Source organism: Burkholderia cepacia complex sp. TUM26381, from assembly GCF_057439935.1.
On the sequence record NZ_CM172008.1, the window covers coordinates 1,197,152 to 1,253,950 of the forward strand.

Annotated in this window: 34 protein-coding genes, 2 tRNA genes, 2 rRNA genes and 1 pseudogene (1 of these 39 running past the window's edge); 13 read left to right on the plus strand and 26 right to left on the minus strand. The window is 66.6% G+C overall.

The genetic code is table 11. The features are described from left to right. From ACWMMN_RS37210 to ACWMMN_RS37225, 4 genes are all read right to left on the minus strand, one after another. Positions 1-1,088, minus strand: a 23S ribosomal RNA gene (locus ACWMMN_RS37210); it reaches 1,794 nt to the left of the window's first position. A 286-nt stretch (positions 1,089-1,374) separates the two neighbouring features. Beyond that, positions 1,375-1,450, minus strand: a tRNA-Ala gene (locus ACWMMN_RS37215). A gap of 38 nt (positions 1,451-1,488) precedes the next feature. Beyond that, a tRNA-Ile gene (locus tag ACWMMN_RS37220) sits at positions 1,489-1,565 on the minus strand. Between the two features lie 63 nt (positions 1,566-1,628). Then, positions 1,629-3,161, minus strand: a 16S ribosomal RNA gene (locus ACWMMN_RS37225). The 16S and 23S rRNA genes sit together here with 2 tRNA genes alongside, the layout of an rRNA operon. 646 nt (positions 3,162-3,807) lie before the next feature. Between ACWMMN_RS37225 and ACWMMN_RS37230 the strand changes: the two genes are divergently transcribed. Continuing rightward, a complete protein-coding gene (locus tag ACWMMN_RS37230) occupies positions 3,808-4,245 on the plus strand; it encodes an ATPase (RefSeq protein ID WP_226196100.1) in 438 nt (145 codons plus the stop codon). A gap of 174 nt (positions 4,246-4,419) precedes the next feature. Here ACWMMN_RS37230 and ACWMMN_RS37235 read toward each other — a convergent pair whose 3' ends face one another. The 10 genes from ACWMMN_RS37235 to ACWMMN_RS37280 all read right to left on the minus strand — a co-directional run bounded on the left by ACWMMN_RS37235 (position 4,420) and on the right by ACWMMN_RS37280 (position 16,523). Continuing rightward, positions 4,420-5,106, minus strand: coding sequence for a DUF429 domain-containing protein (locus ACWMMN_RS37235; RefSeq protein ID WP_059241054.1), 687 nt, complete (start codon positions 5,104-5,106; stop codon positions 4,420-4,422). Between the two features lie 9 nt (positions 5,107-5,115). Further along, the gene (locus ACWMMN_RS37240; RefSeq protein ID WP_059241055.1) at positions 5,116-5,640 is read right to left on the minus strand and encodes an HD domain-containing protein; all 525 of its coding nucleotides are present in this window, start codon (positions 5,638-5,640) and stop codon (positions 5,116-5,118) included. Between the two features lie 111 nt (positions 5,641-5,751). Further along, the gene (locus ACWMMN_RS37245) at positions 5,752-9,222 is read right to left on the minus strand and encodes an ATP-binding protein (RefSeq protein WP_486424287.1); all 3,471 of its coding nucleotides are present in this window, start codon (positions 9,220-9,222) and stop codon (positions 5,752-5,754) included. A gap of 3 nt (positions 9,223-9,225) precedes the next feature. Continuing rightward, positions 9,226-10,476, minus strand: coding sequence for a metallophosphoesterase family protein (locus ACWMMN_RS37250; RefSeq protein WP_059241057.1), 1,251 nt, complete (start codon positions 10,474-10,476; stop codon positions 9,226-9,228). Between the two features lie 55 nt (positions 10,477-10,531). Next, positions 10,532-10,711 (minus strand): CbrC family protein, encoded by a 180-nt coding sequence (locus ACWMMN_RS37255; protein WP_059241058.1) that lies wholly within the window; start codon positions 10,709-10,711, stop codon positions 10,532-10,534. Between the two features lie 336 nt (positions 10,712-11,047). Then, positions 11,048-11,818: a hypothetical protein gene (locus ACWMMN_RS37260; protein ID WP_174994608.1), complete on the minus strand. Its 771-nt coding sequence runs from the start codon at positions 11,816-11,818 to the stop codon at positions 11,048-11,050. A gap of 250 nt (positions 11,819-12,068) precedes the next feature. After that, complete coding sequence (locus tag ACWMMN_RS37265; RefSeq protein ID WP_174994609.1) at positions 12,069-12,611, minus strand: hypothetical protein; 543 nt, start codon at positions 12,609-12,611, stop codon at positions 12,069-12,071. Between the two features lie 314 nt (positions 12,612-12,925). Further along, the gene (locus tag ACWMMN_RS37270; protein ID WP_059241061.1) at positions 12,926-13,294 is read right to left on the minus strand and encodes a hypothetical protein; all 369 of its coding nucleotides are present in this window, start codon (positions 13,292-13,294) and stop codon (positions 12,926-12,928) included. Positions 13,295-13,363: 69 nt separating this feature from the next. Continuing rightward, the gene (locus tag ACWMMN_RS37275) at positions 13,364-15,349 is read right to left on the minus strand and encodes a gamma-glutamyltransferase family protein (RefSeq protein WP_059241062.1); all 1,986 of its coding nucleotides are present in this window, start codon (positions 15,347-15,349) and stop codon (positions 13,364-13,366) included. A gap of 217 nt (positions 15,350-15,566) precedes the next feature. Continuing rightward, the gene (locus ACWMMN_RS37280; RefSeq protein ID WP_486424288.1) at positions 15,567-16,523 is read right to left on the minus strand and encodes a LysR family transcriptional regulator; all 957 of its coding nucleotides are present in this window, start codon (positions 16,521-16,523) and stop codon (positions 15,567-15,569) included. Between the two features lie 102 nt (positions 16,524-16,625). Here ACWMMN_RS37280 and ACWMMN_RS37285 point away from each other — a divergent pair, with 102 nt between their 5' ends. The 4 genes from ACWMMN_RS37285 (at position 16,626) to ACWMMN_RS37300 (ending at position 20,998) form a co-directional block, all read left to right on the plus strand. Further along, positions 16,626-17,750, plus strand: coding sequence for an aryl-sulfate sulfotransferase (locus ACWMMN_RS37285; RefSeq protein ID WP_059241064.1), 1,125 nt, complete (start codon positions 16,626-16,628; stop codon positions 17,748-17,750). A gap of 58 nt (positions 17,751-17,808) precedes the next feature. Continuing rightward, entirely contained in the window at positions 17,809-19,164 is a 1,356-nt protein-coding gene (locus ACWMMN_RS37290; RefSeq protein WP_486424289.1) for a uracil-xanthine permease family protein, read from the plus strand. A gap of 298 nt (positions 19,165-19,462) precedes the next feature. Beyond that, positions 19,463-19,975 carry a DUF2165 family protein gene (locus tag ACWMMN_RS37295; protein ID WP_174994615.1) on the plus strand — a complete coding sequence of 171 codons (513 nt, stop codon included), beginning with the start codon at positions 19,463-19,465 and terminating at the stop codon, positions 19,973-19,975. An 84-nt stretch (positions 19,976-20,059) separates the two neighbouring features. Then, positions 20,060-20,998, plus strand: coding sequence for a tyrosine-type recombinase/integrase (locus tag ACWMMN_RS37300; RefSeq protein WP_486424290.1), 939 nt, complete (start codon positions 20,060-20,062; stop codon positions 20,996-20,998). A 21-nt stretch (positions 20,999-21,019) separates the two neighbouring features. Here ACWMMN_RS37300 and ACWMMN_RS37305 read toward each other — a convergent pair whose 3' ends face one another. Continuing rightward, positions 21,020-21,499: an RES family NAD+ phosphorylase gene (locus ACWMMN_RS37305; protein WP_059241067.1), complete on the minus strand. Its 480-nt coding sequence runs from the start codon at positions 21,497-21,499 to the stop codon at positions 21,020-21,022. After that, positions 21,496-21,951 (minus strand): type II RES/Xre toxin-antitoxin system antitoxin, encoded by a 456-nt coding sequence (gene parS / locus ACWMMN_RS37310; RefSeq protein ID WP_031403156.1) that lies wholly within the window; start codon positions 21,949-21,951, stop codon positions 21,496-21,498. Before parS ends, ACWMMN_RS37305 begins: the two co-directional genes overlap by 4 nt. 821 nt (positions 21,952-22,772) lie before the next feature. Here parS and ACWMMN_RS37315 point away from each other — a divergent pair. Further along, positions 22,773-36,455, plus strand: coding sequence for an LWXIA domain-containing protein (locus ACWMMN_RS37315; RefSeq protein ID WP_486424291.1), 13,683 nt, complete (start codon positions 22,773-22,775; stop codon positions 36,453-36,455). Between the two features lie 21 nt (positions 36,456-36,476). Here the strand turns inward: ACWMMN_RS37315 and ACWMMN_RS37320 are convergent, their stop codons facing one another. Then, on the minus strand, positions 36,477-37,118 hold the full coding sequence (locus ACWMMN_RS37320; protein WP_059241069.1) for an HD domain-containing protein: 642 nt from the start codon (positions 37,116-37,118) through the stop codon (positions 36,477-36,479). Between the two features lie 173 nt (positions 37,119-37,291). Here ACWMMN_RS37320 and ACWMMN_RS37325 point away from each other — a divergent pair, with 173 nt between their 5' ends. From ACWMMN_RS37325 to ACWMMN_RS37335, 3 genes are all read left to right on the plus strand, one after another. Next, complete coding sequence (locus ACWMMN_RS37325) at positions 37,292-38,257, plus strand: GlxA family transcriptional regulator (protein ID WP_174994618.1); 966 nt, start codon at positions 37,292-37,294, stop codon at positions 38,255-38,257. A gap of 283 nt (positions 38,258-38,540) precedes the next feature. Then, positions 38,541-38,852 (plus strand): DUF4148 domain-containing protein, encoded by a 312-nt coding sequence (locus tag ACWMMN_RS37330; RefSeq protein ID WP_059241071.1) that lies wholly within the window; start codon positions 38,541-38,543, stop codon positions 38,850-38,852. A gap of 265 nt (positions 38,853-39,117) precedes the next feature. Beyond that, entirely contained in the window at positions 39,118-39,831 is a 714-nt protein-coding gene (locus ACWMMN_RS37335; protein WP_059241072.1) for a dienelactone hydrolase family protein, read from the plus strand. A gap of 116 nt (positions 39,832-39,947) precedes the next feature. On the opposite strand, the gene ACWMMN_RS37340 is transcribed toward ACWMMN_RS37335, so the two are convergent. The 4 genes from ACWMMN_RS37340 to ACWMMN_RS37355 all read right to left on the minus strand — a co-directional run bounded on the left by ACWMMN_RS37340 (position 39,948) and on the right by ACWMMN_RS37355 (position 47,043). Beyond that, complete coding sequence (locus ACWMMN_RS37340; RefSeq protein WP_486424292.1) at positions 39,948-41,468, minus strand: efflux transporter outer membrane subunit; 1,521 nt, start codon at positions 41,466-41,468, stop codon at positions 39,948-39,950. 2 nt (positions 41,469-41,470) lie between these two features. Next, positions 41,471-44,662, minus strand: a complete 3,192-nt coding sequence (locus ACWMMN_RS37345) for an efflux RND transporter permease subunit (RefSeq protein WP_174994651.1) — start codon at positions 44,660-44,662, stop codon at positions 41,471-41,473. A 15-nt stretch (positions 44,663-44,677) separates the two neighbouring features. Further along, positions 44,678-45,931: an efflux RND transporter periplasmic adaptor subunit gene (locus ACWMMN_RS37350; RefSeq protein ID WP_059241075.1), complete on the minus strand. Its 1,254-nt coding sequence runs from the start codon at positions 45,929-45,931 to the stop codon at positions 44,678-44,680. A gap of 230 nt (positions 45,932-46,161) precedes the next feature. Then, positions 46,162-47,043: a LysR family transcriptional regulator gene (locus ACWMMN_RS37355; protein WP_059241076.1), complete on the minus strand. Its 882-nt coding sequence runs from the start codon at positions 47,041-47,043 to the stop codon at positions 46,162-46,164. A gap of 593 nt (positions 47,044-47,636) precedes the next feature. On the opposite strand from ACWMMN_RS37355, the gene ACWMMN_RS37360 reads away from it, so the two are divergent. Beyond that, positions 47,637-48,617 carry an AraC family transcriptional regulator gene (locus tag ACWMMN_RS37360; RefSeq protein WP_059241077.1) on the plus strand — a complete coding sequence of 327 codons (981 nt, stop codon included), beginning with the start codon at positions 47,637-47,639 and terminating at the stop codon, positions 48,615-48,617. Positions 48,618-48,623: 6 nt separating this feature from the next. Here the strand turns inward: ACWMMN_RS37360 and ACWMMN_RS37365 are convergent, their stop codons facing one another. Next, on the minus strand, positions 48,624-48,746 hold the full coding sequence (locus ACWMMN_RS37365) for a hypothetical protein (RefSeq protein WP_340626290.1): 123 nt from the start codon (positions 48,744-48,746) through the stop codon (positions 48,624-48,626). On the opposite strand from ACWMMN_RS37365, the pseudogene ACWMMN_RS37370 reads away from it, so the two are divergent. Further along, a pseudogene (locus tag ACWMMN_RS37370) lies at positions 48,730-48,953 on the plus strand (amidohydrolase); the annotation flags it as partial. The gene ACWMMN_RS37365 and the pseudogene ACWMMN_RS37370 sit on opposite strands and share 17 nt — an antisense overlap. Positions 48,954-48,980: 27 nt before the next feature. Here the strand turns inward: ACWMMN_RS37370 and ACWMMN_RS37375 are convergent. The 3 genes from ACWMMN_RS37375 to ACWMMN_RS37385 form a co-directional block, all read right to left on the minus strand. Beyond that, positions 48,981-49,952: an aliphatic sulfonate ABC transporter substrate-binding protein gene (locus ACWMMN_RS37375; RefSeq protein WP_486424293.1), complete on the minus strand. Its 972-nt coding sequence runs from the start codon at positions 49,950-49,952 to the stop codon at positions 48,981-48,983. A 268-nt stretch (positions 49,953-50,220) separates the two neighbouring features. Next, positions 50,221-51,171: a LysR family transcriptional regulator gene (locus ACWMMN_RS37380; protein ID WP_059241080.1), complete on the minus strand. Its 951-nt coding sequence runs from the start codon at positions 51,169-51,171 to the stop codon at positions 50,221-50,223. Between the two features lie 302 nt (positions 51,172-51,473). Next, a complete protein-coding gene (locus tag ACWMMN_RS37385; protein WP_486424294.1) occupies positions 51,474-52,772 on the minus strand; it encodes an adenylosuccinate synthase in 1,299 nt (432 codons plus the stop codon). Between the two features lie 140 nt (positions 52,773-52,912). Here ACWMMN_RS37385 and gcvA point away from each other — a divergent pair, with 140 nt between their 5' ends. Next, positions 52,913-53,818: a transcriptional regulator GcvA gene (gene gcvA, locus ACWMMN_RS37390; protein WP_059241082.1), complete on the plus strand. Its 906-nt coding sequence runs from the start codon at positions 52,913-52,915 to the stop codon at positions 53,816-53,818. Positions 53,819-53,971: 153 nt separating this feature from the next. Here gcvA and ACWMMN_RS37395 read toward each other — a convergent pair whose 3' ends face one another. After that, positions 53,972-54,286, minus strand: coding sequence for a DUF4148 domain-containing protein (locus tag ACWMMN_RS37395; protein ID WP_155627314.1), 315 nt, complete (start codon positions 54,284-54,286; stop codon positions 53,972-53,974). Between the two features lie 463 nt (positions 54,287-54,749). On the opposite strand from ACWMMN_RS37395, the gene ACWMMN_RS37400 reads away from it, so the two are divergent. Continuing rightward, positions 54,750-55,190 carry a hypothetical protein gene (locus ACWMMN_RS37400; RefSeq protein WP_486424295.1) on the plus strand — a complete coding sequence of 147 codons (441 nt, stop codon included), beginning with the start codon at positions 54,750-54,752 and terminating at the stop codon, positions 55,188-55,190. Positions 55,191-56,799: the final 1,609 nt, after the last annotated feature.

Genomic DNA, 56,799 nt, shown 5'->3' on the forward strand with positions numbered 1-56,799 from the left:
GCTTTCTTTAAAGGGTGGCTGCTTCTAAGCCAACCTCCTGACTGTTTTAGCCTTCCCACTTCGTTTCCCACTTAGCTATATTTGGGGACCTTAGCTGGCGGTCTGGGTTGTTTCCCTCTTGACACCGGACGTTAGCACCCGATGTCTGTCTCCCGTGATTGCACTCTTCGGTATTCGGAGTTTGCTATGGCGGGGTAATCTGCAATAGACCCCCCAACCATGACAGTGCTCTACCCCCGAAGGTGAGACACGAGGCACTACCTAAATAGTTTTCGGAGAGAACCAGCTATTTCCAAGTTTGTTTAGCCTTTCACCCCTATCCACAGCTCATCCCCTAACTTTTCAACGTTAGTGGGTTCGGACCTCCAGTACGTGTTACCGCACCTTCATCCTGGCCATGGATAGATCACTTGGTTTCGGGTCTACGCCCAGCAACTGAACGCCCTATTCGGACTCGCTTTCGCTACGCCTGCCCTATACGGTTAAGCTTGCTACTGAACGTAAGTCGCTGACCCATTATACAAAAGGTACGCCGTCACCCCTTACGAGGCTCCGACTGTTTGTATGCATGCGGTTTCAGGATCTATTTCACTCCCCTCCCGGGGTTCTTTTCGCCTTTCCCTCACGGTACTGGTTCACTATCGGTCGATCACGAGTATTTAGCCTTGGAGGATGGTCCCCCCATCTTCAGACAGGATTTCACGTGTCCCGCCCTACTTGTCGCACACCTAGTTCTTTCATACTGTTTTCGCCTACGGGGCTATCACCCGCTATGGCCGCACTTTCCAGAGCGTTCGGCTAACAATACAAATAAAGAGTGCAAGGCTCATCCCATTTCGCTCGCCACTACTTTGGGAATCTCGGTTGATTTCTTTTCCTGCGGTTACTTAGATGTTTCAGTTCACCGCGTTCGCTTCACATGGCCTATGTATTCAGCCATGGATACTCCAAAAGGAGTGGGTTTCCCCATTCGGACATCTACGGATCAAAGCTCGTTTGCCAGCTCCCCGTAGCTTTTCGCAGGCTACCGCGTCCTTCATCGCCTGTGATCGCCAAGGCATCCACCACATGCACTTGTTCGCTTGACCCTATAACGAGTCTGTCTCGTCGACAGTCGCTACAGGTTGAGTTCTCGCATTTGTGCCGTATTCCAATTGAGTCAAACATAGAGTTCGAATCATCTTGAGATACATCGATACAATCACAACCCGGATAGTTTTCACGTCCATCTCAAGACGCTTCCGCTATCCAAATTACTTACTTCTTCCAGATTGTTAAAGAACGACAGCCGATATCTATTGATATCCTCTGACTGGCTCAATCGCCAATGCAAAGCGCTCGCTGAATTTTCAGCAAACTCTTAGCATTGAGGATTGGTGGAGGCAGACGGGATCGAACCGACGACCCCCTGCTTGCAAAGCAGGTGCTCTCCCAGCTGAGCTATGCCCCCATGAGTACAGATTTCCTCAGGTACCTACCGCCAGACAATGGTGGGTCTGGTTGGATTCGAACCAACGACCCCCGCCTTATCAAGACGGTGCTCTAACCGACTGAGCTACAGACCCCTGAGTCTGTCTTTAAATTTACAGCCGATAAGCGTGAGCGCTCAACTTTGCGAGAAGCTCTAGAAAGGAGGTGATCCAGCCGCACCTTCCGATACGGCTACCTTGTTACGACTTCACCCCAGTCATGAATCCTACCGTGGTGACCGTCCTCCTTGCGGTTAGACTAGCCACTTCTGGTAAAACCCACTCCCATGGTGTGACGGGCGGTGTGTACAAGACCCGGGAACGTATTCACCGCGGCATGCTGATCCGCGATTACTAGCGATTCCAGCTTCATGCACTCGAGTTGCAGAGTGCAATCCGGACTACGATCGGTTTTCTGGGATTAGCTCCCCCTCGCGGGTTGGCAACCCTCTGTTCCGACCATTGTATGACGTGTGAAGCCCTACCCATAAGGGCCATGAGGACTTGACGTCATCCCCACCTTCCTCCGGTTTGTCACCGGCAGTCTCCTTAGAGTGCTCTTGCGTAGCAACTAAGGACAAGGGTTGCGCTCGTTGCGGGACTTAACCCAACATCTCACGACACGAGCTGACGACAGCCATGCAGCACCTGTGCGCCGGTTCTCTTTCGAGCACTCCCACCTCTCAGCAGGATTCCGACCATGTCAAGGGTAGGTAAGGTTTTTCGCGTTGCATCGAATTAATCCACATCATCCACCGCTTGTGCGGGTCCCCGTCAATTCCTTTGAGTTTTAATCTTGCGACCGTACTCCCCAGGCGGTCAACTTCACGCGTTAGCTACGTTACTAAGGAAATGAATCCCCAACAACTAGTTGACATCGTTTAGGGCGTGGACTACCAGGGTATCTAATCCTGTTTGCTCCCCACGCTTTCGTGCATGAGCGTCAGTATTGGCCCAGGGGGCTGCCTTCGCCATCGGTATTCCTCCACATCTCTACGCATTTCACTGCTACACGTGGAATTCTACCCCCCTCTGCCATACTCTAGCCTGCCAGTCACCAATGCAGTTCCCAGGTTGAGCCCGGGGATTTCACATCGGTCTTAGCAAACCGCCTGCGCACGCTTTACGCCCAGTAATTCCGATTAACGCTCGCACCCTACGTATTACCGCGGCTGCTGGCACGTAGTTAGCCGGTGCTTATTCTTCCGGTACCGTCATCCCCCGACCGTATTAGGGCCAAGGATTTCTTTCCGGACAAAAGTGCTTTACAACCCGAAGGCCTTCTTCACACACGCGGCATTGCTGGATCAGGCTTTCGCCCATTGTCCAAAATTCCCCACTGCTGCCTCCCGTAGGAGTCTGGGCCGTGTCTCAGTCCCAGTGTGGCTGGTCGTCCTCTCAGACCAGCTACTGATCGTCGCCTTGGTAGGCCTTTACCCCACCAACTAGCTAATCAGCCATCGGCCAACCCTATAGCGCGAGGCCCGAAGGTCCCCCGCTTTCATCCGTAGATCGTATGCGGTATTAATCCGGCTTTCGCCGGGCTATCCCCCACTACAGGACATGTTCCGATGTATTACTCACCCGTTCGCCACTCGCCACCAGGTGCAAGCACCCGTGCTGCCGTTCGACTTGCATGTGTAAGGCATGCCGCCAGCGTTCAATCTGAGCCAGGATCAAACTCTTCAGTTTAAACCTGTTACTGTTTTCGGTTCGGTTAAGAACCGGTCGCTCACTCAAAGCTGACAGGAATATGAATCACTTCATAAACCTGACTTACTTTAGTGTGAGACTCTTGATACTTTCGCTATCTGATCCGAGGATCAGCTCGCTTCCATCAAGCGCCCACACTTATCGGCTGTTAATTTTTAAAGAGCATTTCTGCGAGGAACTTCGTGTTTCCCGGCAGCGCTGCGTTTTCAGCAGCAGAGAAGCGAGATTATGAACCGTGTTTCGCAGCTCGTCAACAACTCTTTTACTACATCGTTGCGACTGCGGGGCTCAACTTCCTGTACCGCCGAGGCCGCTACTACCCAGCCCCAACAGCACCGCTTCCCTTCCCTCCCGCGCCGTGTTTCCGTTAGCGCGAAAGAGGCGTGATTCTAAGCATCTGCCCCGATCTACGCAAGCCCCTTTGTGAAGAAATTTGAAAAAGCCCCCGTGCACTGACGCGCACGGAGGCTTGGGGCTCGGCCGACGCTGATCCCACCGCGAGCGGTTCTCTATAGATATGACGTATGCCCGTCTTGCCACCTATATAGAGAGGGCGGCGAAACGGACAAGGAACCCGGCGCTGTCGAGTATCATGCCGCGACCGAACCACGCACTCATATCGACGATGGACAGCACGACTCAACCCGGCGACGCCGATCTTCGCGACGAATACGCGGCGCTGCGCGAACGCGCCATCCTGCTGGAAGAACAGACGCCGCCACTTCTTCAGCGCATCTCGGATGTACTGCCGCGGATCAGCGGCGAATCCGAACTGGCGGACGAGCACCGCGAACGGCTCGTCGGCGCGCGCAATGCGGCGATGGTCTCGATCGAAAACTATCAGCAGGCGATCCCCTTCCTGCAGACGGCCGATTCGATCATCGAGCAGCTCGACAAGACGCCCGAGCGCGATGAAGACATCGAGTGGCGTGAATCGCTGCTGCAACGGCTCGACGAGCTGATCGACGTCGCCGTCGTGATGATCAACGATGCGGAAGACTACTTCGATCAGGCGCAAGCCTGCGACCTGTCCAACGTGCCGAAGTCCATCCTCGAGGATTGAGCGGCGCTGCCCGGGATTGCCTGGTGCGCCGGCTTCATGTCGTGCGCACCGGCAATCCTGATGTTTGTCGGCCGACACTCGACGCCTGACGCCACCGGCGCCAGGAAGACCGAACCTCTCCCGCAAAAGCTCACCTTGTCGTGACAACTGCCCCGCAGTCGCAACGTGCCATCGCTACGGCGAGTCGAGCACGATCGCCTCGCTGACGATCGGCACGCGGATGTAGCCGCCCTCCGTATCGCCATACGCATGTGCGTTCCCGTCGATCACGTATTGCGCGGTCAACGCGCACAGGGTCGCGTCTCGCGCATCGACGGAGCGCAGCGTCGACACATCGATCCCCAGTCGCTCCAGCAATTGCAGGCGCTGCGTACGCTTCAGCTTCGCCGACGCCACCGCCTTGCCCAGCATCGAGCAGGTAATCGCGTACGGATAGGTCTCGAAACTCGCACGGCCACCCGCATAGTGCGCGCCCGTCAGCAACGGATAGGTGTCCGCGAGCGCGCGGTACACGCGCTCGCCGATGAACATCCAGTCGAAGAAGCCCGACGTGCTTGTGACGGCCTGCTCCCGCGACGGCGTCGGAAAGCACGAGATCCGTTCGCGCGCGAGCGCCTGTTCGGCCGCCCGGCGACCGGTGCCCGTCCACCACACGCTCGGTGCGTCGACGCCGACGGCCACGACGTCATGGGCGACGCACAGCGCGGGCACCGCCTCCGGCGCAATCCGCGCTTCGCGGCAAACGACCGTCGCCCCGCGCAGGATCACGAGATCGCACAGCTTCTTGTCGCCCCCGACGTCGACGCCCGCCACCGCGGGTACTGGCCGCTCGGCGGATTCGACGGGTCGGGTCGCTGCCATGCGGAAACCTCAGTCCGCCGGCCGTGCCGCGTACGCGGTGTCGAAGATCGCCTCGAGGCCGGGATGGACGCCGCGCATCGGGTCGACGACCGACTTCGCCCAGTCGAAATACGCCTGCTTGCGCTCGAGCGGCCAGTCCGCGGGCGGATGCTGCGCGATGTCGCGCAGGTTGCAGATCTTGTCGGCCAGCTTCACGAGCTTCGCGCGACGGCTGATGGTGGCCGCATGCTCGACCTGCAGACGCTTGCGCTCTTCCTTCGGCAACGACTTGTCGTCGGTGACTTCCATCACGATGTCCGCCACGTCCTTGCCGAACAGCCGCAGCAGCTCCTGCTCGGTCGTCTCCGTATCCTCGACCGTGTCGTGCAGCACGGCCGCGACGATCACACGCTCGTCCTCGACGCCGGCCTCGTTGGCCAGCACGTCGGCGAGTGCGATCGGATGATTGATGTACGGCGACGCCTCTTCGTCCTTGCGACGCTGATTGCGATGCTTGTCCGCCGCGAACGCGATGGCGGCTACCAGCTTTTTCATATTTTCCCCTCGTGTGGCCAGACCCGCGACCGGTTGACCCGGCCGCGTGCGTTTCGGAACCGCTCATACTACCTGTACGCGATGCCCCCTCCCGCGTGCCGGCATCCCGCCTCACGCGCCGGCCGGCGCGCGCTGCAACTCGACCACGTTGACCCGCGCGCCGAAGACGTCCCTCACGAGCGGCAGCAGGTGGTCGTGGTGCGTCAGGAACAGCACCTGGGTGCGCGTCGACAGATCGCGCAGCGCGTCGAGCCCGGCCTTCGCGCGCGCGTCGTCGAAATTGATGAACAGATCGTCGGCGACGAACGGCAGCGCGGTCCGGCTGCCGAGCTGCAGCTCCAGCGCCGCGATGCGCAGCGCGAGGAACAACTGATCGCGCGTGCCTTCACTCAATCCCGCGACCTCGACCGACGCGCCCTTCGTGCGCCGTGCATACAGCGCGGGCGGCGTCCGTTCGGTATCGACGGTCAGCTTCGCGAATTCGCCCAGCGTGAGCCCCGCGAAAATCTCGCCCGCGCGCCGGAGCATCGGCCCCTGCTTCTGGTCGCGATAGCGATCCGTCGCCCACTTCAGCAAGCGGCTCGCAGTGGCCGCCTCCAGATACTGTTCGGCCGCATCGCCCATCGCCGCCAGTGCTTCCTGCCGCTTCGACTCGGCAACGGCCGCGTTCGCCTGGCCGTCGATCGCGCCGAATGCCTGGTCGGCCACGACCTGCTGCTGCGACAGCTCGTTCAGCCGCCTGCCGACATCGCCGAGAGACTGCTTCACCGCTTCGAGATGCGCCGGCACGTCGGCAATGTCCTGCTCCGCGACTTCTACTTCCACGGCGGACCGGGACAGCCCGTCGCCGTCGCGCACCAGCGCTTCGTGCGCGGCATCGACCGCCTGCCGAAGCTGGCGCTGACGATCCGAGCGCTCGGCGAGAGGCAGCGCCGCGTCGATCGAAGCGACGCCGGCCAGTTGCAGCAGCGGCTGGATACGGGCATCGGCCCCGGCCACCGCGGCGGCCGCGTCCGCGACCTTGCCGTCGGCCTGCCGCACGGCCTCGTCGGCACGACCGATCGCACGCGCGAGTTCCCTGGCGGCCGCGAGGCGCATCGTCAACCGTCGCGCCACGTCCGGCCAGTCGCCGCCGGCAAGCCATTCCGGCGCGAGCGCTTCGGCAAGGCGCCGCGCGCCAGCCTCGAGCGCGGCCAACTCCGCGCGAATCGCGGCGATCCGGTTGCGCGGCGCATCGGCATCGGCCAGCTCGGCCGTCACTGCATTCGCGAGCCCGAGCGCCCCCTCCGCCGCGGCCAGCGTCGTCGCGCTCGCGGACAGTTTCGCGTCGGCCAGCGCGTCGCGCCATTGCGCCTGCCATGCATCGTAGGCCGCCTGTGCGTGACCGGCCCGCGATTGCGCCGTCGCGCATCCGCGTTCGGCTTCCCGCGCGCGATCGTCGAGACTGTCCTTCTGCGCGATCGCTTTCTCGGCCGACTGCACGAAAGTCTCGGCGATCGCGACGAGCGCCGCCAGCCCGTCAGACTCGCCGCCGCGCGATACCGGACGCAGTGCCGCGCGCAGCGCGGCTTCCGCGCCGGCCCGTGCAGCGCGAATCGTGTCGAATTCGCGGCGCTGACGGTCAAGATCGGCCTGTGCAGCAAACACCGTTTCGCGCTTCGCGAGCCAGTCACCCATCGCCGCCAGCGGCATGCCGGGCACCGCGGCCGTTGTTGCAAGCGCGGCCCACGCGTCGCGATGCGCCGTCAGTTCGCGTTCGCGTTCGTCCAGTGCGGCCTTCCTGCGTGTCACGCCCGCACGCGCGGATTCGACCTGCTGACGCAGCGATTGCAGCGTCGCGGCCGCCTGCGTGGCGCCGAGCTGCGCATCGACGAGTTCGTCAGCGAGACGAATCGCGTCGTCGACTGCCGGTGCGCCGATTGCGAGATCGACCGCGCCACTGCGGATGTCTCCCCACGCGCCGTCGCGACGCGCGCGCGCCGCCAGCACGTCGGCGGTCGTAACGACTTTGTGGTTCTCCACGAAATGCTTCTCCTGCAGCTCGAGCCGCTCAAGCTCTTCGAGCGCACCGTCGCGCGCTTCGCGCGCGGCAGCTGTCGCGCTTGCGCGTTCGCTGTCTTCCTTGAGCAGCGTGCCAAGACGCGCCGCTGACGGCACGTCGAGTGCGCGCAGCGCGTCGACCGGCATGCGCCACTGGCCGAGCGCATCGAGCGCGCCGGACAGCACGCGTTCGGCGGCCGCGATTTCGTGCGCCAGCGCCTGCTCGCGCTGGCCGCTATTGCGAAAGCCTTGCGCATCGGCCAGCGCCGCGCGCAGCGCTTCCGGCACGTCGACGGTCGACAGGCGCGCCTGTTGCTCCTGCACCTGCGCCAGCTCGCGCGTACGTTCGTCGAGCGATTCGCGCGCGCCGGCGAGCGCCTGATGCAGCGCGCCGTGCTCGCGCAGCAGGTTCGCGACGGTCTTCAGCGACAGCGCCGTCGGCAGCGACGCGCGCAGCGATGCTTCGTCCGTCGGCCAGTCGAGCTGGGCGGCTGCCGACGACGCGGCGGACAGGTGCCGCTCGACGTCCGCACCGAGCAGCAGCAGATCCTGCGCGTGATTCATGCACGCGCCGCGCAGCCGATCGAGCGCTTCGATATCGGCTTCCAGCGCCAGCGTGTCGGCGTCCGCGTCGATCGCATCGCGCGCCTGCCGTTTCGCGAGCAGGTCCGCGCGCCGTTCTTCGAGCACCTTCTGCTCGGCCGCGAGATCGCCCTGTGCCTTCAGCAGATCCGCATACGCAGTCGGCGGCAACTCGACGACTGCGCCGAGTTCGGCCAGCGCCGCATCCTTGACCGTCAGCTCCTTCAGGTACGGCGCGAGCCGCCGCACGCGCTCGAGCTTCGAGCGCAGCGTTTCGAGCCGGCGCTGTTCCGCACGCGCCTGCTCGATCTGCTGTTCGACCGCTTCGCGTGCATCCTTGCGATCGACCCAGTCGCGCGTGCGCACCTGGACCGTCTTCAGTTCGGTCACGGCTTCGTTGAACGACGTTTCGGCCAGCGCAAACGCGCTGCCGCTCCGGCGCGGCGCCCACAGCTCGACCGAACGCGCGTCGAGTTCCTCACGCACCGGCCCAAGGCTGCCGACACCGGCGGCCGATTCGAACAGCACCTGCCCGAGCTTGTCGGATGCATCGAGAATGCTCCGGCCGCCGTCGACCAGCCGCCCGTGATCGAGCCCGAACATCTGCTCGAAGAACTCGCGCGTCGCGCCGTCGAGAATGGCCGCCAGGTAGTCGTCGGGCAGCTTGTCGTCGGCCGGCGTGCGCAATGGACTGCGCCCGCGCGCGCGGTGGAACGCGAGTTCACCCGCGCCGCTCTCCAGCACGCCGCCGATCCGCAACTCGGGCGTGCTGTGCAGGAAATCGAGCGGCGTCTGCAGCTTCATCCCGAACAGCAACTCGGACACAGCCGTGCGGATCGTCGACTTGCCGGCCTCGTTCGGCCCGACGATCACATGAAAATCCTCGCCGGCCGACGGGAACCGCAGCGTCTCGTCGGTGAACTTGCCGTACTTGATCAGATCGAGCTGGCTGATGCGCATCGCTTATTCCCCCCTCGCCAGCCGCGCGAGCAGTTCAGGCCCGACCTGCTCGACCAGCGCCGTCAGCTCGCCCGCCCGCGCCATCGTCAGCAACGGCACGTCCTCCTTCACGTCGCTGCGGACCTTGCCGACGAACGGCTTCAGGTCGCGTTCGAGCAACGCGAGGAAATCCGGATCGTGCGCGGCATCGGCCAGGATCTGCTTCAGGTCCTCCAGCGCTTCGAGCGGCTCGCTTTCGCCCGGCTGATGATCGGCGGCGGACGTCGCGAGCCGGACCTTCTCGAGCCACAGCCGCTCGTTGCCGATGATGCCGATCTGGTTCAGCACTTCCGCGCGCAACTGCGGCGCGCGACCGAAAAAGAGTCCGTGTGCAGGCGTGCGCCCCGTGACCGTCACGCGCACCGCGCGCGGCACGTGGCCGTCGACGGTCAAAAGCGCTTCCAGCGCGTGGCCAATCTTTCTCGACAGATCGGCAACCGACAGGCAGTCGGACGCATCGACCGTCACGGCCTCCCAGCGCAGCACGTCGAGATACAGGCGCTCGACCTGCGTGCGGCCTTGCTCGACCGTCACGAGTACCGCGCCGCGGCGGCCCGTCTCGCGGATATGGCGCCCCTGCAGGTTGCCGGGAAACACGACGGTGGACGGCCCCGTCCATTGCTGGAACTCATGCACGTGGCCGAGTGCCCAGTAGTCGTAGCCTTTCGCGTGCAGCTCAGCCAGCGTGCACGGCGCATAGTTCGCGTGCGCGGCGTAGCCTTCGAGCGCCGTGTGCAGCACGCCGATGTTGTAGTAGCCGGGTACCGGATCCGGATAGCCGATCGCGAGATTGTCGACGACGGCCTTGTCCTTGAAGCTCTGCCCGTGCAGCGCGACGTCGAATTCGGGCAGCCTGACGGTTTCCGGCTTGCGGTGGCCGAACACGGTGACGTTGTCCGGCAGCGTCAGCTTCTTCGTCATCTCGCTTTCGGCATCGTGGTTGCCGCCGAGCACGAACGCGCGGATGCCGGCCTTGCGCAGCCGCCCCATCTGCTGGCCGAAGAAGATGCCCGTGTTGTGGTCCTTCCAGTCGCCGTCGTACAGGTCGCCGGCGATCACGAGAAACGCGACTTCCTCTTCGATCGCACGATCCACGAGTTGCCGCAGCGCCTCGCGCGACGCGTTGCGCAACTGTGCGGCCGGCGCATCGGGATACGCGCTCAGGCCGTGCAACGGGCTGTCAAGGTGAATGTCTGCGGCGTGGATGAACTTCACGAAGATTCCTCTGTTTCATGGCGAACGGGCATCGCCGCCCGCACGAGCCCGGCCGTCAATCGCAATCCGGGTAGCCGCCGGGTTCGCCGCAATGGATGCAGCGAAACACGTACGCGGCCGGCGAGCCGTCCTTGTCGAGCGCGGCGAGAAAGCGTTCCCACGGGGGCGCGCCGGACCGGATCACGCTGCCCGGTGCGAGCGGGTCGGGATGGTACCTGAAAGCGGGTAACGACATGAGGTTCTCCGTCGGTCCGGATGGCGGGGAAGCACGGGATACGGACACGAACCGCCATTGTGCCGCAGCACGATCACGCGACAGCGGAACCTCGTCTCCGACAGCCGGACCGGTCGTGAAACGAACGCCACGCGGCGTCACGCTGCCGCGCGCGAGATGCGCCACCGGACGTCGGTGTCGAGCTGGCGTCGCGCCACGCGATCGCTCGACAACGCGATTGCGCAGCGGATCCGGTTCGGGCAAAACGGCGTCGGGACGGCGCTGAACGGGCAGCGGGAAACGCGCAGGATCACCCTGCGCGCGTCGCGATGCACGCGGACGCCCGGCTACGTGCCCTCACTCGCCGCGCGGGACGGGCGGCGGCGCAAAGCCGTTGTCGTTGCCGGGGAACGGATTCGCATTGCGGCGCAGCGCTTCCTCTTCGTTGTCCTTCTGCGCGAACAGCGCGACGCCGATCACGCCAACATTCGCGGCGTCGCCGTACTTCGAGTTCGCGACATAGCTGTCGGGCACCGCTGCGAAACGGAACGCAGCGACTTCGTCGCGGCTCTTGCGGAAGCCCTCGATCGTCAGCGTGCGGCCCGGATACAGCACGTAGCCACCGTTCGTGTAGCTGCCCGGGCGCCCCGACAGCACGTCGAGCCCGTCGACCGTCGACACGACTTCGAACGCGCGGCGCCCCTGGTTGCGCAACACGATGAGGTAACGCGAACCCTCGACGCCTGCCATGTGCCAGCGGCCATTGCTGCGCGCAAGACGCAGCGGCGCGCCCTTTTCGTCGGTAAACGACAGCGCGATGTCGCCGTTCGCGAGTGCGACGCGGGTCGGCAGCCGGCGAACCTGCGACGCGGGAAGATGGCCGGGCAGCACATCGTTGTAGTAGACCGACGCGAGATCCGTCGGCTTCGCCGGATCCGCGCGTTCGAAGTCGACCTGCCGGGTTTCGGATCGCACCGACTCGCCCCACGCGGTACCGAGCCCGCGGCGTTCGCTGGCATCCGGTGCGGGAGCGGACGCGGCGGTACTGGCCGACGGCGGGGGCGGCGCCGCGCAGGCGGCCAGCCAGAGTGCGCAGGCGAGCGCGAGAAGACGGAACAGGATGGTCATGACGTGATGCCTCGGAATGTTATCGGACCGCGCCGGGCAAGCCGGAACGGTGCTTTTTGTGTCGTCTGTCGTCACGATGTCGATCGGACATGCTGGCCCGGATCGGCCGGCGCCGTCATTGCGGCGGCCCGGCGGCCGGGAGCCCTGCTATTTAAGCATGGCGCGCGGGCATTGGGCAGGGGCCACGCGCACCCATAAAAAAACCCGGCCCGCATCGAAGCGGGCCGGGTCCTGGCGGGATGGGTGTCGCTTACAGCGCGCCGCCTTGTGCCGACGCGGAGCCCTTCACGCCGACCGATGCACCGCCCTTCACTGCGTTCGTCGTGCCTTCGAGCGCTTCGCCGGCCTTCGCCTTCGTGCCGCCCGCCACGTCGCCCGCCGTCGACACGGCACCCTGTGCATGGCTCTTCGCCGAGCCGGAGACATGCTTCACGTGCGCCTTTGTCGAGTGGACGGCCGATGCCGCCGCATCCTTCGTCGTGCCGGCTGCCGAGCCGACCGCCTGCGTCGCACCGCCGACCGCATTGCCCGCTGCCGAGCCCACGCCGCCGACCGTCTTGCCGACACCGTTCAGCGCGCCGCCAACGGCGTTGCCTGCGCCCGAACCCGAGCCCGCCGCATTCGCGCCAGCGCCCGCCTGCACGCCCACGCCGCCGCCGAGCAGCGGCGTCTGGACCTGTGCGCCGACGCCTGCGGCACCCTGGGCACCCGTCTGGGCCGTCTGTGCAAATGCAGCCGAAGTCGCCATCGCCGTCAGAGCGGCACCCAGCAGAATCGTACGAATCTTGTTCATGGTCATTCTCCCCAAAGACGTTGTTGCTGCGGGCCGCCTTCGTGCGGCTTGTCGCATGCCTCGCCGCGACGTGCGGCAGGTGGAGCTAATGTAGCGGCGCCGGCACGCAAAACAGTCGAATTGCGGGGACTGTTACTTCCGTTGCAAATGCTGACGATTGACTCACACTGTTTGACAATCGGAGGCTTGCAGCAGGATGGCTCGCGTATTTGACGGTGAACCGGCGCGAACCCGGCAGCATGGAACGCAAGCAGCACCGCGATCGCGACGGGCACGCCCGCCGAGCGTCGGGAGACAGGCGCAGGGTCACGCGGCTAGCAGGGAAACCGGCCGCTTTTATAAGCATCCCAAAGGATTTGTTCGGGCCAGTTGCCGGGGCGGCCCGACAACCGGTTCCTCGCGATCAGCTCGATGTCGTCCGACACGCAGGCCGCCACACCGGCATGACCCGATGCACGGAACGCCAGCCTGTATGCCTTTTCCCGCAGCGCGTCCACCGACTGCTTGTCGATCGCCGCGGCCGGATCGCCGTCGATTGCATCGAACGCCGCCATCCACTGCGTATCGAACGGTTCGGCATCGCGACGCTCCAGCGCGGTATCGCCATCGACGTCGCCGAGGCAATCGAAAAAGCCCGGCGCCGACAGCGCGGCGTCCAGTTCGAGCAGGTGTGCGTTCGTCATTGCCGTCCCTTCAAGCAATACGGCCCCGACTGCCCGTCGGCAGATCGGGGCCGTACGTGTTCCGTCCGTTTACGGCCGGAACGTATCGCCGAGCACGACGCCTTCGCGACGCGGATCGGTGCCGCCCTGCAACACGGGCGACTGGCCGGCCGTCACGCGCATCACCGTGTTGACGCCGCTCGCCTGCGCGGACGTCGACACCTTGTGCCCGAGCGCGAGCAGCCCCGTGATCAGCGGATCGTTCGCACCGTTGTTCGCCGCGTTGACGTTCGGATGCTCGCCGCCGACCGTGGTCGTCGGGCTGTTGCTCGCGCCGAAATCGACGAGCCCCGCGGACTGCTGCGCGTCGAGGCCCCAGTCGAGCGCGCCGACGAGCGTCTTGACCACGTATTGCGGAATCGTGCCGCCGCCCGGCGAACCCGTCGCCATCACGAAGTCGCCGCGCGAGCCGTCGGCAGCCTGCCCGAACACGATCGTCGGCGCCATCGAGCTGCGCGGCCGCTTGCCCGGCTGCAGCCGGTTCGCCACCGGATTGCCGGACGTGTCGACCGGGTTCGCGGAAAAGTCGGTCAGCTGGTTGTTCAGCAGGAAGCCGTTGGTCATGTGGAACGAGCCCATGCTCGACTCGACCGTCGTCGTCGCGCTCAGCACGTTGCCGTCGCCGTCGACGATCGTGAACTGGTTCGTGCCATGCTCGATCAGCGTCGTGTCGACGCCGAGCGGCACCGCACCGAGATTGCCGGGCTGCGCGGTGCCCATGCTCCTGGTCGTGTCGATCAGCGCCGCGCGCGATTTCAGGTACGGCTTGTTCAGCAGCGTGTCCCACGTACCGCCCGGCAGCGGCACGAAATCCGTATCGGCCACGTACTTGTCGCGGTCGGCATACGCGAGCCGTTCCGCCTCGGTGACGAGGTGCACGCCCGCGACGGTCGGCTTGCCGCCTTCGAGATCGATCGCCGTCGGCTTCAGCGACTTCAGGTCGTAATTCTCGAGAATGCCGAGCGCCGATGCGACCGCGATGCCGCCCGACGACGGCGGCGGCATCCCGCAGACCCAGTAGCTGCGATAGGTCGTGCACACGGGATCGCGGCGCTTCGCCTGATACGCGGCCAGATCCGCGACGGTCGTCTTGCCCGGCGTGAGCGTCGAGCCGTCCGCGCCCTTCGTCACCGCGATCTTCGCGACGATGTCCTGCGCGATCTGCCCGGTGTACAGCGCATTCGCGCCCGATTGCGCCATCAGCGTCAGCGTATGTGCGTACGCGGGATTCTTCAGCACGGTGCCGAGCGTCTTCGGCGAACCGTCGGCGTTCAGGAAGTACGCGGCGGCCTCGGGGTCGCGCTTCAGGTTCGGCGCATTCGAGGCGATCGCGTCGGCAAGCCGGCCGCCGATCGGGAAACCGTTGGTCGCGAGCGCGATCGCATCACCGAACAGGTTCTGCCACGGCAGGCGGCCATGATCCTGCTGCAGCGCCTCGATGAGCCGCGGCACGCCGATCGTGCCGATCGAGCGGCCGCTCGCGCGCGCGTTCGGCAGCGGCGCCGAATGGTCGGTCGTGTCGTCGACGTAGCGCAGGTAGTTCTCCGTCGCGGCGGCCGGCGCGGTTTCGCGGCCGTCGTATGCCTGCACCGTCTTGCTGCGCGCATCGTAGTAGAGCAGCACGCCGCCCGACCCGAGCCCCGTCGCCTCGGGCACCGTCAGGCCCAGCACGGCCTGCACGGCGACCGCCGCGTCGGCAGCCGTGCCGCCCTTCTTCAGCACCGCGCAACCGGCTGCGCTCGCGTACGCGTTCGACGTGGCCACCAGGTACGTTTTCGCATAGACGGGCTTCATCCCGGTGCGATAGCCCGACGATGCTTCCGGCAGCGACGGATCGCCCGGCTGGTTCGAGCCCACCACGACCGTCGCGCCGCTGTTGTCGACCGCGAGGCAGCTCGCATCGGTGGAAGGTGTCGTCGTGCGGCCCGCTTCGTTCTCGACGTCGCCGCCGCATGCGGTCAACAGGGCGGCCGCGAGCAACGCGGACGCGTACGGAAAAATCGCTGTTCTGTTCATTGTCTGCCGATGTTCTTGTAGGTCGTTGCGATGGACTTCACGTTGCCTGCAACCCCCTCGGTGCACGGGCAACGCGTTCGATAGTCCCATGAACAAAATTTTTTCCGCAATAAGGGTATGACGTAATGCAGCCGGACGTTGCACGCGCAACATCACCGGACCGGCCTGCGGATTCGCTGCTGCATGGCATCGCGATCAGGCAATGCGACCGGTGTCGCTACGTTGCCGCCCGGCGGCGCATGCCGGCTGCCTTGCCGCCAGGCGCGAATCCGCGCTCCATCGTTTCGATCGCCTCCGAGAAAAAATCCAGAAACATCGTCATCGCGACGGTCGCGCTCATGTCCGCCCGTTGATAGATGCAACTGAACGAGCGCGCGCCCGCATCGGCGAGCGGGGTCCACGCGAGCCGCCCGGCGGCGACATCGTCCGCGACGTTCTCTGCGATCAGGAAGCCGACCCCCGCACCTTCGGCCGCGAGGCGTCGCACCATCGACACCGAGCCCGTCTCGACCAGCGGCCGCACGGTGCGCGGTTGCCGCACATCGATCTGGTCGAACATCGCGCGCAGCTCCGTGTCGGGCGTCATCAGAATCAGCGGGTGCGCGAAGCAGTCGCGCATGCGCACCTTGCCGCCCGCCGATGCCAGCGGATGACCGGGCGCCGTGACGACCCCCAGCGGCTGCGCGAACGCGCGCACCTCGACGACGCTCGCCGCCGTGCGCCGGCGCAGCGCATAGCCGATGTCGACCTCGCCCGTCTCGACCCAGCGCACGATGTTCTCGCCGTTGCCCGAGCGCACGCTGTACGTGACGCCCGGATAGCGCTGCAGCGCGGCGAGGATCGCGTCGGGCACGAGCTTCTCGGCCGTCGATGCGGGCACGGCCAGGTTCACGTGCCCGCGCCGCAGCGCGCGCAGATCCTCGACCTGCGTCAGCGCGTTGTCGAAGTCGCGCTGGCCGCGCCGCACGGCCGCGATCACGATCTCGCCCGCAAGCGTCAGCTGCATGCCGCGCGGCAGCCGGTCGAACAGCGGCACGCCGACCTGCTCCTCCAGATTGCGGATCTGCTGGTGCACCGCCGCGGCGGTCAGGTGCAGCACGTCGGCCGCCTTGCGAATCGAGCCGCGCCTCGCGACTTCGTCGAAACAGCGGAATGTCTGCGATATCGAACGCATGGGGGTACCGTTAGATTTTTCCGAACAGGCCGTCAAGAATAATCCGATTTTACCGACGCGCCGGATCGTCTAGATTCCGCTGCATCCCCGCATCCGATTCGAATGGAGACCGCAGTGACGACCGTCGACCAAATCACCCAGCGCCGCCGAGGCGTCGGCCTCATCGCCCACGATCCCGCGCTGTCCGCGGGCGGCTATACGCTCATCGCCCCGCAGACGGCCGACGGCAACGTCTACCTCGTCGGCATCGACGGCGAAGTCGCGCACCAGTGGAAAATGCCCGTCCGCCCCGGCCGCCACGCGGTCATCCTCGCGAACGGCAATCTCGGCTACAACGGCAACCACCCGCGCTCCGAATCGCGCTATGCGCCGTGGTCGATGTGGCACGGCGGCGACTTCTACGAGGTCACGCCGCAAGGCGAAACCGTGTGGCGCCATGAGGATCCCGCGCATCACCACGACGCGCAGTGGCTGCCGAACGGCAACCTGCTCTACGCCGCGTGCGAACCGGCCGACGCGGCGTTCGCGCAGCGCGTGCCGGGCGGCACCGCGCATGGCGAAGACGAAGTGATGTATACGGACGTGATCCGCGAAGTGAACCGCGCCGGCCAGATCGTGTGGGAATGGCACGCGCGCGACCATCTGCGGCCCGAGGATTTTCCGATCGCGGCAGGCTTCGGCCGCTATCACTGGCCGCTCGTCAACGGTCTCGCGGTCGATGCGAACGGCCGCGTGCTGATGAGCCTGCGCACGACGTCGGGGATCATTGCCGTGAACCGCGAAACCGGCCGCGTCGACCTGCGGATCGGACCGGACGTCGTGTCGCACCAGCATGCGCCGGTGCCGCTCGCGAACGGCAACATCCTCGCGTTCGACAACGGCAATTTCCGCCACGGCGCGCACGTCGTATTCTCGCGCGTCGTGGAAATCGACCCGGCGACGCAACGTGTCGTGTGGTCGTATGCGGACGATGTCGTGAACCTGTTCTACACACCGTTCATGGGCAACGCGCAACGCTTGCCGAACGGCAACACGCACGTCACCGAATCGTCGACGGGCCGGCTGTTCGAAGTGACGCCGGCCGGCGAGGTCGTGTGGGAATACGTGATCCCGTGGTTCGCCGAATACCCGGACGAAGCGGCGCGCAAGACCGGCCCGGGCCAGTTGAACAGCGTGTTCCAGACGTTCCGCTACAGCGCCGCGCAATTGCCCTGGCTGCGGGCCTGACACGCCGTTCGCCGCCGGTTTCCGGCCGTTTTCGCCGTTCGCTTCCGAGGGGCCTGCCGTGCCGCACGATCCGATCTCTCCGCCCGTCGATGCCAAGCTGCCCGCGTGGCAGCTCGCGCTGTTCGGGCTGCAGCACGTGCTGTCGATGGCCGCGTCGCCGATCACGGCCGTCTTCCTGATCGCGAAGGTCCTCGCGCTGCCGGGCGACCTGACGGTCCAGCTGATCGGCGCGACGTTCTTCGCGTGCGGCATCGGCACGCTGGTGCAATCGCTCGGCGCCGGCCCGATCGGCGCACGCCTGCCGTTCGTGATGGTGCCCGGCGGCGCTCCGACGATGCTGTTCGCGGGCATCGCCGCGCAATCGGGGCTGCCCACTGCAACCGGCGCCGCGCTGCTCGCCAGTGCGTTCTACTGGGTGCTGCTGCCCGTCTTCACGCGCTGCCTGCGGCTCTTTCCGCGCATCGTCGTCGGCGCGATGCTGTTGCTCGTGTCGGTCAACCTGATCCGGATCTACGCGACGATCGTCGTCGGCCAGCCCGGCTCGGCCGACTTCGCACAGCCGCGCGCGCTCGGTCTCGCACTGGCGACGATCGTCGCCACCGTCGCCGCCGCCGGTGCATTCCGCGGCACGGCCGGACGCCTCGCCGTGCTGATCGGGCTGGTGGCCGGCGCGACGCTCGGCTGGGCGCTCGATGCAATGCCGGCGCTCGCCGACGTGTGGCACGGACCGCTGTTCACGCATCCGGTGTGGCTGCCGTTCGGAATGCCGCGCTTCGACCTGCTCGCCGCGCTGCCGCTGCTGATCTTCACCGCGATCTCGATGGCCGAGGCCACCGCGCAGACGGTCGCCGTCGGCGAGACGTGCGGCAAGACGATCTCGCTGCCGCGCGACGTGCCGAAGACGATACGCGGCGACGCGCTGGCGTCGCTGGCCGGCGCGCTGTTCGGCACGCCGCTGATCGTGACCAGCGCAGAAAACATCGGCGTCGTCCAGACGACCGGCGTGCGCTCGCGCTACGTGACGGCCGCGGCCGGCGCAATCCTGATCGTCATCGCGCTGTTCGCGCCGCTCGCGCGGCTTGCGTATGCGATTCCGGCCGCCGTGGTCGGCGGCACTGCGCTGGTCGTGTTCGCGATGATCGGCGTGATGGGCATCCGGCTGCTCGCAAGCGTCGACCTGCACGCACGCGCCAACCAGTACACGCTCGCGGCCGCGCTGGTGGTCGGCCTCGCGCCGATCCTGGTGCCGAACCTGTATCGCCATTTCGGCGCACCCGTGCAGATCGTGCTCGGCAACGGCATGGCGGCCGGCACGCTCGCGGCCATCGCGACGCAACTGGCATTCGCCGCGCTCGCGCGGCTGAGCGGACGGGCGCACGGGGGCGCGGCCGCGGCACCTTCGCGCGACGCATAACGGCAGCGGCAGGCAGCGCTGCTGCGCGACACGGGCACGCCGCGCCCTGCTTGACGACGCCTGCGGTTCGGCCGACAATCGCCGCTCCCTCCTGGCGCGGGCACTCGATCCAGCCGGCGCGCGCGTCTCCTCGACGCCGCACCGGCTTCAGGTTTTCCAGTCCCGATCTCCGCGCCGCCGTGCACACGCACGCAAATCCGCCGGCTCAGCCGTGCACATTTACGCAGGTCTCACCCCGAACGCCGGTTCATCGCCGCACGGTCGCGCTTTCGCCTGCCCATTCATTTCGGAGTCCATGATGATGATTCGTTGTTCCAAGGCAGCCATGGTGCTCGCCATGGCTTTCTTTGCATCGCTCGTCGCGTTCGGCAACATCACCGACTATGCGACGAATTTCGCATTCGTGCACCACGTGTTCCTGATGGACACCACCTTCCCGGGCAACGGGATCATGTATCGCGCGATCGGCACGACGTGGATCCATCACGCCGGCTACATCGGCATCATTTCGATGGAAACGCTGACGGCCGTGCTGTGCTGGATCGGCGGCATCCGGCTGCTGCGCGCACGGCGCGCCGACGATTCGGCGTTCCGGGCGGCCAAGGCGTGCGCGATCGCCGGCCTGACGCTCGGCTTCCTCACGTGGCAGGTCGCGTTCATGTCGGTCGGCGGCGAATGGTTCGGGATGTGGATGTCGAAGCAATGGAACGGCGTGCCGGATGCATTCCGCTTCTTCATCACGCTGTTGCTCGTGCTTGTTTACCTGACGATGAACAACGACGGCGTCGACGACACGCGTATCGCGCACTGACGCGCCGGTTGCGTCGGGGCGCACCGGCCGCCTGGACATCGGGAGACGATTGCCGGCGTCACCGTGTCCGGCTATAAATCGTGGATGGACACGAATCGCTGGATTCACGACCCCGTCGGCGCGTTTCGCGCATGGCAGGAAACCGCCGCGACCGGCGCCGGCCGCCGGCCGTTCGCGCCGCGTTCGGTCGTACAGCACGTCGCGATGTTCGAGCGGTTCCTGCGCCACCTGGTCGCACACCGCGTGTCGCTGGCCACGTTCGGGCCCGACCAGGTCGCGGCTTTCCTCGCGGAACTCGACCGCACCTGCACGCCCGGCACGTCGACGCGCGTGCGCTATGCGAAGCTGATCGACCGGCTGAGCCGGCACCTGGTCGACACCGGCGTGCGGACGATCCATCCGGCCGGCCGGGCGACGCGCGATCTTGCATGGCCGGTCGGCGAGCCGGAGCCGTGCTACCTGCCGCCCGACGCCGACGCGGCGCTGCAGCGTCACGTCCAGCCTCGACCAGACGACACCTCGGCCGACTGCCGGAATCGTGCGATCGTCGCGCTGCTGCTCGCGAGCGGCATCACGTCGGCCGAGATTCGGGCGATGCCCTGCGACGCGCCCGATCTCGACGCGCGGCCACCGGCGTTGTCCGTGCCGCGCGATCGCGCGCGGCCAGCGCGCCGGATCGAACTTGCCGGGTTCGTGCTGGCGCCGCTCGCCGCATGGCGCGCGCATTCGGCAGACACGCGGGCATCGACGCTGCTGTTCCCCGCACCGCGCGGCGGTGGCGCGATGAACGACATGTTCCTGCTGCTGGTGGTACGCGACGCGCTGAACGCAATCGGCTTCCACGCAGCGGACATGAGCCCGCGCGTGCTGCGCAACACGTATGCGCGCCGGCAATTGCTCGCCGGCCACGCGCATGCCGATGTCAGTGCGATGCTTGGTCTCGTCAGCACGCGAACGGTCACACGCATCCGGCAGACGCTACCGCCCGATGCAGCCGCGGACCGCGCCGCACACGAGCGCTGACCGCACGCCTTTTTCTGTCCGCTATTCGCCCGGCTTCGACTGGACGAGCCGCAGAATCCGCGTGTCGTACGGTGATTGCATGACTTCCGCGATGCGGATTTCGGGTGCCGCCGGATGCAGCGGATTCAGCAGGAAGTTGTGCGCGTGCGGCACGACGACGCTCGGCACGCGCAACAGCGCGCTCGGCTGCGTGTGCAGCCATTCGGTGCCGGTGCTGCGCGTCCAGTCGACATTCGTTTGCCAGTCGTCCGGCACGTCGCCTTCCGCGATTTCGGCGACATCCACCGAATCGGGCACCTCGATGCGCAGCAACTGGTATCCGCTCGGCAACTGCGCGACGGTGGCGATTTCGAAATGAACGAGCGTCTCGAGCAGTGCGAGCGCCGGATGCTCGGCGAGATACACGACGGGCTGCCCGGCAAAATGCCAGCGCCCGCCGGCCCGCAACCCACCGATGCCTTTCAGGTCGGCGTAATTGCTGATCCGCCACAGCGTCGTCAAGCGAAGTACCCCTCGTCGATCTGCGTGAGGACTTCCTCGACGAGCCGCGCGCCATGCTCGGTGCTCGCCATGTCGAGCGACGTGCGGCCGCCGAAGCGCTGCAGCCCGTTGCGCAGCCACGCCATCGCCTTGTCCTGGTCGCCGAACGTGGCCGTCGCCTGCGCGACGATGCGTGCAAGACGGATCGCCTTGTCGGATTCCTCCGGCGACAGGCGTTCGTGCGCCTGGCGCCGATGGCTCAGCGTGCGGCGTGGAATGATGAAGGCCAGCTCGTCCGATTTCAGCCCGCGCTCCGACAGCCGGTCGATCACCGACACGTCGACGCGCGCACTTGCCAGCTCGGCCAGGTCCGCGCCCGACCGGACGCGGATCGCCAGCAGTTGCTCGAGTATCGTGAATTCGGCCTGACGCGGATGGGCGACGCCCGAAGGATGAAAAGCGATGGTGCTCATGACCTCTCTCCGGCAATTTGCCCAATCATTATAGGCGTTTTGCCACGGAATGGCGGATCGCGTTGATGCAAGCTTGCCGACCGGGCTGGAAGACCGGTTATTGGGGTGCGCGAATCGGAGATTCGCCTAGCCGACGTGTTACACGCATTCAGTATATAAACTCATTCATCACGACTTGAAGTTGTCACGTAACAATTTTCCGACGGATGCACGCAGGTTGTGTCCCAATGCGATCACCCCGCTCCCGCGCCGCAGCCACGCCATTCCGCGGCAGCCTTCCGGTTTTGTCCAACGCTCCGTCGGCCGCACGAACCGGCAAGTCTGCCCCTCGCCGGATACCGGAACGATCCAGTTGGCCCCTGCCGGCAACGCAAGCGAATTGCCCGCCGTCATCCGATCCGGTTCCTCCGCCGATCACATGCGCGCAGGCAGCCTGTACTCGTGCCGCCGAATCCATCGCTCGATCCAGCGCACGCCGTACCGATCATCCACGATGCCTCTATCGCGGCGCATTGCTTCGCATACCTGATCATATGCGACGAAAGCAAAAAGTAAGACAGACTCCCGCACCGAAAGGAAGCTGTAACGATCGAACCTGCGCGTAGCGATGCGCGGGCCGCGTTGCCGCGCGATCGCCCATGCCGCGTACGTTCTCGACCTGCCCGCTTCTCGTAGCGGCACCCGGACCGACCGGCTCCCCCTCGTCACCCGCTACGAATCGCCCCCGCGCCCGCTCCAGCCGCTTCCGTACACTCGAATTCGCGCCATGCGGCGCTGGCGGCGTGCATCCCGCGTACGGCCGCGCCTGACGGGAGCCTTGCATGCTGTCCATCGACGGAATGGGTTTGGGGTTGAACTGGCAGCGTTTCCTGTCGCAAACGCTGAATCCGGACCTTGCGCCAAAGCCGCCGCAAAATGCGGGCGGTACGTCCAACGACGGCCCGACCAACGGCCCGGCCAACCCGGTCAACCCGACGACCGCGCCGCCGATCCCGGTGCAGGCCGACCTCGGCACCGATCCGTCCAAACCGACCAACCCCGAGATCGCGTCGGCCACCGCACTGCTTCAGAGCATGTCCGATCAGTATCGCGTGGCGCCGCCCGAGATCACCGTCGACAACGACACGACGCGGGCCGTGCAGGGTGTGATCCAGGACGCGCAGACAAAATACGACAACGCACAACAGGCGCTGCAAGGCGCACAGGGTGTGCTGCGGATGGCGAATCGCGACCCCGACTCGACGCCCGACGAGCGCAAGTCCGCACTCGACAACTACACGAAGGCGCACGATGCGGCCGACACCGCGCAGCGCGAACTCGGCGTCACGACCGACGCCGGCTACCGGATCCTGTACGGCGAACAGGCGAAGGCCGACCAGTACAGCTCGGACCCGACGAACCAGAACATCGAGGGTCCCGCGCAGCAGCAGGCCGATGCGAAGTTCGCCGCGCTGCAGAAGCTGTTCCCCGACCAGACGAAGGCGAATCCGAACTTCGTCCCGCAACAGGGCGACTGCAAGACGCCCGCCCAGGTCCAGGCCTACGACGACTGGCAATCGGCGACGTCGGGCGCGGTGACCGGCCAGGCGAAGTATTGGGCGGACGTCAGCAACGCGAATCTCGCCTATACGCAGTTCCAGTCGTATATGGCCGATCCCGCTTACAAGGACGCCATCGATACCGGCGTCGGCAACCTGAACGATGCGCTCGCGCCGCTGCAACTGCAGATCGACCTGCCCGACGCGCCGCCGGGCGACGCCAACGGCAACGTCGACATGAACGCCGTGCAGGCCAACGTCGCGCAGGCCGCGAAGATCGCGAATTACTCGAACGCGGCCTATGCGGCGTCGCTCGACGCGCAGCAGGTCACGACGCTGCAGCAGAAGTACGACACCGACAGCGCCTGCCTGATCGGCTCGACACCCGGCGCGGCGACGGACGACAAGGCCGCGCTCGATCGCGCGACGACGCAGGCGAACACGAGCGGCGGCTACATGCAGATGCTCGGCGCGCAGCTCACCGTCGACGACCTGCAGGCCAAGTACGACTCCGCGAAAACGGCATCCGACGACTGGCATACCGCGAATCCGCGCTCGCTGGACCCGCATCCGCAAGTCGACGCCGACCTCGCCGCCGCATCCGATGCGCTGACGCAGGCCAAACAGAAGGCGAGCCTCGCGCACGACGGCTTCGTCGTCGCCTACGGCCAGACGCTCGCGCAGCAGTACGACGACGCCGGCGCGCAGATCGATGCGCAGCTCAAGCCGAAGGTGCCGTTCGTGCTGCAGAACCCGACACCGACGCTGTCGACGAATCCGCCGCCCCCGACGACGCCATCCCCTTCGGCCGGACCGTCGCCGTCGCTGAGCACGTCGCTGCCGAGCGCGGCGTCTACGCCGGGCACATCGAGTCCGCCGGCTCCGTCGACGACGCAGACCCCGTCGTCGTCATTGAGCACGTCGGCGCCCGCAGCCAGCCTGTCGACGTCGCTGCCACCCACGACGCTGTTCACGAACCCGTCGTTCGTGCTGCAGCCACCCGGCTCGAACACGTCCGTACCGACCACCGCGACCGGCCAGACCGCGCTCGACGCGAAAAAACTCCATGTCGTCGCGGGCGCATTGCGGGCGGCCGACGGCCGGCTGTCCAACACGTTCAACGACGCAGCCGCGAAATTCCAGCTCGCGAGCGCGCAGACGCAGGAAGGCGTACTCAAGGGCAAGCTCGCGGACATCCAGAAAACCTACGACGACTGGTACGCGAACAACCCGACGCCGGTGCGGATGCGCGAGGTGAACGGCGACGAGATTCCGATGCGCACGCCGCTGCGTCCGAACCCTTATCAGGACCCGCTCGACAAGGCACGCAACGACCTGCAGCAGGCCGACGCGAACATCAACAAGCTGCAGCTGCTGACGGAGATGTCGCACCAGCAGGTGCTGCTCGACCAGTTCGACGCGGGGCTCGCCGAGAACCTGCGCAACCCGCAGAGCCAGGACGACAAGGATGCCTATTCGAAGGCGCTGGACGGCTTCTTCCGCGCGCACCAGGGCGAGCTGTCGCAATCGCTGCTCGACCAGGCGGGCGCGAGCACGAACAAGGCCGCGACGATCAATTTCGGCAAGCTGACCGACAACGAGCAGCGCAACCTGATCGGCACCGCGATCGGGCTCGCGCCCGACGTGCAGCCGTCGCCGGATTCGGGCTCGCCCGCCGCCCCCGTCAACGACGACTCGGTCCGCTACACCGACAAGGACAAGCTGGACACGATCAACAAGGTGCGCGGCGAAATCCTGAAGCTCGGCGGTGGCAGCGGCACGCAGGTCAACATCCTGCCGCTGATCTACTCGGACAAGACGGCCGGGATGGTGACGAGCGCACTGTTCAAGGTCACCGACAGCAAGGGCAACGTCCAGTACGTCGACGACACGTCCGCGAATTACGACAACGTCGGCGACTACCTCGACAACAACCAGCTGGCGTCGAGCGGCACGCTCGACCTCGTGACCGGTTACGACGACAACGGTCACGCGCAGTTCCAGCAGAAGTCCGCGCATCACGACGACTGGTTCGACAGTGCGCTGAACACACTGACCGGCGGCAAGGTGAACCTCGGGATGATGGGGCTCGGGCTGCTGATGGAAGGCGCCGGCGTGCTGCTCGACGCAACCGGCGTCGGCGCGTTCGCCGGCGGCGCGCTGAACTTCGCGGGCGCGGTGATGATGGACACGGCGATCGGTTCGAGCATGGCGAAATCCGCGATCGATATCGGCTCGCGGTGGGAACACAACCAGAGCATCAATCCGTTCACCGACGCCGGGGCGCGAGGCGACTGGCTCAACCTCGTGCCGATGGGCGCGGCCGGCGCGGCGAAGTTCGCCGGGTCGGAAGTGTTCGGCAAGACGATCACCGCGCTTACCGGCTCGGCGAAGGCCGCGCGCGTGACCACCGCGATCGTGCGCGGCACGTCGCTCGTCACCGGCGTCGGCGCCGCAGGCGAGAGCTTCGTCGAAGCCGGGGTCGCATTCGCCCACGGGAACAGCGAACAGGGCTGGGAAGACATCAAGTCCGGCGTCACCAACGTGGCGCTGATGGGCGCGGGCGGCGTGCGGGACCGCATGGTCAACGCAGCGGTGCGCGTCACCGGCCGGCCACTGGTCGCCCGCACGGCGGGCGGCGAGAACATTTCGATCGACGGCCAGCAGCTGCAGAAAATCCTGAACAAGAACGAACCGTCGCAACTCGCGTTCGGGGCCACGCGCGCGTCGCTCGACGGCGTCGACATCACGGTCGCGAAGGACGGCACGCTGATGGCCGGCGACAAGGTGCTCACCTACGACAACATGCCCGTGCGCGTGCTCGACGGGCTCAACAACAAGGACCTGAACAACCTGCCGCACGGCGAATCGGTGATGCTCGGCGAGAACGGCGAACTGACCGTCGTCAAGCTGACGGGCAAGACGTGGACCGAAGGCACGAAGGTCGATTCGGTCACGGCAACCGGCGACCGGCTGTCGTTCGGCAGCGACGGGGAAATCAATGCGCCGTCGAAGCTCGTCGCGAAGACGCCGCCCCCGTCGCGCAACAACACACGGCAACCGGCGAACGACCCGGCGCCACCGGCCGACAACACACCGACGACGACGGCGGCCGACGAAGCTGCGGCACGCGCCACCGAAGCGGGCAACCCGGCCACCGCCACCGTCTCGGCTGGCGCGCGCAACGCGCAGCGCACGAGCGAAGCGCAGGCCGCGCGCGACGAGAGCCAGCTGGAAACCCGCTCGTCGGATTCGCATGTCGCCGCGCAGAATCGCCGCAGCAGCGACCTGCGCGCGGCGGACGACCCGGCCGTCGCACGAGCCCCCGGCGCACCCGGCGCCGGCGCCCTCGAAGAACCGGCCAGCACCGCGCCACGCACGCCGGTCCGCGTGATCGACCTGACCGACGCCGAACCGGCCTCCCGGCCCGCGACGCTCGACCCGGCCGGCGTCTCCGTGCCGCGCGGCCCGTCGGTCGAAGCGCTCGACTACGGCGAACACACGCTGTTCATCGTGCGCAACGGCGACGACCCCGCCGCCATGCCCGAGGCGGCGCGGCCGCGCGCGGCGGGCGCGCCGCCCGCCGACGTCGCGGAACCGATCATCGTCGTCGCCGATGCCGAGGACGCGCACGTCGCGCCCGAACTCGCGAACCGCTGGCAGCGCCCGGTGTTCGCGGCCGCGCCGGATGCCCTGCACGCGGACGGCACGCTGCGCGCGGATGCACCGCTGACGCGCTACCTGCCGGCCCCCGACGCGCCAGCGGCAGGCGGCCGCGTCGTCGGCACGAACGCGCAGGCGCCGCACGCCGATGCGGCAGGCATCGCCGAAGCCGACCCGCATGCGCCGAATCCGGACGCTCCCGCGGCGCGGCGCGCGCTGCCGCCCGCGAACGACGACACCGTCGTCGTGCTCGCGACGACGCGGCGCAACGCCACCGATCCGGAAACCCGCGCCGCCCTGCCGCCGCAACCGCCCGCTCGCGCGGCGCGCGCGCTGGACGGCGCATTCAGCGCGCCGAACCGCATCCTGGTGCTCGTCAGGCCGGCCGAACGGTCTGCATCGGAAGCGGCGAACGAGGCGAACGAAGCCTCCCGGCCAAATCGGGCCGGCGACGCGCGCGCCGACGACCGCGCGCTTCCGGCCGCCGCCCACCCGGAAACCACCGAAGCGCCGCAGGATCCGTCACTCGCCGGTCCGGGCCTGTTCACGCGGCTGCAGATGCGCTTCGGCGGCGCGCCGCTGCCGGACGCGGTGCACGCGCTCGCGCAGCAATCGGACACGCTCACGCAGCAGTTGCGGATGATGAGCGACGCCGGCTGGCGCGTGAGCCTCGGCAAGCGCGGCGGCGGCAGCCGGATCGACCCGAAGCGGCGGCGCGTGACGATCGACGGCGGACTGCACGATTCGGGCAGCATCACGTACACGCTCGCGCACGAGGCCAAGCACGCGGTCGAGGCGATCGACGGCACGCTGGACTCGCTCGACTACAGCGGCCGCAGCCGCTTCACGCGCAAGGCGCTCGAAGCCGAGGCGCGCGCGCAAATCAACGCGTTCGAAGCGCGCTACGAAATCGATCTCGCGGGCGGCGGCGACATCGCGTCGAAAACGACGCTGCCCGATGCACTCCAGCACGAGGCCGACCGCTGGGGGCCGTCGAGCGACTATGCCGGCACGGTCGAACGGCTCGCCGACGCGTTTGCCGATGCGCCGGTGTCGGGGCGCCGCGGCGAGACGTACCAGACCTTCTATGACGGCATCTGGGACAAGCAGAAGCGTCAGGGTGGCGCCCCGCGCCGCATGCCCGCGCCACACACGACGGACGCGGCCGGCGGCGGCACGCACCTGCCGCGCACGCTCGAGGAACAGGTGCAGTGGAGCGTCGCGCATGCGGAGGCGATCTCGCCGTTTGCCGAACGCGGGCGCAGCGAGCCACGGCAGATGACGCTCCGGATTCTGGACGAACGCACGTCGTCCGGGACCGAAGAACCGCTGACGGTCATCCACGGCCGTACCAACGCCGCGGGCCAGCTGCTCGACGCACACGGCCGCCCCGCGCAGCATGTGGACTTTTCGATCGCGAACTTCCTGGCCGGCACGTCGACCAGCGCCGGCAGCGGCCGCGCGCTCGTCCTGGCCGCCGACAACGGACACGCCGCCGCTGCGTGGCTCACGAACACCTGGCAACGGCCGGTCTACGTGCCGGACGGCGGCGCGATCCGCGCGCTCGACGCCGCCGCGGGCAATCCTGCCGTCGCGAGGGCCCAGGTGCGATTCGATCGCGCGCCCGCGTGGACCCGCTATGCGCCATCGCCGCGCGAGCGAATCGACTACGGCGAACTCGCCGCCGACGAGAACGGCCTTCACATCGCGGGCGATCCGTCACGGCGACTGGATGCGCAAGCGCTGATCGGCCCGTTCCTCGGGGCCGGCATCGAAAAAAGCGTGTTCGAACTCGGCAAACGCAACGCGATCGGCCTGTACGACGTCGATCCCGGGCGGCCGCGCGACAGCCAGCTCGCTCATCATTACGATGCGCTCGGCACGGAACGCAACGGGCTCGACCTGTTGCGCCGCTACGGGCTGCGCACGCTGACCATCGACGGCCCGTTCTCGGTCGGCAACCGGATCGCGATCCTGTACCACCCTCTCGCGGAACTCAGCAGCCGGGCTGTCTCGCTCGGCGCGCTGCCGGAGCGCGTCACGCACGATTCGATGCGACAGCTCGCGGCGATACGCGCGATCGTCGAGCGCGACGGTCTGGAATTCGACTTCCAGGGTGTATTCGACGCGCACGGTGAGTTCTACTTCAGCGATCCGTCGGCCATCTCGCGCTCGGACAATCGCGGCGCAATCGAGTCCACCCTCGAGGAAATCGACAGCGTCATCGAGCCGCTCGAACGCGGCATCGACGACGGCAGCATCGCGCTCGCGCATCCGGCGATCGGCGAATCGCTGCCGGACGGCGCATTCGTCCAGAAGCCGTCGCTCATCGCGCGCATCCGCATGTGGTTCGGCGGCGCCCCGCTGCCCGACGCCGCCTATGCGCTCGCCGGCCAGTCGAGCCTGCTCGCCGGCCAGATGCGGCTGCTGAAGTCGGACGGCTGGCAGGTCGTGCTGGGCCGCGCGGGACGCGGCAGCCGCACCGACGTCGACCGGCGCCGGATCGTGATCGACGGCGGCCTGCGCAGCAACGGCACGCTCGTCTATACGCTCGCGCACGAAGCCGGCCACGCGACGGACGTGTCGAACAACCGGCTCGGCCTCGACACCAGCAGCCCCGACGCATTCGTGCGCAGCACGCTGCTCGCCGAGGCGCGCGCGCAAGCCAACGCATTCGCGGTACGCAAGCAGATCCTCGAATCGACCGGCGTCGACATCGCCGAGCACGCGGTGCTCCCCGACGCGATCGCGCGCGAAGCCGACCACGTGATGCCCGGCGACGCGGCGGGCCTCGCGCGCCTCGCCGACGCGTTCGGCAACGCACCCGTGTCGGGCCGCGACGGCGAGCGCTACAGCACGTTCTACGGCCGCGCGTGGGACCGGCAGCAACAGCCGGGCAACGCATCGTTGCACATGCCCGCACCGCACACGACCGAGTCGTCCGGCGGCAGCGGCGGCGCACGGCTGCCGCGCACGCTCGACGAACAGGTGCAGTGGAGCCACGCGCACGCGGACCGTGCGTCGCCCTTCCCCCGGCGCTGGTTCGGAGGCGGCGCGCCGAAACTGACATTCTCCCGCAACGGTCCGGTGTCCTATGCGAACGGCGAACCGCTGACGCTCGTCCACGCGCAAACCGATGCGGCCGGCGGCCTGCTCGATGCGCACGGCCGCCCCGCCACGCCCGTCGACTACTCGATCGACCATCGCCATGCGCTCGGGCCCGCGCAGGCGGGCACCCCCGTCGTTCTCGAAGGCGGCGACGCGCGCGCAGCACACGGCGCATGGCTCGCGAACATCTGGCAACGCACGATCTACGTGCCCGACAGCGGCACGGTCCGCGCGATCGGCGAGTCGCGCACCGACGGCACGCACCGCATGCAGTTCGGCGGCCCGGGCACGTGGACGCGCTACACACCGTCGCCGCGCGAACGGATCGATGCGGGCGCACTCGCCGTCGACGGCAACGGGCTGCACGTCGCCGGCGATCCGTCGCGGCGCGTGGATCCTGCCGACCTGCTCGGCCCGTTCCTCGGCGCCGGCACCGCGAAGGCCGTGTTCGAACTCGGCAAGCGCAACGCGATCGGCCTGTTCGACGCCGGCGGCGACAAGGCGCGCACGATGCTCGCCCATGAAATGCGCGGGCTCGACCAGTTGAGGCAGCTCGGCATGCGCACGGTCACGGTCGACGGGCCGTTCACGTACCTCGGGCGCATGGCGGTGATGTACAGCCCGCTTGCCGAGCTCGGCAGCATCGACGTGATGAACGGCATCCTGCCGAAACGCGTGATGCGCGAATCGATGCAGCAGCTCGTCGCGATGCGCGAGATCGCCGCACGGCACGGCCTGTCGTTCGACTTCGAAGGCCTGTTCGATGCGCAGGGCCGGTTCTACTTCAGCGACCCTTCCGTCCTGATCCGGCATCCGGACCCGGCGGCCAACCGGACGCCAGCGATGATCGACGCCGTCATCGATCCGCTCCAGCGCGGCATCGCGAGCGGCCGCGTCGAGCTCGCGCATCCGGCGATCAGCGAATCGCTGCCGGACGGCGCATTCGTCCAGAAGCCGTCGCTCATCGCGCGCATCCGCATGTGGTTCGGTGGCGCCCCGCTGCCCGACGCCGCCTATGCGCTCGCCGGCCAGTCGAGCCTGCTCGCCGACCAGATGCGGCTGCTGAACCCCGGCCGCTGGGAGATCGTGCAGGGCCGCGCGGGCGCCGGCAGCAAGGTCGATGCCGAGCAGCGCCGGATCGTGATCGACGGCGGCCTGCGCCACGCCGGCACGATCGTCTATGTGCTCGCGCACGAGATCGGTCACGCGGTCGACGTGGCCACGAACCGGCTCGACCTCGACACCAGCAGCCCCGACGCGTACGTGCAAAGCACGCTGCTCGCCGAGGCGCGCGCGCAGGCCAACGCGTTCGCGGTGCGCAAGCAGATCCTCGAATCGACCGGCGTCGACATCGCCGAGCATGCGGTGCTCCCCGACGCGATCGCGCGCGAAGCCGACCACGTGATGCCCGGCGACGCGGCGGGCCTCGCGCGCCTCGCCGACGCGTTCGGCAACGCCCCCACGTCGCTGCCCGGCAACCCCGTCTATCGGGCGCTGTACCGCGCGCAGGCCGAGCAGGCGCTGCGCGACGGCGCAGCCGGACGAACCGGCGCGGCGCCGCGAACGATGCCGTCGATGATGATGTGGCCCATGCCGGACCCGTCGTCCTTCTTGCCGGCCACGCCCGCGCTCACGCCCGAGTCGCGCGCGGCCGACTGGCTCGACGCGCACGGCAAACGCGACCTGAAGCGGATCGACGGCACGCAGCTGGCCGACATCCGCGACCTCGCGCAATACGCGGGCCCCAACGCACATGTGCTGATCGCGAAGCATGTCGACCGGCCGGCGGACGACGGCACGCATCCGCAGCCCGAGTTCGTCGCGAGCCTGAAGACCGACGCACACGGCCAGCCCGGCCAGGTCGAATCGGCCGATCCCGGCGGCGCGCCGTCACATGACGTACGCGACGCGGTATATCCGGGTACGCGTCCACGCAAGCGCAACGGCAGCGAAACGCCGCATGAAACGCGTGCGAAATTCGACTTCTACCTGTCGCCGGTATCGCTCGACGAGCTGCGGCAATTCGGCGGCGCGGCGAAGGTCGAAGCCATCGACTCGAAGCGCGTCTGGCATGCGGACCCTTCGGGCGAAGCGCCCGCGCAAGCGGTCGTCGAGCAGATCGGCGAACTCGCCAACGCACCGCAATTCAAGCGGCCCAAGGCGGCCGCGAAGGCCGCGGACGACGGCGCGACGATCTTCGCGGTCGACAAGAAGACCGGCAAGGTGCTCGGTTACGCGGAGCCCACGCAGGGCGGCAGCGGCTGGACCTATCACGAGAAGACCTCGGTCGGCGACGCGTCGATCGGCGGGCAGGATCTCGGCACCGCATTCCGCCGCCGCGCACGCGGCCTGCCCGACGGACGGCGCGGCGTCGTGTTCGTGCCGTCCTCGCTGCCGGAATCGGCGGTATCCCGATACGGCGGCTTCGAGCCTGCCGAGCGGGCGTTGCCGGTCGCCGAGCAGAAGCCGCCGCCGCTGAAGCTGAGCGATCGCGTGCAACGCCGGCTCGGCAGGATCCAGTCGGCCGGCAAGCCGCCTGCCGGGGCGACGCCGCTCGCGCATCGGTGGATCGCGCCGAACCTGCTGCCGAAATCGGCCGACGACGTGCACGACTTCAGCGGTGCGAACACGCTGCATCTGCGGCGCGTGATCGATCTCGGCCAGGTCGGCCCGGAATACTTCATCTACGTCTACGGCACGGACGGCGCGCTGATCGACACGCTGCACCAGCCGGAAGGCATCCTCGCGACACGCGACGGCACGCTGCAGTGGTTCGACGATGCCGCGCATTTCAACGACACGGGCAAGCCCGGCGTCGATCTCGACAAGACGAAGATCGGCGGCGGTCCGGATGGCTCGAACCGGCATTTCCTGGTGACGCGGCTCGACCCGGCCGCATTCGACGCACGCACGAAACCGACACAGGTCGCCGCCTATCAGTTGAAACAGGACGAACTCGGCAAGCAGCTGCGGAAAGCCGCCGCCGAATCGACCGCGCCGTTCGGCGAACTGGAGAGCCGCATCGCGGCCGAACTGACGGCCGCGCAGAACCAGCAGGCCCGGCTGGCCAACGCCCCCGCGCCCGGCGCGCCGGCGAAGCCGAAGAAGCCCACGCGAGGCAAAAACAGGAAAAGCACCCGGAACGCGCCGGCGGTGCCGGCACCGGCCGCGTCGCCGGCGCGCGCCGCCGGCAAACCGTTCAGCATCAAGACCTATCAGCCCGGCCTGACGAGCGCGACGATCGCCGAATGGACCCTCCGCTTCGGCAAGGCGAAAGTCGACAACTGGTTCCCCGAGCACGAGCGCGTCAAGGCGTTCGCGGGCCGCACTGGCGAGCCGCTCGACCTCGGCACGACGCGCCAGGTCATGATGGCCGACAGCGTAATGATGAAGGCGCTCGGCATCCCGTTGCGGCTCGCGCGCGACGCGTCGAGCATGCCGTGGCGCGGCCCGCTGTCGCGGCCCGACCATGCAGCCAACGTGCTGTCCCGCCACGCGAAAAGCGCGATCACCTATCTGTCGGTCGCGCGGGCCGCGGACCGGCGTGCGCTGCAGGCCTACGCACGCGCGAAGGTCGAGATCCAGGATCGCATCGCGCTGATGGCGCGCGGCTTCACGCTGCGCGACAACCCCGACGAGATGCTCGCGCTCGTAAAACGCTATGGCGGCGCCATGCCGGTCGTGTCGGTCGCGGTCGATCCGCATTCGCTGGCCGCCGCGCTCGGCAGGAAACACGACCCGGCATTCATCCGCCGCGTGCGCGAACTCGGCAAGCTCGACAACGCGAAGTTCGACGAGGCGAACGCGCGCATCGACATCGACGGCACGGGTCGCCAGCTCGAACTCGACGATCTCGACCACCTGTTCAAATGGCTCGACGCGGCGTCCGAAGGCGGCTTCGTGCTGCGCCTCGAAACCGCGCCGTCGCGCGCGCTCGTGTCGGCGGAAGACCAGCGCACGCTCGCGGGTACCAACGACGCGTATCACGACTACGTGCGCACATTCGACGCACTCGAAACGTGGGCACGCGGAAACACCGACGCAAACGCGCCGCACGTGATGGTGACGTTCCACGGCTGGGACGCCGTGCTCGAACCGGTGCCGGGCGACGGCCACCTGACGCTCGTCGAGGCCGTGCTCGACCGCAAGGAACTCGATTGGGTTCACCTCGGGTTGTCGTATGCGACGCACGGCTCGGACTTCGTCGCGAACCAGGACCTGACCGCCGCACTCGCCCGCACGCTCGTCGACTACAAGCTGCACGCGCCCGACAAGCTTGCGCGCCTGCACGGTGCCGACGCGCTCACGCGCGTGTTCGAACGGATCGGCACGCAAACGCTCGCGAACCAGCACCAGGTGCTGTTCGCCGAAGTCGAACGTGTTGGCCTCGCGAGCGGGATGACGCCCGACCAGCTCGCCGCGCTGCGCGCCGATCTGTACGAAGGCCATACGACCGCGCTGATGGATCGTGCACGGCAGGCGACGATCACCTATGCAAAGGATAACTACTGGAACAGTACGGCCCCGGCCAACCGGGCCGAGCTCCGCGCACGCGATGCCGGCAACCGCTGGCTGGACCAGTACGCGCAGCCCGACACCGAACACAAGATCGAGGCCCACGCGAACCCGGATGCATCGAGCACCGCTTTCTGGCGCGCGGTAGCGGCCGATCCGAAGCTCGCAATCGACGATACCAAGCCGGTCCTCGTGAACCGCGACATCGCCGCGCAGCCGAGCCACCAGCGTGGCGACCCGCAGCAAGCCGCGCTCGCGCAGCTCAACGCGCTGCGCGTTCACCGGCCGTCGTTCGGCAAGCGCGACTGGGCCTGGTCGCTCGGATTCGGCGGCACGGTCGCCGGGGCCAGCTCGCTCGTCGCGCTGAACGTGTTCAACGGCATGAACATGATGAGCTCGGATGCGCTGACGCACGCGAACACCGCGCTCTTCGTCGGCGCACGCGCAGGCCGCGTATTCGGCGCGATGCACCAGGGTGCGGTGCAAAGCCTGCAGAGCGGCGACCCGCGCGCAGTGCACGACGTGCTCGACCGCCTGCAGCGCTCGCTCGCGCAGCAGTTGAACGCGCCGGTGCACGAATACAATCCGGCGCGGCTCCAGCAGCTCGACCTTTTGACGAACGAGACGCGCGTGAAGGCGAGCCACCTCGTCGAAATGCATCGCCAGGGGCTCATCGGCTTCGACGATGCGGCCGCGCAGATCAAGGACCTGTCGGCCGACCTGCTCGCGAACATGCAGGGCATGGTCGGCGGCACGTCGCTCACGCAGCTGCATCACGCCAATTCCCGCCGGCTGCTCGGCCTCGTCGGGCGCGGCAGCGCGATCGTCGGCTATTCGGGGACGATCGCCGTCGGCGTGCACGGGCTGATGACCACGCCAACCGTCGCCGGTGCGCTCACGACCGCGAGCGCGGCGCTCGCCGCAACGTACTCGGGCCTCGTCTATGCGGTCAGCGCGCATCGCGTGAACGCGGACAAGCGCAGTCGCGTCGTACGGCTGATCGATTCGACGTCGGATTTCGTCGGCGTCGCGAGCGGCATCGCCGGCACGATCGCGCAGTACGACAAGGGCCACTACACCCTCGCGGCGACGGCCGCGACGTCGACGGCGATGCTGCTTGGCGCGCGCCTGAACACCCATTTCCCTAACGCGACGCGCTGGGTCAAGAAATACCCGACCGCGCTCATTCTCGTGCCGATCGGGATCTGGGGCTTCACGCAGTTGCAGAGCCTGTTCTTCGGCTCGCCTTCGGGCGGATCGGGATCGACGACCCACAAGCCGCAGCCCGCGCCCGCGTCGCCATCGCATCAGCCGCCGCAGCCCGGCGCCACGCCGACGGCCGGGCTCGCACCAGGCGGCACCGCCACGCAACCGCCCGGGACCGGCACGACCGGCAAGACGAACGGCGCGCCGGGCAGCACGACGCCCGCGCAGCCGTCCACGCCGCCGTCGCCGGCCGCCCAGCCGTATATCGTCGTGGCCGGGGATTCGCTGTGGGTGATCGCCGACGCACATCGCCAGTCACTGCTCGATGCGGCGCACGTGTCGCCCGACGACCAGAAGACGATGACGCGCGGGCAGCAGGATGCCCGCGCGCTGAACGAGATCCTGCAGCTGAACCCGGGCATGGCGTCAGCGCCGAACGTGCTGTACGCCGGGCAATCGATCAATGTCGGCTGAAGCGCGGCCGGTCGTCCGCGGTCAGCCGGCCCACGCGGACGCCCGGATCACGCTGCAGAAGTTGCCGGCATGGAAATGCGGATCCTTGTCCGCGAGCACGTCGGCCTTCACGTTGCCGAACGTCGTGCCGGGCTTGTGCCTGATTCCGTCGTAGAACGCCTGGATGATGTCCTCCTTGAAATGCGGCGTGCGCGGATGCGCACGCACGACCGCTTCGCGCTCGACCTCGCTGTATTCCGGATACGTCAGGCCCAGGACGTCCATCTCGACACCCGCCGTGACCAGCGCAACGACCGGATGCATGTGTTGCGGAATGCCGGGCGTGGTGTGCAGCGCGATCGAGGTCCACACGACATCGATGTCCTGTTGCGAAATCCCCTTGTCCTTCAGGAAATCGCGGGCGGCGTTGGCGCCGTCTACTTCGAAGCGCTCGCATGCGCTGCTGTGGCGGTGAGTGAGCCCCATGTCATGGAACATGCAGCCGCAGTAGAGCAGCTCGGGATCGTACGTGAGCCCGCGCCGCTGGCCCGCCAGCGCCGCGAAATAGAACACGCGGCTCGAGTGGTGGAACAGCAGCTCGGACTCGGTATCGCGCACGAGCTCGGTAATCTCGCGCGTCAGCCGCGTATCGGGAAGGGTGATGCCGGCAACGTTCACAGTCATGATCGACCTCCATTGAAGACACCCTCGATTCTCCGGAGTCCGATAACTGTCTCCAATAGACGTGTTACGCCAGATCCTGCCATTTCGCGCGACGGACGGACACGGTGCCTGCGCGCCGAAAGGCGCAGCCCTATACTGCTACGCATCACGTTCGACACAACACGCAACCGATCATGCCGAAGGTCGTGGGGATTTTCGCCGTTCCGGGCGTCCAGCTGCTCGACGTCTCCGCGCCGCTCGACGTGTTCGCGCAGGCGAACGCCGAATGCGGCAAGCCGTTCTATGCGCTGCGGATCATCGCGTGCGGGCCCGGTCCGATCCGCAGTTCGTCCGGCGCACGATTGCTGCCCGACTGGATCGCGCCCGACATCCCGGAGCGCATCGACACGCTGCTGGTCGCCGGCGCGCCGAACGCCGGCCAGGTCACGCTGCGTACCGACGTCCTCGCGTGGCTGCGCTCGGCGGCCGTGCAAAGCCGGCGCTACGGCTCGATCTGCACCGGCGCATTCGTCCTCGCGGCCACCGGCCTGCTGAAAGGGCGCCACCTGACCACGCACTGGGCCGCCGCCGACGCGCTCGCCGAAGCCTATCCGTCGCTCGTCGTCGACGCCGACGCGCTGTATGTGCGCGACGGCAAGCTGCGCACCGGCGCCGGCGTCACGGCCGGGCTCGATCTCGCGCTCGCGCTGGTCGAGGAAGATCTCGGCCGCGAGATCGCGCGGCGCGTCGCCGCGCAACTGGTGATGTTCTTCAAGCGCCCGGGCGGGCAACTCCAGTTCAGCCGCAAGGGCGAGGCGCGCCCCGCCGGGCGGTCGGTGCTGCAGGAAGTCCAGCGCTGGATCGCCGCGCATCCGGAACGCGAGCATTCGGTCGCCGCGCTGGCGAAGCATGCGGGCATGAGCCCGCGCCACTTCGCGCGGCTGTTCCGCGCGGAAGTCGGCATGACGCCGGCCGCGTGGGTCGAGGCGACCCGCATCTCGGCCGCCCGCCAGTTGCTCGAAAACGGTCACGACACGCCGAAGCAGGTCGCCGCGAAATGCGGCTTCGCGAACGTCGACACGCTCAGGCGGTCGTTCACCCGGCACGTCGGGATCACGCCGGCGGAATACCGGAAGCGGCAAGCCGTCCTGGCTGCGTGACGCACAGTAGGCGATGCCGGCGCCGCATCCATTTACTTCGGAATGCGATTCACCTTCCTGCCAACCTCGGCAGTCCGATCGACGGGACTGCTCCCCAAAGGTCGGGCCTGCCGTCCGGCCGCCCCGAAATAATCAGACAAAATACCCGCGTGCGGATCGTATACCCAGTTGCAATAATGATTCGCTGCAACGCCTATTTCCGGCCGGTAACGCGATCGCTACGATGCAATCAACCGCTGAACGCAACAAGCGAAGCGAGAAATCAACAGAACCGGAGGTCATCATGAAGTCGTTCATCACCGCTGTCGTCGCCGCAACCGCCCTGTCCGCCTCGTACGGCGCATTCGCTCAATCGAACCCGTCGGGCCAGCTGACGCGTGCCCAGGTCCGAGCTGAACTCGTCCAGCTCGAACAGGCCGGCTACAAGCCCGAAGTCTCCGATCAGTACTACCCGCGCGCGCTGCAGACTGCCCAGGCCCGCGTGACGAACGGCGACGAAACCGGTTACGGCGTGCAAGCTGCCGCCGGCGTGCGCGCCGGCCGCGCGATCGCGGTCAAGCAGGACGGCCGCGATTCCGTCTATTTCGGCCAGTAAGCCGGACCCGCAAACGCGTATTCCGATACGCGCGCGGCACACGTGGCACCCCGCTCCCGTTCATCGGGGCGGGGTGTTGGCTTTTGGGGCGCCCGCTCCCGGCGCCGGCCGCATGCGGCACGGCACGGTTCACGCAAGCCGCCGGTGTTTGCGCATAGAATGGCCGCGTGGTCGGCGTCGGCCGTCACGCACGCGGGCTGAATCGCGACGCTCGCCGGCCGGCCCGATGCCGCACTCAGCGCATTTTTCGAAAAGGAGCGGTTTCATGTCTCAAACATCCGGTTCCATGATCACGTTTCGCCGCCCGGACGGCCAGGAACTGCAGGGCTATCTCGCCACGCCGGCACAGACCGAAGGCGCGCCCGCGGTCGTCGTCATCCAGGAATGGTGGGGGCTGAACGACCAGATCCGCGGCGTCGCCGATCGCCTCGCGCGCTGCGGTTACTTCGCGCTCGTGCCCGACCTGTATCGCGGCAAGTCGACGGTCGAGGAAGAAGAAGCGCACCACCTGATGACGGGGCTCGATTTCGGCGATGCCGCATCGCAGGACATTCCCGGCGCGGTCACGTATCTGAAGACACTGGCATCGCGTGTCGCGGTGACGGGCTACTGCATGGGCGGCGCCCTCACGCTGCTGTCGCTGCAGTACGCCGATGCGGACGCGGGCGTCATCTGGTACGGCCTGCCGCCGCTCGACTACATCGATCCGGCCAAGCTCAAGGTGCCGCTGATGGGTCACTGGGCGACGCAGGATGCGTTCTTCGCGATCGACCAGGTCGATGCCCTGGAGAAGAAGCTGACCGATGCGAAGGTCGGGTTGGAATTCCATCGCTATCTCGCGCATCACGCGTTCGCGAACGAAACGGCCGTCGGCCCCGGCCGCATCGCCGGTACGCAGTTCGATCCTGTCTGGTCGCAAATGGCCTGGGATCGCACGCTCACGTTCCTCGGCCGGACGCTCTGGACGAAACAGCGGTAACGTAACGCCCCGCTGCCCGCCGGGCAGCCATGCAAAAGAAAACGCCACGGACGCAAATCCGTGGCGTTTTCTTTTTGCGTACAGCCGGTTCGACGGGCACCGGCCCTTCCTTGCGCTTACCCGTTCGTCGCCGCCGCCGGAGCGGCCGCCTTGTCGTAGTCGACCGGTGCATCCGGCGCGCGCGGCGTCTCGCCGGCGCGCTGGACCCACCCGCCGCCCAGGGCGCGGTACAGGTCGACCAGGTTCGTCCAGCGCGCCAGACGCGCGCTGATCAGCGTCTGCTGCGCCGAGTACAGGTCCGTCTGCGCGGTCAGCACCGACAGGTAGCTGTCGACGCCGTTCTTGTAACGCAGGTCCGACAGATCGAAACGGCGCTGCTGCGCGTGCTCGTTGCGCTCCAGCGCCGCGATCTGCTGGTCGTACGTGCCGCGTGCGGCCAAGCCATCCGACACTTCGCGGAACGCCGACTGGATCGCCTTCTCGTAGTTCGCGATCTCGATGCGCTTCTGCACGTGCGCAAGATCGAGGTTCGCGATGTTCGCGCCGCCCTCGAAGATCGGCAGTGCGATGTTCGGCGCAAACGACCACGCCGCCGTGCCGGCCTTGAACAGGCCGCCCAGCGTCGGGCTCGCGGTGCCGAACGCCGCCGTCAGCGAGATCTTCGGGAAGAACGCCGCGCGCGCCGCGCCGATGTTCGCGTTCGCGGCCAGCAGCGTCTGCTCGGCCTGCATCACGTCCGGACGGCGCGTGAGCAGATCCGACGGCAACCCGGACGGCACGTCCGTCAGCAGGTTCTGCGCGTCGAGCGGCATGCCCGCCGGCAGGTCGTCCGGCAGCGGCTCGCCGATCAGCAGCACCAGCGCGTTCAGCGCCTGTGCGCGGGCACGCGCCTGCGCCTGCTGGTTTGCGAGCGCCGTCTCGACCACCGTCTGCGCCTGACGCAGCTCGAACTCGGAGCCCGTGCCGTTGTCGAACTGCAGCTTGGTCAGGTCGTACTGCGCCTGAGCGGACTTCAGCGTGTTCTCCGTGACCTGCAGCAGGTCGTCGGTCGACAGCAGCGTCAGGTATTGATCCGCCACCTGCGACACCAGCGAGATCTCCGACGCCTGCCGCGCATACGCGGTCGACAGGTACTGCGCGAGCGCCTGGTCCTTCAGGCTCTGCACGCGGCCGAACAGGTCGAGTTCCCACGATGCGGACAGCCCGACGTTGTAGCTGCGCGTGATCAGCGGCTGCTGCGTCGTCGACACACCGGCCGGCAGGCGCTGGATATTGCCCGTGCCCGTACCGTTCAGCGTCGGGAACAGGCCCGCGCGCGTGATCTGGTACTGCGCGCGCGCCGCCTCGATGTTCAGCACCGACACGCGCAGGTCGCGGTTGTTCTTCAGCGCGATCTCGATCAGCCGCTGCAGGCGCGGATCGACGAAGAATTCGCGCCAGCCGATGGCGGTCGCCGCCTGGCCGTTCGCGCTGCGCGCGCCGGCCGCACCCGGCTGCGTCGCATAGACGCCGCCGGCCGGGTACGCCTGCGCGACGGGTGCGTCGGGCCGCTTGTAATGCGGCGCCATCGTGCAGCCCGTGGCAAGGAGCGCGGCGGCCAGTGCGACCGCGGTTGCAGTCAAAGCGTGTTTTTGCATCGTTACTGCCCCTTCGAATCGTGTGCGTCGCCGTGACCGCGCTGCAGGTCGCCCTGCACGAGACGCCATGCGTCGTCGACGTTTTCCGTCTCGCCGCTGAAGATCGCGCGAACCCGCACGAAGAACATCGGGATCATGAAGATCGCGAGGAACGTCGCCGTGATCATCCCGCCGATCACGCCGGTGCCGATCGCGTGCTGGCTCGCCGAGCCCGCGCCGTTGCTGATCGCGAGCGGCAGCACGCCCAGCATGAACGCGAGCGACGTCATCAGGATCGGACGCAGCCGCAGGCGCGCCGCCTCGATCGCCGCCCGCACCGGCCCCATGTTCCCGCTCGCTTGCAGCTCGCGCGCGAACTCGACGATCAGGATCGCGTTCTTCGCGGACAAGCCCACCGTGGTCAACAGGCCGACCTGGAAGAACACGTCGTTCTCGAGGCCGCGCAACATCGTCGCGAGCAGCGCGCCGACCACGCCGAGCGGCACGACCATGATCACCGAGAACGGGATCGACCAGCTTTCATACAGCGCCGCGAGACACAGGAACACGACGAGGATCGAGATCGCATACAGGATCGGCGCCTGCGAACCCGACTGGATTTCCTGGAACGACAGGCCCGTCCACGAATAGCCGATGCCTTCCGGCAGCTTGCTCGCGAGCGCTTCCATCGCGGCCATCGCCTGACCGGTCGACTTGCCTTCCGAGGCCTGCCCCTGGATCTCGATCGACGACACGCCGTTGTAACGCTCGAGCTTCGGCGAACCGTAGATCCAGTGACCGGTCGAGAACGCGCTGAACGGCACCATCCCGCCCGCGCTGTTGCGCACGTACCAGATGTTCATGTCTTCCGGCGTCATCCGGAACGGCGCGTCCGACTGCACGTAGACCTTCTTGATCCGGCCATCGGTATCGAGAAAGTTGTTCACGTACTGCGACGCCCACGCGATCGAGAACGTCTGGTCGATCGCGGCGGCCGTCACGCCGAGCGCATTCGCCTTCTCGCGGTCGATGTCGACCTTGTACTGCGGCGTATCGTTCAGGCCGTTCGGGCGCACCAGCGCCAGTGCAGGATCCTTCGACGCCATCCCGAGCAACTGGCCGCGCGCGGCCATCAACGCTTCGTGGCCGAGACCGGCGTTGTCCGTCAGCTCGAAGTCGAAGCCGGCAGCCGTACCGAGTTCGGGAATCGACGGCGGATTGAACGGGATCACCATCGCGTCCTTGTACGTCGAGTAGTGCGCGAAAGTCCGGCCGATCAGCGCCTGGACCTTCTGGTCCGAACGCTGGCGGTGCTCGTACGGTTTCAGCTTCACGAACACGAGGCCCGCATTCTGGCCGCGGCCCGCGAAGCTGAAGCCGTTGACCGTGAACACCGAGTCGACCACATCCTTCTCGGCGGTCGTCAGGTACGTGTTGATGTTGTCGAGCGTCTTGCCGGTCGTTTCCTGCGTGGAACCGGACGGCGTCTGCACGATCATGAACATGTAGCCCTGGTCTTCATCGGGCAGGAACGACTTCGGCAGGCGCGCGAACATCACGCCGACCGCGATGAACACGGCCAGGTAGATCACGAGCCAGCGGCCCGAGCGCCGGATCACGTGGTTCACGCCACCCGTATAGCGATCGCGACTGCGGTCGAAGGTCCGGTTGAACCAGCCGAAGAAGCCCTTCTTCTCTTCGTGATGCCCCTTCGGGATCGGCTTCAGGATCGTCGCGCACAAGGCCGGCGTCAGAATCAACGCGACGAGCACCGACAGCACCATCGCCGACACGATCGTCAGCGAGAACTGACGATAGATCGCGCCAACCGAGCCGCCCGAGAACGCCACCGGCACGAACACCGCCGACAGCACGAGCGCCACGCCGACGAGTGCGCCGGTGATCTGGCCCATCGCCTTGCGGGTCGCCTCCTTCGGTGACAAGCCCTCCTCCGCCATCACCCGCTCGACGTTCTCCACCACCACGATCGCATCGTCGACCAGCAAGCCGATCGCGAGCACGAGGCCGAACATCGACAGCGTGTTGATCGAGAAGCCCGCGAGTCCCATGATCGCGAACGTGCCGAGCAGCACCACCGGCACCGCGATCGTCGGGATGATCGTCGCGCGCAGGTTCTGCAGGAACAGGTACATCACGAGGAACACGAGCACGATACCTTCGAGCAGCGTCTTGACCACTTCCTCGATCGACAGGCGCACGAACGGCGTCGTGTCATACGGGTAGTGCACGACCAGACCGTGCGGAAAGTACTTCGACAGCTCGGCGATCTTGGCCCGCAGCGCGGTCGCGGTGGCCAGCGCGTTCGCGCCGGTCGCAAGCTGGATGCCGAGGCCGGCCGTCGGCTGCCCCATGTACTTCGTATCGAACGTGTAGTTCTCCGAACCCAACGCCGCACGGCCGACATCCTTCAGCCGGACCTGCGAGCCGTCCTGGTTGACCTTCAGCAGGATGTTGCCGAACTGTTCGGGCGTGCGCAGCAGCGTCGATTCGGTGATCGTCGCCTGCAGCATCGTGCCCGGCTTGGCCGGCGTGCCGCCGATCTGGCCGCCCGCGATCTGCACGTTCTGCTGCGTGATCGCAGTCGATACGTCGATCGGCGTGAGGCCGTAGTTCGTCAGGCGGGTCGGGTCGAGCCAGATCCGCATCGAGAACTGCGAACCGAGCAGCAGCGTCTGGCCGACGCCGTTCACACGGCTCAGCGGATCGAGCACGTGCGAAGCCACGTAGTTCGTCAGGTCCTCCTTCGACATGTTGCCGTCCTCGGAGTTGAACGCGAACCACATCAGCCAGTTGCTGCTCGACTTCGTGACCTGCATGCCGAGCTGCTGCACGACCTGCGGCAGGTTCGGCGTCGCGAGCGACAGCTTGTTCTGCACCTGCACCTGCGCGACGTCCGGATTCGTGCCGGGCGAGAAGGTCAGCGTGATCGTCGCGTTGCCCGAGTCGTCACTCGTCGACGACATGTACAGGAAGTTGTCGAGACCGCTCATCTGCTGCTCGATCACCTGCGTGACCGTGTCTTCCACCGTCTTCGCGGAAGCGCCCGGATAGTTCGCCTGGATCTGGATCGTCGGCGGTGCGATCGTCGGATACTGCGCGATCGGCATCTTGAAGATCGATGCGACGCCGGCCAGCATCAGCACGATCGCGATCACCCACGCGAAGATCGGGCGATCGATAAAGAACTTGGCCATGAAACGGACTCCCTGTTATTGCGCGACCGACGCGGCGGCCGCACTCGCTGCAGCATGGGTGGCGGTACTCGCCGGCGCTGCGCTTGCCGGTGTGGCGGAGGCGGCAGCACCCGATGCGGCGTCGGCCGCCGGTGCGAGCTGCGCGGCAACCGTCTTCACGGTCGCACCCGGGCGCACCTTGTCGACGCCCTGCACGATCACGTGATCGCCCGCTTGCAGACCGCCTTCGACGATCCAGTCCTGCCCGTAGGTGCCAGTCGTCGTCAGCGGACGCGTCTCGACCTTGTTGGCCGCGTTCACGACCAATGCGATTGCCTGCCCCTTCTGGTCATGCGTGACGCCGATCTGCGGCACCAGGAACGCGTTCTCGTTCACGCCTTCCTCGATCCGTGCGCGCACGAACATCCCCGGCAGGAGCACACGGCCCGGGTTCGGGAAGATCGCGCGGATCGTCACCGAGCCGGTGGTCTGGTCGACCGTCACGTCCGAGAACTGCAGCTTGCCCGCTTCCGGGTAGGTCTTGCCGTCTTCCAGGATCAGCGACACCTTCACAGCGCCCGGGCCGCTCGTCTTCAGGCGGCCGCTTTGCACGTCCTGGCGCAGCTTCAGGCCGTCGAGGCTCGACTGCGTGAGGTCGACGTACACCGGATCGAGCTGCTGCACGGTCGACATCAGCGTGGCCTGGCTTGCCTGCACGTACGCACCCGGCGTCACCTGCGAAATGCCGACACGTCCCGAGACCGGCGACACGACATCGGTGTAGCCGAGATTGATCTGTGCGGTATCGACTGCCGCCTTGCCGGCTGCGACGTCCGCGGCAGCCTGCCCTTGCGTGGCCACCGCGTTGTCGTAGTCCTGCTTGCTGACCGCGTTCGCCGCGACCAATACCTTGTAGCGCGCGACCAGCGCGTTCTGCGTGACGAGGTTCGCCTGCGCCCTCGCGAGTGTCGCCTTCGCGCTGTTCAGCGCGGCGACGTACGGCGCCGGATCGATCTTGTACAGACGCTGACCGGCCTTGACGTCGGTGCCTTCGGTGAATTCACGGCGCAGCACGATGCCGTCGACCCGTGCGCGCACCTGCGCGACGAGGAACGCACTGGTGCGGCCCGGCAGTTCGGTTAGCGCCGGCACGGCTTGCGGCTGGACGGTGACGACGCCGACTTCCGGCGTTTGCGGCGGTGGCGCCGACTCTTTTTTTCCGCATGCGGCCAGGAAAACGGCGGCCGTTGCGGCAGTGATTAAGCGGTATGGAACCCGTTCGACGCGCATGGAGCGACCTCTCACAAATAGACGACCTTCAATGGGAATCACCAGATCTCCTCACGGCCTGCATGCGCGGGCGGAATGCCGTCGCTTCCGGTCCGCCACCCATGCGGGCGCTTGCTTCGGGTGTGCGTTGCACCCTGCGGAGCGTTCGTTTGCCGAACTGCTTCCGAAAAAAGGAACGGCGCGCCCGCGGCCCCGGTGGGCACGGGTTGCCGTGGCGGCCAGCGGGGCCGCTAGCGCGCGGGCCGGAACGCGGCGCCGGCGAATTCGATGAACGCGCGCGCGGCGGCCGGCAAATGCGCGGCACGCGCATGCGCGAGCTTCAGCGTGACGGGCGCGAGCGGGCGGACCGGTGCGATACACACCAGCGTGCCAGCCGCCAGATCGGCGTCGACGAGATACGCGGGCAACACGGCCGCGCCCATGCCGGCCACAGCCAGCCGTCGTGCCATCTCGAGATGGCCGACGCCCGCATTGCCGGGCACCGTGCCCGGTCGAATCGCGGCCGCAGGGCCGTCGTCGGTCGCCGGCAATTCGAGCCGCACGGTCGCAAGGTCCGGCCAGTCGCCCGACGCAGCCGCGCCACCGTGCGCAGCGACGTAACCCGGCGCCGCGACGCGCACGGATTCGTACGCGGCCAGCGTATGCAGCGCATGCGCACCGGACACCGGCATGCCGTCGGTCAGGAACGCGACGTCGATGTCCTCGGCGGTCAGGTCGACGTGCGCATCGGTCAGCGTCACGGTCGGCCGCACGTCCGGAAACAGGTGCACGAAACGATCGAGCAACGCACTCAACTGGCTGAGCCCGAACGCGACCGGCGCAGCCACGCGCAATGGGCCTTCCGGCTTGCTGCCCATCGCGACGAAACGGCCGTCGATCTCGTCGATCGCACCGAGAATCCGCTCGACGCGCGCGAGATACAGCTCGCCGATTTCCGTCAGCGACTGGTGGCTGGTGCTGCGTTGAAGCAGGCGCGCGCCAAGGCGCGTCTCGAGCGCATCGACCAGCCGGCTCGCCATCGCCGTCGATACGCGCAGCCGCGTCGCCGCCCGGCGAAACCCGCCTTCCCTTGCCACCGTCACGAATGCCCGAATCGATTGAAGTTGGTCCATTTGTCCGGATTCCCTGCGCGGACGGCTGCCTTTATGCCTGCATCCGACGCTGCGCCGCCGCCGGCCCGCATCGGCCCGGCCAATGCAGCGGCACCGACGCCGGGTCAACCGGGTCGGACGGCACGCTCGCGGCAAGCACGCGCCGGCATGCAACGGACGCAAGCCGGCCTCGGCTGGCCCGATGCACGATCATTCGATAGCAGTCCTGAGTCTTTTCCAGCGGTTCGCGGCGGCGACGCGCACGGCAGCGCCGACGGCGCCCGCGCATCATGCGGCGGTCCTGCCCGGATCCTCCGGACGCGCTGGAATACATTTCCTTCAGCAGGTGCAATGGTATGAAAACCGCCGGGAAATGGCTTGCCCGATCCTGCGATTGTTTTGCCTTAATTTCCGAATTTGTGCGCTGCACACCACGCAACGACGAGCGATACGGTCGCCAACCCTGCAGGTCCGGATGATCGGGCTAATTTCGGACAGGTTTAGGCAATCCCGCGCACGCGACTGGCCGTACGATGTGACCGCCGCACCTGCGCCCGACCGGGAATCGCAGTCGTGCGCATTGCATCGCTCACTCCGCCAACTGCTCACGCAACATGGAAATCGACGCCCGAACGCCACTGCAACCGCGCACCGCGCCTGGTCACGACCGCCGGTCGCCGGCCCGGCCGCCCGCGGCCCGGCTCGCGGCACTGATCGCCGCGTACGCGCCGCACGACGGGTCGTTCGACCTCCCGGTGCGCGGCATGCGCATCTCGCGCGCATCCGTCGCGCCCCCGCAGTGGAACCACGGCGTGCACCACGCGTGCCTGAGCATCGTCGGGCAAGGCGCGAAGTCGATGCGGGTCGGCGACGACACCTATGCGATCGACGAAGCGCGGATGCTGGTCGCGACGGCCGACGTGCCCGTCACCGGCCGCGTGACGCGCGCGAACCCGGCCGAGCCGTTCCTTTACGCCCAGCTCGAACTCGATCCGGTGCGCATCGCGGTGCTCACGCCGCTTGTCTTTCCGTGCGGGCTACCGAAAACCGTCGACTACGGCGCGCTCGACACGCTCGACGCGACACCGGAAATCGTCGACGCCGTCGCGCGGTTGATGCAGCTGATCGCGCAACCGGACGACCTCGACCTGATCGCGCCGCTGATCCTCGACGAAATCCTCATTCGGTTGCTGCGCGGCCCGTCGGGCGCGCGCGTCGCGCAAGTCGGCGAGGCCGGTTCGACGACGCAGCGCATCTCGCGCGCCGTCGCGTGGATTCGCGACCATTACCTCGATCCGATGACGGTCGACTCGCTCGCGCGACAGGTGGACATGAGCCCGTCGACCTTCCACCACCACTTCCGTGCGGTGACGTCGATGAGCCCGTTGCAATGCCAGAAGGTGCTGCGGCTGCAGGAGGCGCGCCGCCTGATGTGCGTAGCGGCGATGGACGCGCGGCAGGCGTGCCGCAGCGTCGGCTATGTGAGCGCGTCGCAGTTCAGCCGCGAATACGCGCGGCTGTTCGGCGATGCGCCCGGCCGCGACGTCGCGAGACTGCGCGGCGAAGCGGTGCCGCTGTCGCGCGTCGTGCCGTAGGCCGCTTCACGTGCGGCACGTGCGCGAGCGCGCAGCGCCCTTCTTCCCGCCGGCGTTCGCCCGCTCGGCCTGCACGGCTTCGCCGACGCAGCGCACGCAATAGTCGGCGAACGACGTGAGCTGGGTCACGCCAACTGCGCAATGCCGCACGCGTGGCAGCGGGTCGCGCACAAGGGGATGATGCTCGCGGCGAAGACGATGGCCACGACCGCGATCGACCTGCTCGGCGCACCCCACACGCTCGCCAGCGCAAAGGCGGAACCGCTCGAGCGGCGCGGCGGCCGGCCATACGTGTGCCCGATTCCGGACGACGTCGCCTTGCCGTTCCGCCGCTGAGCATGTCGTGCCGCGCCGGTTGTGCCATCAAGCGAGCGTGGGCGGCGCAGCCTGGCTGACGTCGACACGTTTCGGCAGGATGCCGGCCTGGTAGAACACATCCGCGATCCGCTGCTGGTACGCAAGCGTGTCGCGCGTGACAGGCTCGACGCCGAAGCGCGCGCGGCGAAATGCGAGTGCGACGGCCGGTTCCGGAATCCCCCAGAGTTTCGAGAACTCGGCCGCGCCCTGCGCGCGGTTCGCATCGAGCCAGCGCTGAACGGCCGTCAATTCCGACACGGCGACGTCGAGCACGTCGGCATTGTGCTGCGCATACGTGCGCGACGCGAAGTAATAGCCGCGATTCTCGACAAGCCCCGACCCGTCCGCGACGATGCGCGCACCGAACGCCTGCTGGACCACCGCGAGGAACGGATCCCAGATGATCCACGCATCGACCGAACGGTTCTCGAATGCGGCGCGCGCATCGGACGGCGACAGCCAGACCGGCGTGACATCCGCATAGTTGAGCTTCGCGGCCTGCAGCAGCCGGACCAGCAGGAAGTGCGTATTCGATCCCTTCACCAGTGCGATGCGCTTGCCGCGCAGGTCTGCAAAGGTCTTGACCGGCGAATCCTTCGGGACGATCAGTGCCTCGGCCGCGGTGCCCGACGGCGTTTGTGCGTAATAGACGAGCGGCGCACCGGCCGCGAGCGCGAAGATCGGCGGCGCTTCGCCGACATCGCCGAAATCGATCGATCCCGCGTTCAATGCCTCGAGCTGCGGCGGGCCCGACGGGAACTCGGTCCACGTGACATTCACGCCGAGCGTCGCGAGCTTGCCCTGCAGCGTGCCGCGCGCCTTCAGCAGGCTGAGCGGCCCTTTCTGATAGCCGATGCGCAACGTTCGTGTGCCGGCCGCACCGGCCCACGCCAGGCCCGGATGCACAGCGGCGCCTGCCGCAATCGCCAGGCCGGCATGAAGGAGCCGGCGGCGGGTTCTGGAGTGTCGATCTGCCATGTCGTTTATGGTTCGAAGGAGTGGGCGCGGATGGACGCGCGCATGCGATGAAGCAGGTCGAACCGATTCTAGAGGGTTGCTGCCGCACGCCGAACCAACGATGTTCGATATCGAAAGCAAGCGCTTTCATAAGGCCGGGCCGGTGGCACCGGCATCGTTTCCCGCGCCGGTCCTGCATACGTAGCCGGCGCCGGCCTTTCGTACAGGACTACAGATTATTTTCACCGGTCAGGCGAGGCGGCGCACTTGTGCGCCGGCCGTGCCCGAATCAGGTATTGCGTGACGCGCAGGACGCGTTCAGCGCCGCCTCGTCGGCAGCCAGCTTCTCGGGTACGAATTCGCGCAGGAAATCGACGAACGTGCGGATCTTCGCATCGAGATACTGACGCGACGCGTACAGTGTGTAGACCGTCAGCTTCTGCAACCGATAGTCGGGCAACACGCGCACCAGTGCACCGCTCGCCAGCGCGGGCAGCGCGGACGACATCGGCAGCGAGCCGATCCCGAGGCCCGAGCGCAATGCGAGGCCCAGCGCATCGGCGATGTTCACCTGGAAGTCGGCCAACGGCAGGTCGAATGTCTCGTGTCCGTCCGGACCGTCGAGGTGCCAGCGATCGCGCGGGAACACCGGCGTGACCATCTGCAGGCACGCATGTCCTTCGAGTTCGCGCACCGTGCGCGGCGTACCGTGCGCCTTCAGATAGTCAGGCGCTGCGCACAGCACGCTGTGCACTTCGCCGAGCCGCTGCGACACCAGCCCGGAATCGGGCAGCTCCGTCGTACTCAACTGCAGCGACACGTCATAGCCTTCGTCGATGATGTCGGGCACGTGCTGCGACAGCGTCAGCTCGACTGCAACCGACGGATAACGCTCGCGATAGCGCACGACGGCGGGCACCACATAGGCCTGACCGAAACTCGTCGTCGCGTGGACATGCAGCCGCCCGGACGGCTTCGCCTGTGCGTCGGCCGCCTCGGCTTCCGCTTCGTCGATATAGCCGAGGATGCGCTGGCAGCGGTCGAGATAGCGCTGCCCGGCGTCGGTCAGCGCAATGCGGCGCGTGCTGCGGTTGAGCAGACGCGTGCGCAGATGCGTTTCGAGCTGCGCGACCGAGCGCGACGCGTAGGCCGTCGTGATGTCCAGGCGCTGGGCCGCGCTCGTGAAGCTGCCCTCCTCCGCGACCCGGACGAAAATGCGCATCATCTGTAACGTGTCCATCGACCTGTCCCCGGGATTGAGATCACGTCGCGCCGCCGTGCGGCCAGGGTGCCGGCGGCGCCGGCACGGGCCGGTCTGGCGCGAATTGTGCGGAACAGTACCGCAGCGTTGCAGGCGTGTCCAGTTCGCCGTACACGATGTGATCCGGATGCCGAAACGTGCCGTGAAACCGCGCGGCGCACGGCGTCGCGGCGGGCATGGATGCGGCCGGACGGGCCGACCGGCAAACGGCATCGGGTCGGCAAAAACTACCCGCCGGCCACGATGCCGCGCCGTCATTTACGTCCGTCCTGACTCGCGCGTCATGCAGTGACCGCCGCATCGAACGGATTGCGCAGCACGATCGTGTCGTCGCGTTCCGCGCCGGTCGTGATCATCGACACCGGTGTGCCCGCGACGGCTTCGATGCGCGCGATGAAATCCTGCGCGGCGCGCGGCAGTGCCGCACGCTCGCGCACGCCCTTCACGGTGCCTTGCCAGCCGTCGAACCGTTCGTAAACCGGCGTCGCGCGCGACTGAGCCTCGAGGCTCGCGGGCAGATGGTCGACCCGAGCACCGTCGAGTTCGTAGCCGACGCACAGCGCGATCGACTCGAAACCGTCGAGCACGTCGAGCTTGGTAAGCGCCAGTGAATCGATGCCCGAGATCCTGACGGCCTGGCGCAGTTGCGCGGCATCGAGCCAGCCGCAGCGGCGCGGCCTGCCCGTGTTGACACCGAACTCCTGTCCGCGCGCGCGCAGCGTTTCGCCGGTGGCGCCGGTCAGCTCGGTAAGGAACGGGCCGCCGCCGACACGCGTCGCATAGGCCTTGGTCACACCCAGCACGTGGCCGAGCTTCGACGCACCGAGGCCCGTGCCGGCCGCCGCGGCCGATGCCACGGTGCCCGACGACGTCACGAACGGATACGTGCCCCAGTCGATATCCAGCATCACGGCCTGCGAGCCCTCGAACAGGATGCGCTCCCCGCGATCGGTTGCATCGTTGAGGTCGGCCCAGACGGGGCGCACGAACGGCAGGATCTTCGGTGCAAGCGCGACCAGCGTCGCCAGCATCGCGTCGCGGTCTTGCTCGTCGAGACCCAGGCCGCGGAACCACGCGTTGTGGTGATCGACGAGCCCGTCGAGCTTCGCGGCCAGCCGGCCCGGCTCCGCGAGATCGCCGACGCGCAGCCCGCGACGCCCGACCTTGTCTTCGTAGGCCGGCCCGATCCCGCGCAGCGTGGTGCCGATGGGCTCGCGGCGCAAGCGCTCCTGCGCCTGGTCGATCGCACGGTGAATCGGCAGTACCAGCGTCGCGTTCTCGGCGATCGACAGGTTGTCCGGCGTCACCGACAGCCCGAGCTCGGCCATCCGCGCGATTTCCGCGAGCAGCGCTTCCGGATCGAGCGCGACGCCGTTGCCGATCACGCCGCGCTTGCCGCGCACGACGCCGCTCGGCAGCAGCGCGAGCTTGTACGTCTTGCCACCGACGACCAGCGTGTGGCCCGCGTTGTGGCCGCCGTTGTATCGTGCGACGAGATCGGCCTGGGCCGCCAGCCAGTCCACGACGCGCCCCTTGCCTTCGTCGCCCCATTGGGCACCCACTACCACCACGTTCGGCATGCTCCGCACTCCATGTGAGAAATTCAGACACTTGTTCGGCCAATCCGGCCGTTTGTGTGCCATATTGGCGGAGCTGGATCGCCCGATCAAACGATTAAACCTGAACCTTCGTGTGAATAAAACTCACACGAAACGATACAATGGCACGACGACTTCCTCCGTTGAATTCGCTGCGCGCGTTCGAAGCCGCCGCGCGGCTCGGCAGCTTCACGCTGGCCGCCGACGAGCTGTGCGTCACGCACGGCGCGATCAGCCGGCACGTGCAGCAACTGGAAGCGTGGCTCGGGCGGTCGCTGTTCGAACGCCACAACCGGCGCGTCGAGCTGACCGACAGCGGCCGTGCGTACCTCGCCGAAGTCGGCGCATCGTTCGACCGGATCGCGCTCGCCACCGCGCAGCACTTCGGCCACGCGCAGCAGCGCGTGCTGCGCGTCAGCGCGCCCGCGACGTTCTCGCTGCGCTGGCTCGTGCCGAAGCTGTCGTCGTTCCAGGTCGCCCATCCGGCGATCGAGGTGCGATTGTCGACGTCGAACGAACCGATCGATAAATTGCGCGACAAGGTCGACCTGATCGTTCGCGGCGGCCCTCAGGCCATCGACGGGTACGTCGCGGAGGAATTCCTGTCCGAAGTGCGGCTGCCGGTGTGTGCACCGAAATTGCTGGAGAGCCGCCGCCTGGATACGCCCGCCGATCTCGCCGGCTTCACGCTGCTGCACGCGGCAACCTATCCCGGCATGTGGCCGGAGTGGCTCGCGGCAGCCGGGCATCCGAATCTCGTGCCGCGCCACTCGCTCACGCTCGAGCATTTCTACCTGACGCTGCAAGGTGCGCTCGACGGGCTGGGTGTCGCGATGGGGCCGATCGCGCTCGTCGCGGACGACATCGCCGAAGGCCGGCTCGTGCAGCCGTTCAGCGAACCGGCGCTGCCGCCGTGGCGCTACTTCACGTATGTGGCCTCCGCGCGCGCGGATGACGACGCCGTGCGTGCCTTCAAGGACTGGCTGAAAGTAGCGGGAAATTCAACTGCTCCGGGCGGACGGCACTGACCGCATCTGGATGCCGGTTTTACACGCCCACAATATGCAGGATACCGAATCAAATGAGGCGGATGTACGACACGTGTCTGGCTTCGTGCCTCGCGTGATCGCGACACACGCGGCAAGCCGCGGATCGAGCCGTGGCTTGCCGCCGGACGACGCTTACTGGCTTGCTGCAGCGCCGGCTTTCTTCTCTGCGTTCTGCAGGTTCTGCGGGTAGTTCGGATCGTTGGCGGCCGGCTTGTAACCGGCGTCTTCGAGTTTCTTCAATTCGGCAGTGTTCTTCGCACGCGCGGCCTTGTGCTCGGCCTTGCGTTTGGCCCTGGCCGCCTTGCGCGCTTCGCTCTTCGCTGCCTTGGCGTCCTGCGCAGCAGGTGCGCTGGCGGCGTCGGTCTGTGCAAACGCAGGAACGGCCGAGCCGAACAGGAAAGCGACTGCGGTAGCAGCCAGCGCGAGTTTTCTGATCTGAATTTGCATCGCTGAACTCTCTTTTTTGATGACTATCACGGATTGAAAAACCATCGAGATACCGCCCCTGTCCCGATCGGCCGTCGTGTCGCGATCAGGACCTGTGCATCATAACCGTGTCTCAAAAAATATGGCGCCAACGTGATGACGGAATTGGGGATACACGTATGGGAGGCAAAGCGGCTTCTACGTCGCCGGCGCGTCACACAGACCGCAACCATGCATCGCACGCGTTGGCGACGAGAACCGTCACGCGCAGGGCGATGTAACGCGTCGATGGCTGTTTCACAGGTGGCGATGTCAACGCGCACATGGGTGACGTGAGCGTTACCGCGCATACGCGATCACCGCTGCAGCAATCAACCTGTGCGCAACGCTATCGATCGATGTGGCTCGAGCGACCGTTTCTCCCATAAACGGTCACGATTCGGTTCGTCAGGTTACCGCGACAGTGACGTCGTGTTGCAGCGGCGTGCCGGAATTCATCGTCAACCGATTGCAGCGCTGCGATACGGATGGCTACCTGTGGAGGAACGGCTCGCCGTGGGCAGGTATGTCTGATGAAAATGAACGCGCTGCCAGTGAGGTGAAGATCCCGACCGTCAACTCTTCACGAAGGCGTCAATGCCCTGCACGAACGCGCGATGCTCTTGACGGTGACCTGCGCACGGCAGTGAAGCCACGACAAGACTCGCCCGTCCGTGCGGCCGTGCTTGCCATCCGCATCGCATGCGACACGCCCATGCCACAGGCTTTTCATTTGATCCCGTCGACGATCACGTATCCGGACGCCGCCGCGCTCGTCACAGCTTGCCGATTCCTTGGGCTTCGACTGATCGGTGAGATCTTACGGGATCCGGCATCTTCGGAAGGTGAGCATGTTCGGGATCGTCGCCGGATTCGATCATGGTGAGCTTCGTCACCCACGGCATCTTCACGTCTGCGCACAACGACCTCGAGATCGGCCAGGGAGCCTCGCGATCTGTGCGGCGGCATCTCGACACCCGATTCGTTTCCGGACGGTCTCGTGAGTCTCTCGTGGCGCCTCAGCGTCACAGCTTCGCTCCTCGATTGATCCAAAGGTAGAAAACCTGACGGCCGTGGGGTAGCAAAGCAGGTCGAGGCGATTTCCTTTGTGCACAGTCCACAGGCTAAATTTGGCGAGAAGCGTCGACGGGTGATCGACAAAAACTTGTCTACAGACGCGGCAGCGCGAGTACAAAAATCCATTCGCGGGCAGTCCAGGATGATTTCGAACTGCTGTGGAGGAGCCTGACGTGATCCGCTCGTCCGGTTGCAGATCTGTTCCTGCGGTCGATCACAGCATCCGGGGTACGTGCGGCGCCCGTTTTTCGGTCCCATAAACGGGAACCTGTACGTCGAATTGGGGGATTTCCTCCCATAAGTTTCTACGTTTGACTGTTTGTGAGTGGGTACTCACCTCCTCTGAGCGCCCTGTCGGGCCTGATTCCTTGGTGGATCAAGGCGCCAAGCCGGTGTTCACCAGGCCTGAATCGCAGGATCGGGAGGCTTGCCGGACCACAAACGTCTCACATGGGTAGCGGTTTATGGGGTTCGTCTTTCTGTGGAAGCACACGTGTGTTTACATCTTTGGTAAACCACGTTTACTTCTTTAACTACTTTTAGACGGCTCACAGCCTTGCTTGACAAGGCTTTGAGGGGTGTTCGGTACCCATTTATGGGAGCACAGGTGGAAGGGTTTGGGGTTTCAGGTCTGTGGATTTGGGGATTCGGGTACCGCGTTGTGGGGAATCAGGGTTGTGGATATGGGGTGAGCGTAGCCGGTTATGGGAAATCAGCCGTGAATCGCATTGGGTAGTCATCTATGGGAGCGCATGAAGGTAGCCTTTTATGGGGGGCTTTTCTTGATCCGTAAGTGCCTGCCCGCACAGGGATTTTTTTCAGGGAGCCGTCTATGGGGAATATCAAAGGTACCCGTTTATGGGTGGCGATTCGGGGCCTACGATGATGTTTCGATGGAATGTCCGAAGGACGGTTCCCCATGGACAGGATCGATGCCACAGAAAGGTAGCCTGTTGTGGGGACACGGAATGGTTGCCGCTTATGGGAGTGATTTCTACCTCCCAGGTGGAAAATCACACCGCTGCCGAAGCCGAAACGTGTCGACAGGTACCCTCTTATGGGAATCGTTGAAGGTAGCAAGTTATGGGAGCGAAATGGGGCTGTGCTGCAAGGCACCATAAATCCAGCTGACGATCGCAATTTCACTCGTTTGCTTCCCATGAATGGTTACCTTCGCGGGGCAATTCCCGTGCCGGGTTTCCAAGGCCAGGCTTGAAAGGTAGCGGCTTGTGGGAGGTATTTTTGGCAAAAGGTAGACGGATATGGGGTTCCGCATCGGCCGATCAATTGTCAATTTTCCTTTTACATCTGATAGTTAGCGTCGATAGTGCAAGTAATGCTGGAGCAGGGGCGTTGCTCCGTAGCGCGAAAAGGTATAAAGTCCGCTATCAATAAGGCAACCTTACCCGGACACCACG

What these genes read in the sequence shown, in the direction of transcription:
- ACWMMN_RS37265 (WP_174994609.1), bottom strand. Translation starts at nt 12,611, where the DNA reads ATGAACAAGATTCGTACGATTCTGCTGGGTGCCGCTCTGACGGCGATG.
- ACWMMN_RS37340 (WP_486424292.1), bottom strand. Translation starts at nt 41,468, where the DNA reads ATGCAAAAACACGCTTTGACTGCAACCGCGGTCGCACTGGCCGCCGCG.
- ACWMMN_RS37255 (WP_059241058.1), bottom strand. Translation starts at nt 10,711, where the DNA reads ATGTCGTTACCCGCTTTCAGGTACCATCCCGACCCGCTCGCACCGGGC.
- ACWMMN_RS37275 (WP_059241062.1), bottom strand. Translation starts at nt 15,349, where the DNA reads ATGAACAGAACAGCGATTTTTCCGTACGCGTCCGCGTTGCTCGCGGCC.
- ACWMMN_RS37300 (WP_486424290.1), top strand. Translation starts at nt 20,060, where the DNA reads ATGGACACGAATCGCTGGATTCACGACCCCGTCGGCGCGTTTCGCGCA.
- ACWMMN_RS37245 (WP_486424287.1), bottom strand. Translation starts at nt 9,222, where the DNA reads ATGCGCATCAGCCAGCTCGATCTGATCAAGTACGGCAAGTTCACCGAC.
- ACWMMN_RS37355 (WP_059241076.1), bottom strand. Translation starts at nt 47,043, where the DNA reads ATGGACCAACTTCAATCGATTCGGGCATTCGTGACGGTGGCAAGGGAA.
- ACWMMN_RS37285 (WP_059241064.1), top strand. Translation starts at nt 16,626, where the DNA reads ATGGAGACCGCAGTGACGACCGTCGACCAAATCACCCAGCGCCGCCGA.
- ACWMMN_RS37315 (WP_486424291.1), top strand. Translation starts at nt 22,773, where the DNA reads ATGCTGTCCATCGACGGAATGGGTTTGGGGTTGAACTGGCAGCGTTTC.
- ACWMMN_RS37395 (WP_155627314.1), bottom strand. Translation starts at nt 54,286, where the DNA reads ATGCAAATTCAGATCAGAAAACTCGCGCTGGCTGCTACCGCAGTCGCT.
- ACWMMN_RS37295 (WP_174994615.1), top strand. Translation starts at nt 19,463, where the DNA reads ATGATGATTCGTTGTTCCAAGGCAGCCATGGTGCTCGCCATGGCTTTC.
- gcvA (WP_059241082.1), top strand. Translation starts at nt 52,913, where the DNA reads ATGGCACGACGACTTCCTCCGTTGAATTCGCTGCGCGCGTTCGAAGCC.
- ACWMMN_RS37345 (WP_174994651.1), bottom strand. Translation starts at nt 44,662, where the DNA reads ATGGCCAAGTTCTTTATCGATCGCCCGATCTTCGCGTGGGTGATCGCG.
- ACWMMN_RS37260 (WP_174994608.1), bottom strand. Translation starts at nt 11,818, where the DNA reads ATGACCATCCTGTTCCGTCTTCTCGCGCTCGCCTGCGCACTCTGGCTG.
- ACWMMN_RS37330 (WP_059241071.1), top strand. Translation starts at nt 38,541, where the DNA reads ATGAAGTCGTTCATCACCGCTGTCGTCGCCGCAACCGCCCTGTCCGCC.
- parS (WP_031403156.1), bottom strand. Translation starts at nt 21,951, where the DNA reads ATGAGCACCATCGCTTTTCATCCTTCGGGCGTCGCCCATCCGCGTCAG.
- ACWMMN_RS37360 (WP_059241077.1), top strand. Translation starts at nt 47,637, where the DNA reads ATGGAAATCGACGCCCGAACGCCACTGCAACCGCGCACCGCGCCTGGT.
- ACWMMN_RS37335 (WP_059241072.1), top strand. Translation starts at nt 39,118, where the DNA reads ATGTCTCAAACATCCGGTTCCATGATCACGTTTCGCCGCCCGGACGGC.
- ACWMMN_RS37230 (WP_226196100.1), top strand. Translation starts at nt 3,808, where the DNA reads ATGGACAGCACGACTCAACCCGGCGACGCCGATCTTCGCGACGAATAC.
- ACWMMN_RS37320 (WP_059241069.1), bottom strand. Translation starts at nt 37,118, where the DNA reads ATGACTGTGAACGTTGCCGGCATCACCCTTCCCGATACGCGGCTGACG.
- ACWMMN_RS37240 (WP_059241055.1), bottom strand. Translation starts at nt 5,640, where the DNA reads ATGAAAAAGCTGGTAGCCGCCATCGCGTTCGCGGCGGACAAGCATCGC.
- ACWMMN_RS37235 (WP_059241054.1), bottom strand. Translation starts at nt 5,106, where the DNA reads ATGGCAGCGACCCGACCCGTCGAATCCGCCGAGCGGCCAGTACCCGCG.
- ACWMMN_RS37280 (WP_486424288.1), bottom strand. Translation starts at nt 16,523, where the DNA reads ATGCGTTCGATATCGCAGACATTCCGCTGTTTCGACGAAGTCGCGAGG.
- ACWMMN_RS37375 (WP_486424293.1), bottom strand. Translation starts at nt 49,952, where the DNA reads ATGGCAGATCGACACTCCAGAACCCGCCGCCGGCTCCTTCATGCCGGC.
- ACWMMN_RS37270 (WP_059241061.1), bottom strand. Translation starts at nt 13,294, where the DNA reads ATGACGAACGCACACCTGCTCGAACTGGACGCCGCGCTGTCGGCGCCG.
- ACWMMN_RS37325 (WP_174994618.1), top strand. Translation starts at nt 37,292, where the DNA reads ATGCCGAAGGTCGTGGGGATTTTCGCCGTTCCGGGCGTCCAGCTGCTC.
- ACWMMN_RS37385 (WP_486424294.1), bottom strand. Translation starts at nt 52,772, where the DNA reads ATGCCGAACGTGGTGGTAGTGGGTGCCCAATGGGGCGACGAAGGCAAG.
- ACWMMN_RS37380 (WP_059241080.1), bottom strand. Translation starts at nt 51,171, where the DNA reads ATGGACACGTTACAGATGATGCGCATTTTCGTCCGGGTCGCGGAGGAG.
- ACWMMN_RS37350 (WP_059241075.1), bottom strand. Translation starts at nt 45,931, where the DNA reads ATGCGCGTCGAACGGGTTCCATACCGCTTAATCACTGCCGCAACGGCC.